Source organism: Sphaerisporangium dianthi (assembly GCF_042654065.1).
Lineage (GTDB): Bacteria > Actinomycetota > Actinomycetes > Streptosporangiales > Streptosporangiaceae > Sphaerisporangium > Sphaerisporangium dianthi.
Genome location: NZ_JBHSFP010000014.1, coordinates 1 through 57,671, shown reverse-complemented (window position 1 = coordinate 57,671; position 57,671 = coordinate 1). Strand labels below are relative to the sequence as shown.

37 protein-coding genes (1 of these 37 running past the window's edge) are annotated in these 57,671 nt (G+C 74.2%); 32 read left to right on the top strand and 5 right to left on the bottom strand.

Annotated elements, in window-relative coordinates; genetic code table 11:
• Positions 1-611, bottom strand: the 5' portion of a protein-coding gene (locus ACFO60_RS20770) for a nucleotide disphospho-sugar-binding domain-containing protein (protein ID WP_380842420.1). Its footprint begins 529 nt before the window's first position; the window shows 611 of its 1,140 coding nt (coding positions 1-611); its start codon is at positions 609-611; its stop codon lies off the left edge, out of view.
• Between the two features lie 165 nt (positions 612-776).
• Here ACFO60_RS20770 and ACFO60_RS20765 point away from each other — a divergent pair, with 165 nt between their 5' ends.
• The 5 genes from ACFO60_RS20765 to ACFO60_RS20745 are packed head-to-tail and all read left to right on the top strand — an operon-like array spanning position 777 to position 7,399.
• Entirely contained in the window at positions 777-1,967 is a 1,191-nt protein-coding gene (locus ACFO60_RS20765; RefSeq protein ID WP_380842418.1) for a nucleotide disphospho-sugar-binding domain-containing protein, read from the top strand.
• 18 nt (positions 1,968-1,985) lie between these two features.
• Positions 1,986-2,819 carry a class I SAM-dependent methyltransferase gene (locus ACFO60_RS20760; RefSeq protein WP_380842416.1) on the top strand — a complete coding sequence of 278 codons (834 nt, stop codon included), beginning with the start codon at positions 1,986-1,988 and terminating at the stop codon, positions 2,817-2,819.
• On the top strand, positions 2,816-5,554 hold the full coding sequence (locus ACFO60_RS20755; RefSeq protein WP_380842414.1) for a PEP/pyruvate-binding domain-containing protein: 2,739 nt from the start codon (positions 2,816-2,818) through the stop codon (positions 5,552-5,554). The genes ACFO60_RS20760 and ACFO60_RS20755 overlap by 4 nt, the downstream gene beginning before the upstream one ends.
• Positions 5,551-6,591, top strand: a complete 1,041-nt coding sequence (locus ACFO60_RS20750) for an ABC transporter ATP-binding protein (protein WP_380842411.1) — start codon at positions 5,551-5,553, stop codon at positions 6,589-6,591. The genes ACFO60_RS20755 and ACFO60_RS20750 overlap by 4 nt, the downstream gene beginning before the upstream one ends.
• Positions 6,560-7,399: an ABC transporter permease gene (locus ACFO60_RS20745; RefSeq protein ID WP_380842409.1), complete on the top strand. Its 840-nt coding sequence runs from the start codon at positions 6,560-6,562 to the stop codon at positions 7,397-7,399. The genes ACFO60_RS20750 and ACFO60_RS20745 overlap by 32 nt, the downstream gene beginning before the upstream one ends.
• Positions 7,400-7,665: 266 nt before the next feature.
• On the opposite strand, the gene ACFO60_RS20740 is transcribed toward ACFO60_RS20745, so the two are convergent.
• On the bottom strand, positions 7,666-8,808 hold the full coding sequence (locus ACFO60_RS20740) for a nucleotide disphospho-sugar-binding domain-containing protein (RefSeq protein WP_380842407.1): 1,143 nt from the start codon (positions 8,806-8,808) through the stop codon (positions 7,666-7,668).
• A 173-nt stretch (positions 8,809-8,981) separates the two neighbouring features.
• Here ACFO60_RS20740 and ACFO60_RS20735 point away from each other — a divergent pair, with 173 nt between their 5' ends.
• From ACFO60_RS20735 to ACFO60_RS20715, 5 genes are all read left to right on the top strand, one after another.
• Positions 8,982-9,857 (top strand): LLM class flavin-dependent oxidoreductase, encoded by an 876-nt coding sequence (locus ACFO60_RS20735; protein ID WP_380842405.1) that lies wholly within the window; start codon positions 8,982-8,984, stop codon positions 9,855-9,857.
• A 14-nt stretch (positions 9,858-9,871) separates the two neighbouring features.
• Positions 9,872-10,540: an SDR family NAD(P)-dependent oxidoreductase gene (locus ACFO60_RS20730; protein ID WP_380842403.1), complete on the top strand. Its 669-nt coding sequence runs from the start codon at positions 9,872-9,874 to the stop codon at positions 10,538-10,540.
• A gap of 21 nt (positions 10,541-10,561) precedes the next feature.
• A complete protein-coding gene (locus ACFO60_RS20725; RefSeq protein ID WP_380842401.1) occupies positions 10,562-11,527 on the top strand; it encodes an alkaline phosphatase family protein in 966 nt (321 codons plus the stop codon).
• 47 nt (positions 11,528-11,574) lie between these two features.
• Positions 11,575-12,831 carry a glycosyltransferase gene (locus ACFO60_RS20720; RefSeq protein ID WP_380842398.1) on the top strand — a complete coding sequence of 419 codons (1,257 nt, stop codon included), beginning with the start codon at positions 11,575-11,577 and terminating at the stop codon, positions 12,829-12,831.
• Between the two features lie 103 nt (positions 12,832-12,934).
• The gene (locus ACFO60_RS20715) at positions 12,935-15,574 is read left to right on the top strand and encodes a nucleotide disphospho-sugar-binding domain-containing protein (protein ID WP_380842396.1); all 2,640 of its coding nucleotides are present in this window, start codon (positions 12,935-12,937) and stop codon (positions 15,572-15,574) included.
• Between the two features lie 184 nt (positions 15,575-15,758).
• Here the strand turns inward: ACFO60_RS20715 and ACFO60_RS20710 are convergent, their stop codons facing one another.
• Positions 15,759-16,358, bottom strand: coding sequence for a TetR/AcrR family transcriptional regulator (locus ACFO60_RS20710; protein WP_380842394.1), 600 nt, complete (start codon positions 16,356-16,358; stop codon positions 15,759-15,761).
• A 97-nt stretch (positions 16,359-16,455) separates the two neighbouring features.
• On the opposite strand from ACFO60_RS20710, the gene ACFO60_RS20705 reads away from it, so the two are divergent.
• The 17 genes from ACFO60_RS20705 to ACFO60_RS20625 all read left to right on the top strand — a co-directional run bounded on the left by ACFO60_RS20705 (position 16,456) and on the right by ACFO60_RS20625 (position 39,618).
• On the top strand, positions 16,456-17,619 hold the full coding sequence (locus ACFO60_RS20705) for an epoxide hydrolase family protein (protein ID WP_380842392.1): 1,164 nt from the start codon (positions 16,456-16,458) through the stop codon (positions 17,617-17,619).
• Positions 17,620-17,757: 138 nt separating this feature from the next.
• Entirely contained in the window at positions 17,758-18,939 is a 1,182-nt protein-coding gene (locus ACFO60_RS20700; protein ID WP_380842390.1) for a nucleotide disphospho-sugar-binding domain-containing protein, read from the top strand.
• On the top strand, positions 18,936-20,126 hold the full coding sequence (locus ACFO60_RS20695) for a nucleotide disphospho-sugar-binding domain-containing protein (RefSeq protein WP_380842388.1): 1,191 nt from the start codon (positions 18,936-18,938) through the stop codon (positions 20,124-20,126). The genes ACFO60_RS20700 and ACFO60_RS20695 overlap by 4 nt, the downstream gene beginning before the upstream one ends.
• Positions 20,123-23,245: an AMP-binding protein gene (locus ACFO60_RS20690; RefSeq protein ID WP_380842385.1), complete on the top strand. Its 3,123-nt coding sequence runs from the start codon at positions 20,123-20,125 to the stop codon at positions 23,243-23,245. Before ACFO60_RS20695 ends, ACFO60_RS20690 begins: the two co-directional genes overlap by 4 nt.
• Positions 23,246-23,299: 54 nt before the next feature.
• A complete protein-coding gene (locus ACFO60_RS20685; RefSeq protein ID WP_380842383.1) occupies positions 23,300-24,493 on the top strand; it encodes a cytochrome P450 in 1,194 nt (397 codons plus the stop codon).
• Positions 24,480-25,481, top strand: coding sequence for a Gfo/Idh/MocA family protein (locus ACFO60_RS20680; RefSeq protein ID WP_380842380.1), 1,002 nt, complete (start codon positions 24,480-24,482; stop codon positions 25,479-25,481). Before ACFO60_RS20685 ends, ACFO60_RS20680 begins: the two co-directional genes overlap by 14 nt.
• A 13-nt stretch (positions 25,482-25,494) precedes the next feature.
• The gene (locus ACFO60_RS20675; protein ID WP_380842378.1) at positions 25,495-27,147 is read left to right on the top strand and encodes an FAD-dependent oxidoreductase; all 1,653 of its coding nucleotides are present in this window, start codon (positions 25,495-25,497) and stop codon (positions 27,145-27,147) included.
• Positions 27,148-27,169: 22 nt separating this feature from the next.
• Positions 27,170-28,237: a glucose-1-phosphate thymidylyltransferase gene (locus tag ACFO60_RS20670; RefSeq protein ID WP_380842376.1), complete on the top strand. Its 1,068-nt coding sequence runs from the start codon at positions 27,170-27,172 to the stop codon at positions 28,235-28,237.
• Positions 28,234-29,217 (top strand): dTDP-glucose 4,6-dehydratase, encoded by a 984-nt coding sequence (gene rfbB, locus ACFO60_RS20665; RefSeq protein WP_380842373.1) that lies wholly within the window; start codon positions 28,234-28,236, stop codon positions 29,215-29,217. The genes ACFO60_RS20670 and rfbB overlap by 4 nt, the downstream gene beginning before the upstream one ends.
• Entirely contained in the window at positions 29,207-29,944 is a 738-nt protein-coding gene (locus ACFO60_RS20660; protein WP_380842371.1) for a class I SAM-dependent methyltransferase, read from the top strand. The genes rfbB and ACFO60_RS20660 overlap by 11 nt, the downstream gene beginning before the upstream one ends.
• A gap of 50 nt (positions 29,945-29,994) precedes the next feature.
• Positions 29,995-31,242, top strand: coding sequence for a macrolide family glycosyltransferase (locus ACFO60_RS20655; RefSeq protein ID WP_380842369.1), 1,248 nt, complete (start codon positions 29,995-29,997; stop codon positions 31,240-31,242).
• Complete coding sequence (locus ACFO60_RS20650) at positions 31,232-32,842, top strand: FAD-dependent monooxygenase (protein ID WP_380842367.1); 1,611 nt, start codon at positions 31,232-31,234, stop codon at positions 32,840-32,842. Before ACFO60_RS20655 ends, ACFO60_RS20650 begins: the two co-directional genes overlap by 11 nt.
• A gap of 15 nt (positions 32,843-32,857) precedes the next feature.
• Entirely contained in the window at positions 32,858-34,096 is a 1,239-nt protein-coding gene (locus tag ACFO60_RS20645) for an FAD-dependent oxidoreductase (RefSeq protein ID WP_380842366.1), read from the top strand.
• Positions 34,097-34,188: 92 nt separating this feature from the next.
• The gene (locus ACFO60_RS20640; protein WP_380842364.1) at positions 34,189-35,538 is read left to right on the top strand and encodes an NDP-hexose 2,3-dehydratase family protein; all 1,350 of its coding nucleotides are present in this window, start codon (positions 34,189-34,191) and stop codon (positions 35,536-35,538) included.
• 9 nt (positions 35,539-35,547) lie between these two features.
• On the top strand, positions 35,548-36,297 hold the full coding sequence (locus ACFO60_RS20635; protein ID WP_380842362.1) for an NAD-dependent epimerase/dehydratase family protein: 750 nt from the start codon (positions 35,548-35,550) through the stop codon (positions 36,295-36,297).
• A 29-nt stretch (positions 36,298-36,326) separates the two neighbouring features.
• Positions 36,327-37,865 carry a tryptophan halogenase family protein gene (locus tag ACFO60_RS20630; protein WP_380842360.1) on the top strand — a complete coding sequence of 513 codons (1,539 nt, stop codon included), beginning with the start codon at positions 36,327-36,329 and terminating at the stop codon, positions 37,863-37,865.
• Positions 37,866-37,878: 13 nt separating this feature from the next.
• Complete coding sequence (locus ACFO60_RS20625) at positions 37,879-39,618, top strand: cation:proton antiporter domain-containing protein (protein WP_380842358.1); 1,740 nt, start codon at positions 37,879-37,881, stop codon at positions 39,616-39,618.
• Here ACFO60_RS20625 and ACFO60_RS20620 read toward each other — a convergent pair.
• Together ACFO60_RS20620 and ACFO60_RS20615 are read right to left on the bottom strand one after the other, a co-directional pair.
• Positions 39,612-40,838: a hypothetical protein gene (locus ACFO60_RS20620; protein WP_380842356.1), complete on the bottom strand. Its 1,227-nt coding sequence runs from the start codon at positions 40,836-40,838 to the stop codon at positions 39,612-39,614. The genes ACFO60_RS20625 and ACFO60_RS20620 overlap by 7 nt on opposite strands.
• Entirely contained in the window at positions 40,835-41,803 is a 969-nt protein-coding gene (locus tag ACFO60_RS20615; RefSeq protein ID WP_380842354.1) for an ACP S-malonyltransferase, read from the bottom strand. Before ACFO60_RS20615 ends, ACFO60_RS20620 begins: the two co-directional genes overlap by 4 nt.
• A gap of 160 nt (positions 41,804-41,963) precedes the next feature.
• Here ACFO60_RS20615 and ACFO60_RS20610 point away from each other — a divergent pair, with 160 nt between their 5' ends.
• The 5 genes from ACFO60_RS20610 to ACFO60_RS20590 form a co-directional block, all read left to right on the top strand.
• On the top strand, positions 41,964-43,103 hold the full coding sequence (locus ACFO60_RS20610) for an acyltransferase domain-containing protein (RefSeq protein ID WP_380842352.1): 1,140 nt from the start codon (positions 41,964-41,966) through the stop codon (positions 43,101-43,103).
• Positions 43,104-43,248: 145 nt separating this feature from the next.
• Positions 43,249-44,358 (top strand): cytochrome P450, encoded by a 1,110-nt coding sequence (locus ACFO60_RS20605; RefSeq protein WP_380842689.1) that lies wholly within the window; start codon positions 43,249-43,251, stop codon positions 44,356-44,358.
• Between the two features lie 15 nt (positions 44,359-44,373).
• Positions 44,374-51,840 (top strand): SDR family NAD(P)-dependent oxidoreductase, encoded by a 7,467-nt coding sequence (locus tag ACFO60_RS20600; protein ID WP_417765084.1) that lies wholly within the window; start codon positions 44,374-44,376, stop codon positions 51,838-51,840.
• A gap of 72 nt (positions 51,841-51,912) precedes the next feature.
• On the top strand, positions 51,913-56,316 hold the full coding sequence (locus tag ACFO60_RS20595; RefSeq protein WP_380842350.1) for a type I polyketide synthase: 4,404 nt from the start codon (positions 51,913-51,915) through the stop codon (positions 56,314-56,316).
• A 29-nt stretch (positions 56,317-56,345) separates the two neighbouring features.
• Positions 56,346-57,671, top strand: a 1,326-nt coding sequence (locus ACFO60_RS20590) for a beta-ketoacyl [acyl carrier protein] synthase domain-containing protein (protein WP_380842349.1), incomplete at its 3' end; no start/stop codon positions are given.

Below are 57,671 nucleotides of genomic sequence, written 5' to 3'. Positions count from 1 at the left end.
GCGGGCGCGTGGCTGCGCCCGTTGTGCGGGATGTACCGCATCGGCCACTGCTCCGGCAGGTCCGGCACCTGCAGGCTCGGCGGGCACGGGCACAGCGTGGCCGTCCCCGCCGCGTCGACCGAGGCCAGGCCGAGCCGCTCCCACAGCGGCGCCAGCAGCGGCCACTCGGCGTCCCGCCGCGGCGGGGTGTGGTCGATTCCATAAGGCAGCCGCACCGAGGGGATGCCGAGCAGCTCAGCCGCGGCGGGACCCGCGTACTCGCGCGGCTCGAACACCACCAGATCCGCCGGCCACTCCCGGGCGACCGCGACGACGTCGTCCACGATCGCCTCGGCCGCCAGCCGGAACATCGTCATCGTGCGCGCCGTCCGCTCGCCCGCGCCGCCCGCCGGGTCACCCTTGACCCCGAGGTCCAGGCCCCGCCACGCGGCGCCGGGGTCGGCGTCGGCGCCGGCGGCCACCGGCTGCAGCCCCGCCTCGGCGACGCGCGGGGCGAACGACGGCTGCGCGGCGACCCGCACCTCGTGCCCGGCAAGGCGCAGCGCCCAGGCCAGCGGGACCATCGGGTAGTAGTGCGAGGCCGCGGCGTACGTGGTGAACAGGACCCGCATGACGCGCTCCCTTGTCGTGGTCGGGACGGGCCGCCAGCGTGTGCCGCCCGCCTCGGGGGCCGATCCTGGATCGGTTGAGAGCGCCCGGCTCAACGAAACTCGAGCGGATCGCGAACGGCCACTGCGACTGTGACGGCACATCTCGTCCGAGGGAGTGGTCGGCCTATGCGCGTGTTGTTCACCACGTGGGCGTGGAGCCCGCATTACTTCCCGATGGTCCCGCTGGCCTGGGCCTTGCGCAACGCGGGGCACGAGGTGCGGGTCGCGGGGCAGCCGGGGATCGTCGACTCGATCGTCAATTCGGGGCTGCCCGCCGTCAGCGTCGGCGAGGACATCGACTTCGTCGAGACCGTGCGCCGGCAGATGGGCATCGACGGCACCGCGGAGATGACCCCCGACCGCTGGCGCGAGCTGCGCAAGGGCAAGGGCAAGAAGGCGCTCGGCATCTTCGTCGACCTCGCCGAGGCCATGGTGGGCGACCTGATCGACTTCGGCCGCGCCTGGCGGCCCGACCTGGTCGTGCACACCCCGTCCGGCTTCGCCGGGCCGCTGCTGGCCGCCGCGCTCGGCGTGCCCAACGTCCGCCACCTCAAGGCCCCCGACATCGCCTACCCGGCCCGCGAGCTCGAGGTCGAGCTGCTGGAGCCGCTGCGCGCCAAGCTCAGCATCACCAGGCCCGTCGACCCGCTCGGCGCGCTGACCGTGGACCCGTGCCCGCCGAGCATGCAGGTGCCCTGCGAATACCCGCGCCTGCCTGTCCGCTACGTTCCCTACAACGGTCCCGGGGTCATGCCGGGCTGGCTGCTGGAACCGCCCGCCCGCCGCAGGGTCGCCGTCACCTGGGGCACCACCCTCGGCAAGCTGAACCCCCACATGGTCCTCGCCGGCTCGATGCTGCGCGCCATCGCCGAACTGGACGTCGAGGTCGTGGCCACGGTCGCCCCCGGGCACGCGGAGCTGGTCGGGGAGGTGCCGGCCGGCGTCAGGCTGGTGGAGTCGCTGCCCCTGCACATGCTGCTGCCGACCTGCGACGCCATCGTCCACCAGGGCGGCACCGGCACCACGATGACCAGCCTGGTCTGCGGCGTGCCCCAGCTCATCGTGCCGCAGTTCCCCGACCACGCCTTCAACGCCTCGTGCCTGGCGGGCGCCGGCGGCGGCGTCGTGCTGATGCCCGAGGACGCCGGCCCGGACGCGGTGCGCGCCCACGTGCGGCGGCTGCTCGACGACGAGCCCCTGCGCGCGTCGGTCCGCGCCCTGCGCGACGAGGCGATCGGCCTGCCGGCCCCCACGGAGATCGTCGGCGATCTGGAGGACCTCGCCGCGCGCTCGCCGCACGCACTGTCCCTCTCCTGACCGCGAAAGGCGGACCGCATGATCGGCAGAAAGAACCTTCCCGAGGACTACCGCAAGTGGAACGAGCGCTGGGGCGCCCCCTTCGGGCACGCGGCCGGGCGGCGCCTTATGACCGGCGGGCACCCCACGCAGGACGTGCGGGCAGCCCAGGCCAACCCCGGAGGGCCCGACTTCGGCCCCTTCGCCTTCCAGCCGGCGAGCCACACCCGCATCTACGAGTACCCGTGGGCCTACCTGACGGCCGAGCTGGACACGCCCAAGCGCCTGCTCGACATCGGCGGCGGCGCCAGCGGCTTCCAGTTCGTCGCCGCCATGGAGGGCCACGACGTGGTCAACGTCGACCCCACGGCGAGGAGCGACTACAACGACTGGAGCGACCCCGGCTACATCCTGCTGACCCCGAACCGGCACAAGGTGCTGAACGACACCTTCGGCACGTCGGTACAGCTGGTCGCCGAGCGGATCCAGGACGCCGGCCTCGAACCGGGCGGCTTCGACCGCATCTTCTGCCTGTCGGTGCTGGAGCACCTCGACGCGGCCGAGACCCTGGAGATCATCGACCACTGCGTCAAACTGCTCAAGCCCGGCGGGATGCTGCTGCTGACCGTCGACCTGTTCCTCGACATCAAGCCGTTCGGGGTCCTGGACAGGAACGTGTGGGGCATCAACCAGAACGTGCACTCCCTGGTCGAGCGCTCGGGCCTGGAGCTGGTCGCCGGCGACCCGCGCGAGCTGCTCGGCTTCCCCGAGTTCGACTTCGACCGGGTCGTGGAGCTGCTGCCCGAGCTGCTGATCTCCAAGGTGTATCCGGTGATGACGCAGACGGCGGCGTTGCGGAAGCCGGCCGGGTGACCGCCGAGAGGCTGACGCTGCCCCTGGCAGGGCCTGCGGGAGCCGGACCCGCCGAGATGGGCACCCAGGCGGAGAGGCTGACGCTGCCCTTGGCCGGGCTTGCGGGAGCCGGATCCGCCGAGGTGGGCACCAAGGCGGCGACGCTCGGCGCGCTCACGGCCGCCGGCTTCCCCGTGCCCGGCGGGTTCGTGCTCACCACCCGCGCGCTGACGCTCGCCATGGGGCCCGTGCTCTCCGGCGCGCCGGCCCGCGTCCCGGGCCGGCCGTGCCCCCCGCAGGCCGTGCCCCGCGAGGTCGCCGACGCCCTGCGCGTGGCGCTCGACGCGCTCGGCGGCGGCCCGGTCGCGGTACGGTCGTCCGCCCCCGACGAGGATCTCCCCGATCGCTCCTACGCGGGCGTGTACGAGACCGTGCTCGGCGTTCGAGGGCACGAAGCGCTGCTGGAGGCGGTGCTGACCTGCTGGTCCTCGGCGTTCGGGGACAGGGCCGCCGCCTACCGCGACGGCGGTGGGCCCTCGATGGCGGTGCTGGTGCAGACGATGGTGCCCGCCGAGGCGGCCGGGGTCGCCTTCACCGCCGACCCGGTGACCGGTGACCGGAGGCGGACGCTGGTGAGCGTGGTCGCGGGCCTCGGTGACCGCCTGGTCTCCGGGCGTGCCACGCCCGACGAGTGGTCGGTCCGCGACGGCCGCGCCACGCGGATGTCGGGGCGGGAGGACGCGCTCGGCGAACAGCAGGTCGCGGCCGTGGCCGCGCTGGCCGACCGGGTCGAGGCGTGGATGGGCGCGCCGGCGGACGTGGAGTGGGCCTGGCACGGCGGCGCGGTGGCGCTGCTCCAGGCGCGGCCGATCACCGCCCTCCCGCCGCCCCCGGACCCCGCCGCGCCACCGGACGGCCTGCCCGCGCCCGGCGACACGGGCAGGCTCGGTGACACGGGCAGACCGGGTGATTCGGGCAGGTCCAGTGACACCGGTAGGCCCGGTGATTCGGGTAGGCCGGGTGATTCGAGCGGGTCGGGTGACGCGGGCAGGTCGGGTGATGTGGGTAGGCCGGGCGATGTTGGTAGGCCCGGGGGGTTGGAGGGAGCGCCGCCTGGGTTCTGGACCCGGGGCGAGTACTCTCTCAAGCCGCTGTCCCGCATGAACGTCGGCACGCTGATCAAGGCCGTCAACGACCACAGCGCCGAGCTGTTCAGGTTCGCGACGGCCGACCGCGTCCGGGTGCGCAGCGTCGAAGGCTGGTCCTACGTCAGCATCGCCCTCGTCCGGGAGCCGCAGGCCCTCCGCGAATGCCTCGCCGCGGTCGCCGGCGCCCTGCGCGACGACGAGCCGTGGCGGCTGGTCGAGTCCTGGCGCGACGCCTGGGAGCCGCGGCTCGTCGCGGACATCGAGCGCGCCAGGCGGGCCGGCCTGGCGGCGCTGAGCGACGCCGGGCTGCTCACCCGCCTCGCCGAGTTGCACGAACTGGCCGCCGAGGCGCAGCGGCTGCACTTCCTGGTGGGCGGCGCCTCCAGCATGGTGTGGGGCGCGCTCGGCGCGCTCTGCGAGGAGCGGCTCGGCTGGGACGTCGCGCGCGTGCTGACGCTGGTGTCCGGGGTGCCGGGCAAGACCAGCGAGCCGGCGCGCGAACTGCACGCCCTTGCGCGCGCGGCCCGGGAGAACCCGGCGGTGCGCGAGCCGCTGGCCCGGGGCGACGGCGCCGCGGCCGTCCTGGCCGCCGACCCGGGCTTCGCGGCGCGTGTCCGCGCCTTCATGGAGGTGTACGGGCTGCGCTGCCTCGGCGCCGACCTCGCGGAGCCCACCATGGCCGAGCGGCCGGACGCCCTGCTGCGCCTGGTCGCCGCCCAACTGGACGCCCCCGACCCCGCCGCGGGCACCGAGAAGGCGGCCCGCGCGCGCGACAGTGCGGCCGCCGAGGCCCGCGCCCAGCTCGTCCCGGGTGGGGGAGGGCGGGACGACGGGCCGGGGCGGGAGGCGGGGGCGGGAGACGTGGCCGTGTTCGATCGGCTGCTGGAACGGGCCCTCGCCGCCTACCCGCTCAGGGACGACACGGCCTTCCACGCCCACACCGCCTGGGGCCTGTTCAGGTACGGACTGACGGAGGCGGGCCGCCGGCTCGCCCGGCGCGGTCAGATCTCCGACGAGACAGAGGTTTTCATGCTGGACCTGGACGAGGTGCGCGCCGCGGTCGCCGACGGCCGTCCGCGCGGCGAACAGGTCGCCGCCGAGGCGGCGCGGGTGGCGTGGGCGGCCGCGCACATGGGACCGCCGTCCTACGGCGACCCGCCGCCGCCCCCACCGGTGGCCGACGCGATGGACGCCATGAGCGCGGACGACCTGGCCGCCCTCGCCCCCATGCGCTGGGTCGACGCCGCCTATCGAGTCGGCTCCGAGCGCCGCGAGCAGAGCTCCGGCGACGTGCTGCGCGGCGTCGCGGCCTCGGCGGGGCGCTACACCGGGCCGGTGCGCGTCCTGGTCAGCGAGGCCGACTTCGCCAAGCTCCGGCCGGGGGACGTCCTGGTCTGCCCGGAGACCACGCCGCAGTGGTCGATGCTGTTCGGCAGCGTCGGGGCCCTGGTCACCGACAGCGGCGGTTTGCTGTCCCACCCGGCGATCATCGCCAGGGAGCACGGCGTTCCCGCCGTCGTCGCGACCGGCGACGCCACGCGGCTGCTGCGGGACGGCCAGATCGTCACGGTGGACGGGCGCGCCGGCCTGGTGGAGGTGTTGTCATGAGCGGGCAGGCCGTCGAGGTGCGCCGTGCCGGCCACGAGTCCGGCGGGGGAGGCCCGGCGGGCGGGACCGCCGCCATCGAGGCGCGGGGACTGCGCAAGACCTACACCCCGCCCTCCGGCGAGGTGCACGCCGTCCAGGGCGTCGACCTGGAGGTCGGACGCGGGGAGTTCTTCGGGCTGCTCGGCCCGAACGGCGCCGGCAAGTCGACGACGATCGGCATGCTCACCACGCTGGTCACCCCGACGGGCGGCAGCGCGCGGGTGTCGGGGTTCGACGTCGCCCGCGACCCGCTGGAGGTCAAGCGCAGGATCGGCGTCATGGGCCAGTTCAACACCCTGGACCGTGAGCTGAGCGTGATCGACAACCTGGAGTTCCGCGGCCGGTACGTCGGGATGAGCCGGGCGGCGGCCCGCGCCCGCGCCGAGCACCTGCTGGAGCAGTTCGACCTGGCCGACCGGCGCGACGCCGAGGCCGCCCAGCTCTCCGGCGGCCAGATGCGCCGGATGATGATCGCCCGCACCCTCATCAACCGCCCCGAGGTGCTCTTCCTGGACGAGCCGACCGCGGGCATCGACCCGCAGACCAGGATCAACCTATGGGGCGTGCTGCGCGAGATGCACGCGAGCGGTCAGACGGTGCTGCTGACCACCCACCACCTGGACGAGGCCGAGGCGCTGTGCGAGCGGGTGGCCATCATCGACAAGGGCGTGGTGCTGGCGTGCGACAGCGTCGAGGCGCTGAAGAAGGCCCACGGCGACACCGTCATCACGGCCACCTACGACGTGGAGCCGCCCGGCGTGCCGGAGGCACTGCGCCGCCGCGAGGGCGTGCGCGCGGTGACGGCCACGGGCGGTCAGGTCCGCGTCGTCACCACCCGGCCAGAGGGCCTGCTGCGTGAGCTGATCGACGCGGGCGCCGCGGACGGGGCCGACCTGCTGGACATCACCACCCTGCGCCCGAGCCTGGAGAGCGTGTTCCTGGCGCTGACCGGAAGGGAGTACCGCAATGACCACGCTGGACATCGCTCCGCCCGCTGAGACGGCCCGGCGCCCGGGGGTGTCGCACACCTTCTGGGCCATGCTGGCCAGGGACGCCAGGGTCGTCCTGCGCAAGCAGCTGTTCACCTTCCTGTCCCGCGTGCTGGTGCAGCCGCTGCTGTTCATGTTCGTCTTCTCCTACGTCCTGCCGGCCGCGCACCTCTCGCCTGCGGCGGGCAGCGTGTCCTACAGCACGATCATGATCCCCGGCATCCTCGCCACCACGATGATCTACTCGGGCATCATGGGCGTCTCGGTGCCGCTCATCTCGCAGATGTCCTTCCCGCGCGAGATCGAGGACCGGCTGCTCGCGCCCATCCCGCTCTGGGCGCTGGCGCTGCAGAAGATCACCTCTGGTGCGGTGCAGGCGCTGCTCGCCGCGATCTGCGTCTTCCCCGTGCTCTACTTCACCCACGCTCCGGGCGAGTCCCCTGTGCTGCAGGTGACGAGCTGGCCGCTGTTCGCGGCGGTCGTGGTGTCCGGCGCGCTGTTGTCGTCGTGCCTGGGGCTGCTGCTGGGCACGATCATCGACCCGACGCAGTTCAACCTGCTCTTCACGGTGATCATGATGCCGGCGCTGATGCTCGGCTGCGTCTACTATCCCTGGGCGGCCCTGGGCAACGTCCCGTGGCTCCAGGTGATCGTCCTGTTCAACCCGATCGTCTACCTGAGCGAGGCGCTGCGCGCCGTGCTCACGCCGGTGATGCCGCACATGCCCCAGTGGGCGTTCATGCTCGCCCTGGTCGGCGGGACGCTCGCGACCGGGCTGGCCTCGATCCGGTTCTTCCGCAACGCCGTCAGCAAGTAAGCGACCCGGGACCGCTCCACCGGGGAGCGGCCCCCGGACGGCTTGACAAGCGCGCGGACGGCGGGAGGAGCGCTCGGCAGAGGGCCGGTACGCCAGGCGTACCGGCCCTTCGTCATGGGCGGGTCCGGGTACTGGTCCTTTGCCACGGGCGGGTCCATGTACTGGTCCTCTGCCACGGGCGGGTCCGGGTACTGGTCCTCTGCCATAGGTGGGCCCACGTACCGGTCCTCTGTCACGGGTGGGCCCACCGGGGGTGGCGGCGTGGGTCAGCGCACCAGTTCGGCGAGCCGGCCGGCCACCTCGGCGGGCAGCGGCTGCGCGGCGATCTCCGCGCGCACCCGGTGCGCGGCGTCGGTGAAGGAAGGGGTCTCGAGCACCTCGGCGACCTGCGCGGCGATGCCTGCGGCGTCCGCCGAGACGTCCAGCACCGCGCCGGCGCCCGTCTTCGCGAGCTGGCCGACGTTGACCTTGTGGTCGGGCAGCGTGGGCGCGATCAGATGCGGCACGCCGAAGGCCGCGGCGGTGAGCGTGGTGCCCATGCCGCCCTGGGAGATCACCAGGTCGCAGCCCGGCAGCACGGCGCCCAAGGGCAGGGTCTCCGCCACGCGCACGTTGCCCGGCACCGGGCCGAGGGCGCGGCGGTCGGCCTCCGACAGCGCCGCGACCACGTCCACGCCCAGCCCGGCCACCGCGTCGATGATCTTCCCGGCCACGAAGTCGTAGTACTCGAAGCGGTACATGCTCGTGCCCCAGGTGACGCAGACCCGCGGGCGCCTGCCCTCGTCCAGCCAGGAGGGCAGCTCCGCCGTGCCGTTGTAGGGCACGTAGCGCATGAGCTGGCGGCGGAAGTCGCCCTCGACCTGCATGCTCGGCGGGCACGCGTCCACGGTCACCAGCCCGGCCAGGTCCACCATCCCGAGGCCGAGGCGCTCGGTCAGCTCCGCGAGGGCGGGGGACTCCGTCCACCGCAGCGGCGACAGGCAGTCCAGCCCCAGCAGGTGCCGCACCGCGGGCACGCCCTCCAGCGCCGCGACCAGCGGCGCCGCGTACGTCGTCTCCTCGAAGATCAGCAGGTCCGGGCGGAAGGCCCGCACCGCCTCGGTGAGCGGCCCGGCCATCGCCTCGGCGATCTGCGCGAAGTCCCGGATGGTGCGCGACTCGCTCTTGTTCCCCACCATGACCTTGCGGGGGAGGGCGCCGGGTTTGAGGAAGCGCTCGACCGCCGCGCTCACCTCGTCGTCGGTGCCCAGCGGCATCGCGGGCAGCCCCGAGCGCAGCACGTGCCGCGTCAGCCTGGGCTGGGTCGCGACCATCACGTCGTGTCCGGCCAGCCGGAACGCCCAGGCGAGCGGAACCAGCGGCTGGTAGTGGGAGGGACCCCAGGCCCACATGGTGATCATCACACGCATGTCCCCACCATCGCAGGGACGGCTCGAGGCTCGCTGGAGGGCTCCGGCGGGCCGACCGGCCGCGACGCGCCCCGCCGCGGCGGACCCCCGAGCGGCTCTCGACCAGGACTCCAAGCGCCGCTGCCAGGTTCTCGGTAGTCGTCCCACCCGAAAGCCTCACAGAGGTGCGTCGCATGGACATAGGTGTCGGCCTGCCGGTCATGGTCCCCGGCACGCATCCCGCCCGGGCCGTCGAATGGGCCAGGGCGGCCGAGGAGCACGGCTTCGCCGGCGTCGCCGTCCTGGACCGGGTCGTGTCCGGCAACCAGGAGCCGCTGGTGACGCTGGCCGCCGCCGCGGCCGTGACCAGCAGGGTGCGCCTGGCGACGACCGTGCTGATCGGCCCGCTGCGCGGGGACGGCACGCTGCTGGCCAAGCAGGCGGCGACGATGCACGCGCTGACCGGCGGGCGGCTGGTGCTCGGCGTGGCCGCCGGCGGACGCGAGGACGACTACCTGGCCACGGGAGTGCCGTTCGCCGGCCGGGGCCGCCGCCTGGACGAGATGCTGACGCGGATGCGGGAGATCTGGCGGGGGGACACCCCGGTCGGCCCCGCGCCGCCCGGCGGCGGGCCGCCCATCATCGTCGGCGGACACTCGCCGGCGGCCGTGCGCCGCGCCGCGCTGCACGGCGACGGCTGGATCGCGGGAGCGGGCTCCGCCGAGCCGTACGAGCAGCGGGTGCGGCGCTTCGCCGACGCCTGGCGCGCGGCCGGCCGGACGAGCCGGCCGCGGCTGATGGCCCTCGTGTACTACGCGCTCGGGCCGGGCGCCGGCGACCGCGCACGCGCCTACGCCGACGCCTGCTACGGCGGGCTCGGCCCCTACGCCGCCCGGGTGGCCGCGGGCGTCGCGACGACCGCGGAGCAGGTCAGGGCGGTCATCAGGGAGCACGCGGAAGCGGGCTGCGACGAACTGCTGTTCTTCCCCTGCTCGGCGGACGGCGACCAGCTGGAGCGGCTGGCCGGCCTGGTCGGCCTCACCGCGCCGGCGGCCGGGGCACCGCGGTGACCCCGAGGACCGCGGTGACCCCGAGGACCGCGCTGGTCACCGGCGCCGCCCGCGGCCTCGGCCGCGCCGTCGCCGCGCTGCTGGCGGAACAGGGCCACCGGGTGGTCGTCGGCGCCCGCGACGAGCGGGCGGCCGGCACGACGGCCCGTGCCATCGGGCACGACGCGCAGGCGGTGCGGCTCGACGTGACCGACGACGCGTCGGTCGCCGAGGCCCTCGACCGGGTCGGCGGCGTGGACATCCTGGTCAACAACGCGGGGGTGCTGCTGGACGGCTCGACGGCCGAGCACGAGGCGGCGGCGCGCACGCTGGCGGTCAACACGCTCGGCTCGTGGCGGGTGTCGCTGGCCTTCCTCCCCGGCATGGTGGAGCGCGGCTGGGGCCGGGTCGTGATGGTCTCCAGCGGCACGGCGTCCTTCACCGGGGGCCTGCACGCGGGCACCCCCGCCTACACCGTCTCCAAGGTGGCGCTCAACGCGCTGACGGTCGTGCTCGCCGAGCGGCTCCGGGGCACCGGCGTGCTGGTCAACGCCGTCAACCCCGGCATGGTCAGGACCCGCATGATGCCCCGGGCGACGACCTCGCCCGAGGAGGCGGCACCCGGCGTGGTCTCGGCCGCGACCCTTCCCGACGACGGCCCGACCGGCGCGTTCCTCCGGTCCGGGCGCGGCATCCCCTGGTAATCGAACGATCGATGAGGTCCCATGCGTAGAACCCTCCTGGTGCTGGCGCTGCTGCTCGGCCTGACACCCCTGCTCACGCCGACGGCCGCCGGCGCCTCGACCTGGCCGTCCTACCCCTGCGGCTGGCGTTCGGCCGCCCCGCAGACCTACGACCACGTGATCTGGATCTGGATGGAGAACACCTCCTACGGCCAGATCATCGGCAACCACGACGCGCCCGCCTTCAACCTGCTCTCGCGCCAGTGCGGCACGGCGACCGCCTACTACGGCCTGACCCACCCGTCCTTCCGCAACTACATCGCGGCGACCGGCGGCGTCGACTGGCACGACGCGCCGGCCTCGTGCGACCCGGGCGTGCCCGAATACTGTTACGCGCCGTTCCCGTCGATCCTCGACCAGGTCAAGGCGCAGGGGAAGCAGTGGCGGGTCTACTCGGACGCGATGCCGGAGAACTGCCGGGCGACCGACGCCCTGCCCTACGTGGTGCACCACAACCCCGCGCCGTACTACCCGCAGCTCGCCGAGGACTGCGCCCGCTGGAACGTCCCGGCCGGCACGCCAACCGCCGGAGCGCTCCGCGACGACCTCGCCCACAGCACCCTGCCCGCGTTCTCGTTCCTGGTCGCCGGCAAGGACCACGACATCTCCGGCACGAAGATCGCGGCGGGCGACGCCTGGCTCGGCGGATGGCTGCTGCGCATCCTGCTCAGCCGCACCTACCTCCAGGGGAAGACCGCGGTGATCGTCTCCTTCGACGAGGGGTACGGCGAAGGAACCGACGAGGACTGCGCGGTGACCCTCAGCGAGACCTGCCACGTGCCCACCCTCGTCGTCTCCCCGTCCACCCGCCCGGGCGCCACGTCCAGCGACCTGTTCAACCACTACTCTCTGCTGCGCACCACCGAGGACCTGCTCGGCATCCCCGAGCACCTCGAACTGGCCGGCGACCCGGCCACGCGCAGCATGCGATCGGCCTTCACCTTCTGATGCGCGTGCTGTGCACGGCCTGGGGGTGGGCGACGCACGTTCACCCCATGCTCCCCCTCGCGGCGGCGCTGGCGGCGGCGGGCCACGAGGTGCTGTTCGCGGTCCCGCCCGAGGTGAAGGACATCCCGGAGGCCGCCGGTCTCGCCACCGTCGCGCTCGGCGGCCACCTCGACCCGCTCCCCGCCTTCCGCACCGTCGCCGCCTCCAGCCCGAGCGGCCGTTCCCCCGCGCCGGCGGCGCGCGGCGGGACGCCGCGCGTGCTGAGCCTGTTCGTCCGGCTGGCCGAGGACATGGCAGGCGACCTGGTCGCGGTCGCGCGGGAGTACCGGCCCGACCTGGTCCTGCACGACCCGACGGCCCTCGCGGGCCCGGTGGCCGCGGCGGCCGTGGGCGCCCGCGCCGTTCGCCACCTGTACGGCCTGGACCTGCTCGCCCGGGCGTCCCCCATGGTGAGCCGGGCACTGGAGCCGCTCTACCGGCGGTTCGGCCTCCCGGCGACCGGCCCCATGACCGGTTCTGCGACCGGCCCTATGACCGGTTCTGCGACCGGCCCTATGACCGGTTCTGCGACCGGCCCTATGACCGGTTCTGCGACCGGGCCTATGACCGGCTCCGTGACCGGTCACGTGACCGGCTTCGGGATCGTCGCCGTGGACCCCTGGCCGGGCCCGGCGCGGCCGGGTCACCTGCCCATCCGCCACACCGCCTACGGCGCCGGCCTCACCCCGCAGCACGCGGGCCGAGGCGCCCCCTCCCGAGCCCAGGCCGCCGCGGGCCGCCGCCGGGTCTGCGTCAGCTGGGGGCACACCATGGCCAGGCTGGACGGCGGCCTGCACCTCGCGGGCCAGGTGGCCAGGACCGTCGCCGCCGACCCGTCGGTGGAGGTGGTGCTGGCCACGGCGCCCGAACACCGGCGCCTGCTCGGCGCCCTGCCGCCGGGCGTCCGCGTCATCGAGGACGGTCCCCTCGGCGGCGTCATCGCCGGCTGCGACGCCCTGATCTCCCAGGGCGGCGCGGGCGTGTCGCTCACCGCGCTCGCTCTCGGCGTGCCGCAGCTGATGATCGGCGGGCTCCCCGACCATCTCGCCCACGCCCGCGCGGTCGCGGAGCTCGGCGCCGGGCGCGCGCTCACCGCCGGCGAGGCCGGCGACGACACGCTGCGCCGTGAACTGCGGCTGCTCCTGCACACCCCCGCCTACCGGGAGACCGCCGCCCGCCTCGGCCAGGAGATGCGGGCCCGCCCATCCCCGGACGAGGTGGCCGCCCACCTGGCCGGGCACCGCACACCGCACGAAAGGGCCTAGCCCCGATGCCCGCGAACGCCCCCCGGCCGCTCGCCGCCCGAGCGGCGCCGCGCCGCTCGCCGCGTCCCGGGCCGCCCGCCATTCGACGGAGGGACCGATAGCCATGCGTGTTCTGTTCATCTCGTGGGCCTGGCCGAGCCATTTCTACCCGATGGTCCCGCTGGCGTGGGCGATGCGCAGCGCCGGGCACGAGGTGCTGGTGGCGACGCAGCCGGCCATGACCGAGGCGGCCGTCCGCACGGGGTTGCCGGTGGCGCTGGTCGGACGCAGCGACGACACCCTGTCGGAGATCCGCCGCATCGGCGGCCCGCAGAAGGAGGACAACCGCTTCCGCAGCTGGACGGACCTGCGGCGCTTCCGGTCGCTGAACGCCCAGCTGTACGTGCGGCTGGCCGAGGACATGATCCCCGCCACCCGCGCGCTGGCAGCGGAGTGGCGGCCCGACATGGTGGTGTTCGAGCCCACGACCTACGCGGGGCCCGTCGTGGCCGCCGAGCTGGGCGTGCCCGCCGTCCGGCATCTGTGGGGCGTCGACTTCCCCTACCTGCTGCGCGAGTTCGACGACGAGGCCCTCGCCCCGCTGCGCGCCCGGTTCGACCTGGACCCGGTGGAGACGCTCGGCGTGGCGACCGTGGACGTCTGCCCGGAACGCATGCAGGTGCCCCCGAGCCCGCACGTGCCGATGGCCGTGCGCCGCCTTCGCGCCCGGTACACGCCCTACAACGGTCCTGCCGTCATGCCGCGCTGGCTGCTGACCCCGCCGGAGCGCCCGCGGATCTGCGTCACGGGCGGGACGTCGTGGGTTCACGTCCCGCACCCTTCGCAGACCGGCAGGATCATCAGGGCCGCCGCCACGCTCGACGTCGAGGTGGTCGCCGCCGTCACCGCCGAGGCCGCCGCCCAGATGGGCCCGATGCCGGACAACGTGCGGTTCGCCCGGTCGCTGCCGCTGCATCTGCTGCTCCCCACCTGCGTCGCCTACTCCTCCCAGGGCGGCATGGGCAGCATCATGACCGCGGTGACCTGCGGCCTGCCCCAGCTCGCCGCGCCGCTGGTGGCCGACCAGAGGCTCAACGCCGAACGGCTCGTTTCGACCGGCGCGGCGCGCATGGTGCTGCCGCACGAGGCCGACGCCGAGACGATCAGATCGCACCTGTCCGCGCTCCTGTCCGACCCCGCCCACCGCGAGGCGGCGGCCACGCTGCGCGCGGAGTCGCAGGCGCAGGCGCCGCTGTCGGAGGTCGTGGAGGAGCTCGCGTCCCTTCCCCGGCCAGGACGGGCGCGCCGAGGCGCCGCGGTCGCGGGAGGGCGGGAACGGGCGCCGAGGTCCGCCGGACCGAACGGGAAGGCGCTCGCACCTGCGGTAGCGGCCGGAGAGGCACCCGATCCCGCGGTGGCGACCGGGAAGGTGCCCGAACCCGCGGTGATGGCCGGGGAGGCGTTCGAAATCGCGGCGGCGGCCCGGGAGGCGCCCGCACCTGCGGTGAATGCGGGGGAGGCGTTCGAAGCTGCGGTGGGGGCCGGACCGGGGTCTCCGCCGGCGCGCCGGGGGTCCCGGGCGGGGACTTCACGGCCGGCCAGAGGGCTGCGCGTGCTGTTCACCCCGGCGTACGGCGGTCCCGTACCGGCCAGGGCGCTCGTCGCGGCGGCGTGGGCGTTCCGGGTCGCCGGGCACGAGGTGCGCTTCGCGGCCACGCCCGCCATCGAGCGGGCGGTGGCCGCCGCCGGGCTCGCCGCGGTGCCCGTCGGCGAGGGCGTCGACATGGACGCGGCGCTGCGGGCGCAACTGCCGTCCGCGCAGGACTGCGCCGCCCTGGTCACCACCCAGTTCCACAAGGGGTACGGGCCCGCGATGTACGTCGCCGAGGAACTGGCCGAGGGGGAGGAGGGGGCGACGCCGTGGGCGCTGGCCTACCGCGACGCCCTGTTGGCCTCGGTGGCGGCGGCGCTGCGGGTCGCGGACACGGCGATCGCCGGCACCGTGGAGTTCGCCCGGCGCTGGCGGCCCGACCTGGTGGTCTTCGGGCCGCGCGGCTACGCGGGCCCGCTGGTCGCCCGGCTCTGCGGCGTGCCCGCCGTGCGGCACCTGCCGGGCATGGACTTCGGCTGGCTGACCGAGGCGGTGGAGGCGGCGGCGCTGGAACCGCTGTGGGCCCGCTACGGCCTCACCGGCCCGGACATGTCGGGCACCGTGACGATCGACCCGTGCCCGTCCGCGCTGCGGGCCCATGACGGCAGCCCTCGCCTTCCCGTGCGCTTCGTGCCGCACAGCGGGGCGCCCGGCCCGCTGCCCGCGCCGCGCGGCCGGGTGTGCGTGGCGATGGGCGCGGAGAGCTGGTGGCTGCCCGAGCAGCGCGCGGTCGCCGGGCTCGTCACGGCCGCGCTGGACGACGCCGCGCCGGCGTCGGTCTCCCTGGCCGAGGCGCTGCGCGGCTCCGACGTGCTGGTCACCGCCGGGGACGACGCGAGCCTGCTGACGGCCGTCATGGCCGGCGTCCCCGCCGTGGTCCTGCCGCAGCTTCCCGAGCACGCCTGGCGGGCACAGCAGTACGTGGCCACCGGCGCCGGGCTCGCCATCCCCCCGGCCGAGCTCACGCCGGACGCCGTACGGGACGCCGTCGCCCGGCTGCGGTCGGACACCGGCCACCGCCCCCCGCTCCGGCACATGCGGGCGGAACTGGAGGAACGGCCCACCTACCAGGACCTGGTGGCGGAGCTCCCCGGCCTGCTCGGCGTCGGATGAGCCGCGCTCCCGGGACGCGGCCCGCTCGGATCCGGGTGAGCCGTGTTCCGGACGTGGCCCGCTCGGGGTCGGGTGAGCCGCGCTCCCGGACGCCGGGGCCTGGCCCGGCCGACCGTCCCGGGGGTGCGGTGTCGACGTCGGCTCCGGAGCAGGACGATCCGCGGCCCCGCTCGAGTGCTGCGGGTCAGGGCTGGTCGCCCACGAGAGCGACCGCGCGCGTCTCGGGAACTCCCAGCATCAGCAGGCTCGTGATCGTCGCCGCTCGGGCGCCGAGGGTCCCGTTCGACAGGTCGCTGTCCGCGATGGCGAACACGACGCCGTAGGCGACCTGGCTCAGAATGCCCGCCGGCAGGTGCTGTGCGAACACGTCGCTGTCCTGGCCCCGTCTCACGAGGTCGGCGAGGAGCTCATCGACCGGCCCGAGCAGGCCGTGGATCGCCTCCCCGTACTCGCCACGGCGCAGGGCCAGCAGCACTCGGTACCGGTGCGCCACCGGCCAGACGCGGGCGATGAATTCGACCCACGTCGCGTCCGCTTCCGCGTCGGAGGCGTTGGCTTCGGTGAGCACGGCCGTCATCTCGGTGACGGCCCGTTCCGTGAGTGTCCGAACCAGGTCGAGGCGCGAGGGGAAATGGCCATAGACCGTGCGGCGGACGACGCCGGCGGCGGAGGCGATGTCGCCCATTCCGGCGTCGGGGTTCTCTCCCAGCACATCGAGGGCGACGTCGAGGATGCGATCGCGTGTCTCGTTCGTCGAGCGCACGCGGGAGGACTCGGTGGGCACGGCACCATTGTTGCACACCGGTGTGCAGTGAAGTAGGTTGCACACCAGTGTGCAACGGAGAGTTGCGCCGTGCTTCGAAGCTCAGGAGAAGAAGGCGATGACCGCACCGACGCAGCCGACCTCGACCCTCGTCCGCCCGTTCACCGTCTCGATCCCGGATTCGGAGGTCGATGACCTGAAGCAGCGACTGGCCAGAACTCGATGGCCGGATCCGGAAACGGTGGGCGACTGGTCGCAAGGGGTTCGCGTGGAGAACGCCAGATCTCTGGCCGACTACTGGGAGCGCGGCTACGACTGGCGGCGCTTCGAGTCCGCGCTCAATCGCCTCCCCCAGTTCCTGACCGAGATCGATGGGCTGGACATCCACTTCATCCACGTCAGGTCCAAGAATCCCGACGCGATGCCGCTGATGCTCACGCACGGATGGCCGGGCTCGATCGTCGAGTTCCTGAAGCTGATCGGCCCGCTGACCGATCCGGTTTCGTTCGGAGGAGACGCCGCCGATTCGTTCGACGTCGTCGTCCCGTCGCTCCCCGGGTTCGGGTTCTCCCAGAAGCCCACGGAGACCGGGTGGACCGTGTCGCGCATCGCAAGCGCGTGGGTGGAGCTGATGAAGCGTCTCGGCTACACGAGATGGGCCGCGCAAGGCGGCGATTGGGGTGCCGTCGTCACCACCGTCCTCGGGGCCATGCGACCTGAGGGGCTTCTCGGAATTCATCTGAACACCCAGTACGCCTTTCCCGCACAGATACCCGGCACCTTGTCACCCGAACAGCGCTACGCCGTGGAGACCCTCGCCCTCTACACCGGCGATCTCGGTGGGTCGAACCACCTTCAGGGCACGAAGCCGGAGACCGTCGGATTCGCCCTGGCGGACTCTCCCGCCGGTCAGGCGGCCTGGATCTACGAGAAGTTCCAGTCCAAGACCGACAACCACGGGCTCGCCGAGGACGCCCTCAGCATGGACGACATGCTCGACGCGATATCCCTCTACTGGTTCACCAACAGCGCGGCGTCGTCCGGCCGCATCTACTGGGAGAACAAATCGGGCACTCTCGCCGGCCCGAAACTGGCGCTTCCGGTCGCGGTGACCGTCTTCCCGAAGGACATCCCACGCCTGCCACGAAGCTGGATCGAAGACACCTACAGCAATCTGATCCACTACGGCGAGGCCGACAAGGGCGGGCACTTCGCGGCCTTCGAACAGCCCGAGATCCTGGTCGGCGAAATCCGCACCGGCCTGCGCACCCTTCGTTCCTGACGCCGGCGCGCGAGCTCGGGAGCGCACGCGTATCCGAGCTGGGGACACCGAGGCCGTCCTGGCGTGAGCGGGACTCGACCCCAGCTTGAGGAGGGTCGCCGATGCTGGCGGCAGATCGCGACGTCTTGGAGGTGCTTGGTGCGGATCCTGTTCGCCTCGTGGGCGTGGCCGTCGCACTTCTACCCGATGGTGCCGCTCGCCTGGGCGTTCCAGTCGGGCGGGCATGAGGTGAGGGTGGCCGGCCAGCCCGGCCTGGTGCCGCACATCGTCAGGACCGGGTTGCCGGCCGTCGCCGTCGGGCACGACGTGGACGGGTCGGACATCATGCGGCGGTTCATGACCCGTCCCGCGGCCCAGGGACGGCCGCTCGACATGAGCCGCGACGGCGACGACCGCGACGAGACCGGCGCGCCACGCAAGCGCCGCCCGCTCGCCCTCTACGAGCGCATGGCCGACGCCATGCTGCCCGATCTGCTCGACCTCGTCAGGGCGTACCGGCCCGACCTGATCGTCCACGAGCCGACCACGTACGCGGCCCCGCTCGCCGCCGCCGCGCTCGGCGTCCCGAACGCGCGTCACCTGTGGGGCGTGGACTTCCAGTACCAGGCGCGGCGGTTCGAGCAGGAGGTCTTCGCCCCGCACCTCGAACGGCTGGGCGTCGGCTCCTTCGCCCCGCAGGGCGTCGTGACGGTCGATCCCTGCCCCGGGGCGCTCCAGATCCCGACCGAGCACACGCCCCTGCCGGTCGGCTACCTGCCCTTCAACGGCAGCGGCGTGATGCCCCGGTGGCTGCTCGACCCGCCCGCGCGGCGCCGCGTCTGCGTCACCTGGGGGACGACGATGGGCGCCTTCACCGCCGGGCAGAGCGGGATCGCCGAGGTGCTGGACGCGCTCGGCGACGCCGACCTCGAGGTCGTGGCCGCGGTGTCGGCGCGCGACCGCGAGGTCCTCGGCCCCGTCCCCGGCAACGTCAGGCTCGCCACGATGCTGCCGCTGCACATGCTGCTCCCCACCTGCGACCTCATGGTCACCCAGGGAGGCTCAGGGACGGTGATGACCGCCGCGGCCGCGGGGGTGCCCATGGTCGTCGTGCCTCAGCTGCCCGACCAGACCCTGAACGCCCAGCGGGTCGCCGCGGCGGGCAGCGGCGTCCACCTGCCGCCCGAGGCGCGCGAGCCGGCCGACGTCCGCGTCGCGGTGGAGAAGGCGCTGGGGGAGCCGGCCCTCTACCGGGCGGCGCGCGGGATCAGCGAGGAGAACCGGCGGCGGCCGCTCCCCGCGGAGGTCGCCGGAGCGCTGTGCCGGAGGGTCACGGCATGAAGGTGCAGTTCATGACCTGGGGATGGAAGACGCACCTGTTCCCGCTGGTGCCGCTCGCCTGGGCGTTCCGGCTCGCCGGGCACGACGTGCGCGTGGTGAGCCAGCCCACGCTGGTGCCGACGATCACCGAGGCCGGGCTGCCCGCCGTGCCGGCCGGGCCGCCGCTGGACATGTCGCTGCTGCACCGCGGCTACCGCTATCTGGTGTCGCGTGAGGGCGACCGGCCCCTGGAGTGGGAGGACCTGCGCAAACACGGCATCTGGACCCTCGCCCCGTACCTGCGGATCGCCGAGGCGATGCTGACCGACTGCCTGGACTTCACGCGGGCCTGGCGTCCCGACCTGATCGTCTACGAGGCCACCACGTACGCCGGCCCGATCGTGTCGGCCATGCTGGGCGTCCCGGCCGTCCGGCACGCCTGGGGCGTCGACTACAGCTACAACTTCCACGAGTTCGAGGACGAGGCGCTGGCCCCCCACCGGGCGGCGCTGAAACTGGACGCCATCGACACGCTGGGCGCCGCCACCGTCGACCCCTGCCCGGCCAGCATGCAGATCGGGCCGACCGAGCACGTCGACGCCGAGGTGCGGCGGCTGTGGATGCGCTACGTCCCCTACAACGGGCCCGGCGTGGTGCCCGGCTGGCTCGCCTCACCGCCCGCGCGGCGCCGCATCTGCGTCACCTGGGGGTATGTGGTCGGCAGCTTCTACCGCGACTCCTTCCGCATCGGCGACGTCCTGCGGGCGCTCGACGGGATCGACGCCGAGATCGTGGCCGCCGTGCCGCCGGGCGCGCGCGAGGAGGTCGGCGAGGTCCCCGACGGCGTCCGCGTCGTCGAGGGGGTGCCGCTGCAGCTCATCCTGCCCACCTGCGACCTGTTCGTCAGCCAGGGCGGTCTCGGCGGCATGATGACGGCCATGAGCTGCGGCGTTCCGCAGCTCGTCCTGCCGCCGGTCCCCGACCAGGTGCTCAACGCCCGCCGGCTTGACCGCACCGGCGCCGGCCGCTTCGCCTTCCTCGCCGAGACCGGACCGGACGAGCTCCACGCCCTGGTCGCCCACCTGCTGGACACCCCGTCCTACGCCGCCGCGGCCCGGCGCCTGCGCGACGAGTCGGCCGCGCAGCCGGGTCCCGCCGCGATGGTCCAGACCTTGACGGAACTCGCCCTGGAGGGGAGCGCCCGATGACCGGGCTGCACGGGCCGAAGGCCCCCTACACCGACGGGGACCGGGTGGAGACGCTGGTCGCCCGGGCCGCCGCCGCCCGCCCCGGCGCTCCCGCTCTGCACTGGCGCGGCGCGGCGATCACCTACGCGGCGCTGCTCGAACGCGCCGAGCGGGCCGCCGCCGGCCTCGCGGCGCGCGGCGTGCGGCCGGGGGACGTGGTCGCGGTCAGGATGCCCCGCGGCCCCGACCTGGTGTCCGTGCTGCTCGGCGTGCTGATCTGCGGCGCCGCCTACGCGGCCGTGCCCGAGGACTGGCCGCTGCCGCGATACCGGCAGCTCGCCGCGCGCGCGGGCGTGCGCGTGTGCGTGAGCGGCGCCGCCGAGCCCGCGGACGCGGTCGATCCCGGCGCTCTCGCCGCCGGGACGCGCCGGCTGCGCGCCGGCGAGCGGGGCGGCTCCGGCGCCGAGGCCTGCTGCGTGTTCCTCACCTCCGGGAGCGGGGGCGAGCCCAAGGCCGTGCTGGCGCCGCACCGGGGAGTGGTCAGGACCGCGTACGACCCGACGCACATCCCCGGCGGCCCGCACGTCACCCTGCTGGCGGCGCCCGTCGCCTGGGACGTGTTCGCCCTGGAACTGTGGGTGCCGCTCATCCGGGGCGGGAGCTGCGTCGTCTACGAGGGGACGCATCTGTCCTCCGGGGAGATCAGGGCGGCCATCGCGCGGGGGGTCACCTCGATGTGCGTGCCTTCCGCCGTGCTCAACACCCTCGCCGAGGACGACCCGGACTGCCTCGCGGGGCTGCGGCTGCTGCTGACCGGCGGCGAGCGCGCCTCCGCGCGCCACCTCGGCATCCTGCTGCGCCGGCATCCGGGGCTGCGCGTCGTCAACGCCTACGGGCCGGTCGAGAACACCATCACCACGGCCCGCTGGGAGCTTTCGGGCCCCGAGCCGCCCGCCGACATCCCGATCGGCACGCCCGCCGCCGGCACCTCGGTGTACCTGCTCGACGACGGGCGCCGCCCCGTGCGGCGGGGCGAGGTGGGCGAGATCGCCGTCGCCGGCGACGGCGTGGCCCTCGGATACGGCGGCGACGCCGAGCAGACGGCGAGGTCCTTCCCCACCCTGACGCTCGACGGCGAGCGCCGCAGGGTGTACCTGACCGGGGACCTGGCCCGCTGCGACGACCAGGGCCGGCTGCTGTTCGTCGGGCGGGTGGACCGGCAGGTCAAGATCCGGGGCGTGCGCGTCGAGCCCGAAGAGGTGGAGCGCGCGGCGGAGCGGGTCCCCGGCGTCGCCAGGGCCACCGCCCTGGCGCATCCCGCCGCCGACGGCGCCACGCGCCTCGTGCTCTTCTACGTGCGCGAACAGCCCGCCTCCGCGGCGTCCGCGCACGAGGTCACGCCCGGCGCGGTGCGGGAGGCCCTGGCCGCCGTCCTGCCGTCGGGGTTCGTGCCGGACGTCGCGGTACCGATGGACGCGCTTCCCTTGTCGGGCAACGGCAAGGTCGACCAGCGCGCGCTCCTCGCGCTGCTCACCCCCGCGGGATCGGCCGCCGTGGAGCCGGCGCCGCCGCTGCCCGGGACGACCGAGGGGACGATCCGCGCGGTCGCGGGCGAGCTGCTGGACCGGCCGGTCGCCCCGGACGACGACCTGTTCGAGATCGGGGCGACCTCGCTGACGGCCATCCGGCTCGCCAACCGGCTGCTGGTCCTGTGCGGCAGGGAGGTCGGCGGGGCGGACGTCCTGCGGCACCGCACGCCGCGGGCTCTGGCCGCGCTGCTGGACGACCGGCCGCCGGCGGGCGCCGCGTCCGTGACGGAGCCGGGCGGGCGGCGGGCCGGCGTGGACGGTGTGGAGGGCGTGGACGCGGTGGACGGCGGCGCGGGAGCGGAGTACGGCCCGCCGCACGTGCCGTTCCCGCAGTCGGGGTTCTGGCACGCGGCGCAGGTCGCCCCCGAGCTGCACGAGACGATGGTGTCGATCCTCTACCGGCTGCGCGGCCCGCTCGACCCCGCCACGCTCGCCGCCGCCCTGGACGCCGTGACGGCCCGGCACGAGGCGCTGCGGGTGCGGTTCGACGCGGGGCCGGACGGGCCGGTGGCCACACTGCTCACCCCCGGGGAGGCGGCCGGGCTGCTTCAGGCGGACCCGGCCGCGCGCCCCGCCGGTGACGCGCTCGCCGCCGCGCGGGAATGGGCCCTCGCCCCCTTCCGTCTCGCGGGCGCCCTCCCCATCAGGGCGAAGATCTTCCCCTCGGCCGACGGGACGTGGCTGCTCGCGGTGACCGTGCACCACATCGCCTTCGACGACTGGTCGGCGCAGGTGTTCTGCCGCGACCTCGCCGTCGCGTACCGCGCGCTGGCCGGGGGCGCGACCCCGTTCCAGGGGCCGCCCCCGCTCTACTACCGGACGCTGGCCCGGCAGCGCGCGGCCGAGAGGCCGAGACGGGCGGCGGCCGTGCGCTACTGGCGTGAGCTCGCCGAGGGCGTCGACGACATGCGCTTCCCGCGTACGGCCTGGCTGTCGATGCACGGCCCGGCCGGGGAGGTCCCGATCGCGCTGCCGGAGGAGCTGGCCGCCGCCGCGGCCCGCACCGGTGCGACGGTGGGCGGGACGGCCGGCGCGGTGTTCGCGGCGGCGCAGATCGAGACGCTGCGCGCCTACACCGGCACGCAGGACATCGCGGTCACGACCCCCGTCTCGGGCCGGTCGCTGCCCGAGGCGGACGACGTCGTCGGGTGCTTCGCCTCGCTGGTGCCGCTGCGGCTCCCCCCTTCGCAGGCGGGGCCGGCGGCGCTCGTCGAGGCCGCCGCCGGGCAGCTGCGCGCGGCGCTGACCCTGCCGGCCGTGTCGGTGGACGACATCATGCCGCGGGTGCCGTCCGGGCACAGAAGGCATCCGCTGCTCCAGTCCTACCTGCAGGTCGAGGAGCGCGCCCCCGCCCGCGCGCTCGACTTCGGCGACGTGCGGGCGGAGCCGATCGAGATCCCGATGCGCAGCGTCATGGCGGAGGCGGCGATCCATGTGCGCCCCGGGACGGGCGGCCTGCTGCGCCACCGCCGCGACGCCGTGCCGAACGCGGACGCGGCCTGGCTCGCCGGCCGCTGGCTCGCCGAGGTCCACCGGATGACCGGTGCCTGAGACCACGCCTTCCGGGTTCGCCGGCGTGGCCGCCGCAGAAGATCAGGAGTGGACATGAAGGACAGGGCTTTCCCGTTCGCCGCCGGAGATCCGGCGCTGCCCGTGGCGGAGTACGCCGAGTTGCGGGAGAAGGAGCCCGTGGCGAGGGTCACGCTGCCGACGGGGCACCGCGGATGGCTCGTCACGCGGCACGAGGACGTCCGGGCCGTCTGTGGCGACCCGCGGTTCAGCAAGGAACTGGCGACCGCGCCGGACGCGCCGCGCCTGCTGCCGATCGCGCGCGGGTCCAAGTCGATCGTCAACCTCGACCCGCCGGCGCACACGCGGCTGCGGCGGCTGGTGTCGGCGGGCTTCAGCCGGCGCCGCACCGAGGCGCTGCGGCCTCGCGTGACGGAGATCGCCGACGAGCTCGTGTCCGCGATGGTGGCGGGCGGCGCCCCGGCCGACGCCGTGGCGGCGCTCGCGCTGCCCCTGCCGATCACGGTGATCTGCGAGATGCTCGGCGTGCCGGTCGCCGACCAGGAGCGGTTCCGCGCCTGGAGCGACCGGCTGCTGACCGTTCCCGGCCCGGGCGAGGACGCCGCGCCGATCGCCGAGGCCGGGATGAACCTCGCGGTCTACCTGGCCGGTCTGATCGCCGACAAGCGGGAGCACCCCGGCGACGACCTGCTGACCACGCTGGTCTCCGCCTACGAAGAAGGGGACCGGCTCAGCGAGGAGGAGCTGATCACCTTCGGCATGACCCTCCTGGTCGCCGGCTACCACACCACCACGAGCGCGATCGCCCACTCCCTGCTGGGGCTCCTCTCGCTTCCCGAGCGGTACGCGGAGCTCGTGGCGAGGCCCGAGCTGACGGAACGGGCCGTGGAGGAGCTGCTGCGCCACTCGCAGATCGCCACCGGGTTCGGCGCGCTGAGGATCGCCACCGAGGACGTCGAGCTCGCCGGGGTGCGCATCCCCGCCGGCGACCCGGTGATCCCGCTGTTCACCTCGGCGAACAGGGACGAGAAGGTCTTCCCCGACGCCGCCACCCTCGACCTTTCGCGCGAGGACAACCCGCACCTGGCCTTCGGCGCCGGGGCGCACTACTGCCTGGGCGCCCAGCTGGCCAGGGTCGAGCTTCAGGTGCTGCTGGAGCGGCTCGTACGGTCGGCGCCGGGGCTGCGGCTCGACGACCCGGACGGCGAGATCGAGTGGCTGACCGCGACCGCCTTCCCCCGGCCCCTCCGCCTCCATGTCGCCTGGTGAGCCGCTGGCCGTCGGCGTGCTCGGCGCGGCCGACATCGCCTGGCGGCGCACCGCGCCCGCGATCGAGCGCTGTGACGGGCTGAGGCTCGCGGCGGTGGCGAGCCGCACGGGCGAGAAGGCGTCCGCCTTCGCCGCCAGGTTCGGCTGCGAGGCGGTGACCGGCTACGAGCGGCTGCTGGAACGCGACGACATCCAGGCCGTGTACGTGCCGCTGCCGAACGCGCTGCACGAACGCTGGGCGGCGGAGGCGCTGAGCGCGGGCAAGCACGTGCTGGTGGAGAAGTCGCTCACCGCCCGTGCCGGCCCCGCCGCCGCGCTCGCCGAGGCCGCGAGGGCCCGGGGCCTCGCGCTCATGGAGAACTTCGCCTTCCTGCACCACGCCCAGCACGGCCAGGTGCGCGAGCTGGTCGCGGCGGGCGCCATCGGCACCCCCCGGGGGTTCGCCGCCTCTTTCGGCATCCCGCGCGGCGACCGCTCCCTCATCCGGTACCGGCCCGAGCTGGACGGCGGGGCGCTGCTGGAGGTCGGCACCTACACCGTGCGCGCCGCCCAGCTGTACCTCGGCGCGGACGCCGAGGTGGCGGGCGCCGTCCTGGTGCGCGACCCGGAGACGGGCGTCGACGTCGCCGGCTCGGCGCTGCTGGCCGACGGGCGGGGGCTCACCGCCCAGTGCGACTTCGGCATGGACCACTCCTACCGCTGCACCTACGCGGTGTGGGGGAGCGAGGGCCGCGTCTCGCTGGACTGGGCGTTCACCCCGCCTCCCGGCGAGCGGCCCGTGCTGCGCATCGAGCGGGGCAGGACGCGGGAGGAGCGGCCGCTTCCCGCCGACGACCAGTTCCTGCGCATGGTGACCGCGTTCGCCGACGCCTGCGCCGACCCGGCCGGGCACGGGGAGCACGGCGCCGACGTGGTCCGCCAGGCACGCCTGCTGGAGGAGATCAGGGGGCGGGCCCGCGTCGTGCCCGCCCCCGCCCTCTCGACCTGAACGGAGATCCGCCATGACCGATCCCGAGGTGCTCGTCGCGGGAGGCGGCCCAGCGGGCCTCGCCTGCGCGGTCTTCCTCGCGCAGAAGGGGGTGGCCGTCACCCTCGTCGAACGCCACGAGGGCACGCTGATCCACCCCCGCGCCCGCACGATCAACCCCAGGACCGCCGAGCTGCTGCGGCAGGCCGGCGTCGAGGAGGAGGTGCTGGCCGCCCGCACCTACGTCGGAGAGATGCCGTCGGTGGTGATGCTCAAGGTCGAGACGCTCGCCGGGAAGGAGCTGCACCGCGCCGAGCAGCGCCCGCCCGCCGGCGCGGAAGGCGCGCAGCGGGTCGGCCCGAGCAACTGGGGCATGATCGATCAGGACCGGCTGGAGAACCTGCTGCGCGCCCGCGCCGTCGAGCTCGGCGCCGACGTGCGGTTCGGCACCGCCCTCGCCGGGTTCACCCAGGACTCCGGCGGGGTGACCGCCACCCTGGAGGACCGGGCGAGCGGGCGTACCTACGAGGTGCGGGCGCGCTACCTGGTCGGGGCCGACGGGCACCACAGCACGGTGCGCGCCCTGCTCGGCGTCGGAGTCGAAGGGCCCGGCCCGATCTCGCAGGTCGCCAGCATGGTGTTCGACGCCGACCTGACCCTGCCGCTGCGCGGCAGGCACGACCCGGCGCGCGACCGGTTCATCGCCTCCTGCCACTTCACCGTCCCCGCCGAGGGCACGGTGATGTTCCCGCACGGCGCTGATCACCGCTGGGTGTTCAACACCCCGCACGACGGCGAGCCGGGCGAGGACGCCTGCGTGGAGCTGGTGCGCGCCGCGGTCGGCGTCCCGGACCTGGACGTGCGGCTCGTCCCGCAGCTCGCCAACGGCGTCAAGGTGCTGACCTACGAGATCGCGGCGCAGGTCGCGCGCCGCTTCCGCGACGGCCGCGTGTTCCTGGCGGGCGACGCCGCGCACGTGATGCCGCCCGCCGGGGCGTTCGGCGCGGGCACCGGTATCCAGGACGCGCACAACCTGGCCTGGAAGCTGCACGCCGTGCTCTCGGGACGGGCGGGCCCCGGCCTGCTGGACAGCTACGAGGAGGAGCGTCGCCCGGTGGCCGAGTTCACCCTCGGCCAGGCGCTGCACCAGCTGCGCCTGCGCTCGGGCGTCGAGGTGGCGGCGCCCGAGGCGGAACCGGTGGAGTACGACGCCGTGGTGTTCGGCTACCGCTACCGCTCGCGGGTGATCTGCGGCGCCGACCCCGGCGGCCCGCCCGCCGTCCCGCCGAGGGAGCTGACCGGCGCGCCGGGCACGCGGGCGCCGCACCTCCCGGTGCGGCGCGGCGGGCGCGACATCTCCACCCTGGACCTCTACGGCGAGGACCACGTCCTGCTCGCCGGGCCCGGCGCGCGCGAATGGGCGCGGGCGGCCCGCGCACTCGACGTCCGCCTGGTCCGCGTCGGGGACGGCGACGCCGTGCGGGGCGACGTGGTGGCGGACGCGGAGCGGTGGGCGTCGGCGCACGGCGTCAGCCCCTCGGGCGCGCTGCTGGTCCGCCCCGACGGCTTCGTCGCCTGGCGGGCCCGCGAGGACGGCGGCCCGGCCGGCGCGGCCGGGGAGACGCTCGCCGGAGTGCTCGCGCGCGTCACCTGCCGGGCTCCAGCGATCCTCAATCGACAGTCGTGATCGACGGGATACCAATTCACCTATGAAGGCTCTGATCCTGGCAGGCGGGGTCGGGACGCGACTGCGTCCGCTCAGCCACGCGATGCCTAAACAGCTCGTGCCGATCGCCAACAAGCCTGTCGTCTACCACGGTCTTGAGAACATCCGGCGGGCCGGAATCACCGAGGTCGGCATGGTCGTCGGCGACCGCGGCGACCAGATCCGCGCGGAGGTGGGCGACGGCTCGCGGCTCGGGCTGCGCATCACCTACATCCCGCAGAGCGAGCCGCTGGGCCTGGCCCACTGCGTGCTCATCTCCCGGGACTTCCTCGGCGACGACGACTTCGTCATGTACCTCGGGGACAACGTCCTGCTCGGCGAGATCTCCGACTTCCTGGAGGACTTCCGCGAGCACCGCCCGGCCGCCCAGGTGGTCGTGACCAAGGTGGCCGACCCGACGGCGTGCGGCATCGCCGAGGTGGACGCCGACGGCCGCGTCCTCGGCCTCGAGGAGAAACCACGGCACCCCAAGAGCGACCTGGCGCTGATGGGCGTCTACCTGTTCAGCCCCGCCGTCCACGAGGCCGTCCAGAGCATCGGCAGGAGCCGGCGCGACGAATGGGAGATCACCGACGCCATCCAGTGGCTCGTCGAACGGGGCGAACGGGTGCGCGCCCAGCAGTTCTCCGGCTTCTGGCGCGACACCGGCCAGATCGAGGACCTGCTGGAGTGCAACCGGGTGCTGCTCGACGGCCTGACCGGCGACCGCAAGGGCGACGTCGACGCGCTGAGCCGCCTGTCGGGGCAGGTCGTCGTGGAGCACGGCGCGAAGGTCCGCAGGTCCCGCATCGAAGGCCCGGTCATCATCGCGGAGGGCACCGTCATCGAGGACAGCGTCATCGGCCCGCACACGGCCTTCGGCCCGGACTGCGCCGTGTACGACGCGGGGGTCAGGAACTCCATCGTGCTGGCCGGCACCACGGTCAGGGGCGTCCACGGCATCCACGACTCGGTCATCGGCAGGTCCTCGACCATCGTGCCGTCCCCCGGCGAACCACGGCGGCACCGCCTGATCGTCGGCGACCACACCTACGCGGAACTGGCGACGTGAACATCCTGGTGACCGGCGGCGCCGGCTTCATCGGCGGCCACTACGCCCGCGGCCTGCTCGACGGGCGTCACCCGGGGTTCGAGGACGTCCGGGTCACCGTCCTTGACAAGCTGACGTACGCGGGCACCCTGGCGAACCTCCCCATGGACCACCCGCGCCTGACGTTCGTGCGCGGCGACGTCTGCGACGAGGAGCTGCTGCTCGGCCTGCTCCCCGGCCACGACGCGGTGGTGCACTTCGCGGCCGAGTCGCACGTCGACCGCTCGCTGGTCGCCCCCTCGGGGTTCGTGCGCACCAACGTCGCCGGCACCCAGACCCTCCTGCACTGCTGCCTGGCCGCGGGCGTCGCCAAGGTCGTGCACGTCTCCACCGACGAGGTGTACGGCACGATCGAGCGGGGATCCTGGCGCGAGGACCACCTGCTGGAGCCCAACAGCCCCTACGCGGCGTCGAAGGCCGCCGCCGACATGATGGCCAGAGCGGCATTCCGTACCCACGGACTGGACGTGTCCATCACGCGCTGCTCCAACAACTACGGCTCGCACCAGTTCGCCGAGAAGGTCATCCCGCTGTTCGTGACGAGCCTGCTGGACGGCCGGGACGTCCCGCTCTACGGGGACGGCCGCAACGTGCGCGAGTGGCTGCACGTGGAAGACCACTGCCGGGCGGTCCAGCTCGTGCTGGAACGCGGCCGGGCCGGCGAGATCTACAACGTCGGCGGCGGCGTCGAGCTCACCAACATGGAGCTCACGGCGAAACTGCTCGACCTCTGCGGAGCCGACTGGAGCCGGGTGCGGGCCGTGCCCGACCGCAAGGGACACGACCTGAGGTACTCGGTCGACTCCACGAAGATCCGCGAGGAGCTGGGATTCACGCCCCGGATCGCCTTCGACACCGGCCTCGCCGAGGTCGTCCGGTGGTACGGGGACAACCGCGAATGGTGGGACACACGAGAGGAGCGGATGGCAGATGCTCGCTGAGCTGATGGCCGAGACGGGCCGGGCCGTGCTGAAGGGCGTTCCGCCGGACGGCAGGAGCTACTGGGCGGCGCGGTTCTGGGACCGGGACTCCGCCGAACGGCACAGCATCCTGGCCGATGACTTCCTGCGGCAGAAGGAGACGATCGCCGGCTACATGAGCGGCTACGGGGCGGAGTCGGAGCGGGCGCTGGAGTTCGCGTGCGGCACGGGCGAGTTCACCCGCCTGGTCGCGGAGCGCACCGGCGTACGGAAGATCACCGCGCTGGACATCTCCGCCCAGGGCCTGGAGCTCGCCAGGCAACGCGTCGAGCACGAGGACCTGGAGCTGGTGCTCGGCGACTTCTGGCAGGACAACGGGCTGAAGCCGGCCGACCTGGTGCTGTGCATCGACGCCATCCACCACCTCGGCGACGTGCGGCAGGTGCTGCGCCGGCTGAAGAGCTTCGTCGAGCCCGGCGGCACCTTCATCGGGAACGTGTGGATCGCCGACCACTTCCACGAGTTCCAGCGCAAGAGGTACGGCGCGCTGGAGCACTTCGGCAGGACCGCGCTGTTCCTCAGCACCGCGCTGATGATCCGCGCGTCCGGCGGCCGCCTGCGCACAGGCTCCTACCGCACGCAGCTCCTGCGCAGCGCCGAGGTCGAGAAGATCCTCGCCGAGGAGTTCTCCGAGGTGCTGGAAGTCAAGGTCGAGCGCTACTTCATGGGTTTCGTCTGCCGCCCCTGACCGTTTCATGGGCTTCGTCCGCCGCCCCCTGACCGTCACGAAAGAGTCCCATGGCAACCGCGGCCTTCCTGGCCTTCCCCGGCTACGGGCACATCATCCCGACGCTCCCCGTCGTCGCCGAGCTGACCGGGCGCGGGGACACGGTGCACTACTTCGCGCTGGACTACTTCCGGCCGGCGGTCGAGGCGGCCGGCGCCGTCTTCCACAGCTACGGCGACCTGCCGCTGGAAGGGCTGGACGGGGACGGCGACCCGCTGGCGCAGATCAACGCGTTCCTGCGCCTGGGCCGCTGGGTGCTGGAGCACCGGCTGGAGGACGTCCGCGCGCTCGGGCCCGACTACATCCTCTACGACATCCTGAGCGCGTGGGGCGGTCACATGGCGACCATCCTGGGCCTGCCGGCCGTCTGCTCGGTGCCGAGCATGCTGGTCAACCGGCGGATGGCCTACGCGCTGCCGCTGCGCGTGGCCGGCGTGTTCGCCGCCCGCCTCACCCACCCGCGGCAGCTCGTGCGCAACCGGACGCTGGCCAGGAGCATCCGGCGCGCCTACGGCGTCGACCAGCCGCACGACTTCCGCGTCTTCGCCGACCCGGGCCCGCTCAACATCGTCTACAGCTCCCGGATGTTCCAGCCCTACGCCGCCTCGCTGCCCGAGGACCGCTTCGTGTTCGTCGGGCCGACCGCCACGGCGCGGCCCGGCTTCCACTTCTCCTTCGACTGGCTGGACGGCAGGCCGCTCGTCTACGTCTCGCTCGGGACGGTCTTCAACGACCGTCCCGACTTCTTCCGCGCCTGCGTGGAGGCGTTCGGCGACCAGGACGTCCAGCTGGTCATCGCCGCGGGACGCCCGGCGGAGTCCCTCGGCCTCGGCGAGATCCCGCCGAACGTCAGGGTCGAGGCGTTCGTGCCGCAGATCGAGCTGCTGCGGCACGCCTCGCTGTTCGTCACCCACGGCGGCACCAACAGCGTGTACGAGTCCCTGCTCTGCGGCGTCCCCATGGTCGTGGTCCCGCAGAGCGCCGACCAGCCCTGGGTGGCGAGGCGGGTGGCCCGGCTCGGAGCGGGCCGGGTGCTCGCCGACCGGCGCTTCGGCGCGCGCACGCTGCGCCGCGCCGCGGCGGCCGTCATGTCGCGGCCGTCGTACGCCGAGGCGGCGGCCAGGGTGGGCGCGTCCCTGCGCGAGGCGGGCGGCGCGGCACGTGCCGCCGACGAGATCCAGCGCCGGATGAGGCGTCATGCGCACGAGCGCCCGCTGACCGTCGCGGCGCCGCGGAGAGAGGACAAGGATGTGCACTGAGAGCGTTCCCGTACTGATCGCGGGAGCCGGGCCGGTCGGCCTGGCGACCGCGGTCTTCCTGAGCAGGCACGGCGTCCGGCCGCTGCTCGTGGAGAGGCGGCCCGGCACCTCCGTGCTGCCCCGCGCCCCGGGCATCCAGGCCAGGACGATGGAGATCTTCCGCGCGGCCGGGCTGGAACCCGCCATCCGCGCGCTGGAGATGGACGACTCCCTCGCCTACTTCGAGGGCGGCATCCTGCGCACCCGCACCCTCGCCGAGATCGCCGGCGCGCAGGTGATCGAGGCGCCGACGCTGTACGGCGACGCCATCAGCCCCGTCACCGCGATGGGCTGCGGCCAGGACCGGTACGAGACGGTGCTGCTGGCCGCGGCGCGGGAACGCGGCGCAGAGGCGCGTTTCGGCACCCGGCTGGTGGCGTTCGAGCAGGACGAGGACGGCGTCCTCGCCACCCTCCGGACCGAGGACGGCGAGCGGCAGGTCCGCGCCCGCTACCTGGTGGGCGCCGACGGCTCGCGCAGCGACGTGCGCGCCGCCCTGGGCCTGCGGACCGAAGGCAGGGGAGCGGTCTTCAACGCCCTGAGCATCTACTTCCGCGCCCCCGAGCTGGACGCGCTCATGGGCGGGCGCAGGTTCATCCTCTGCTACACCACCGCCTCCGCCACGCCCGTGGCGCTCTCCCGGCTGCACGGCTGCGACCCGTGGGTGGCGGCGGCCATCTACGACCCCGAGGCCGGAGAGTCGGCCGCCGACTTCACCCGTGAACGCTGCGTGGCGCTGATCCAGGAGGTGTCCGGCCGCCCCGGCCTCGAGGTCGAGGTGGTCGACACCATCCCGTGGGAGGGCGCGCAGCGCATCGCCGAGCGGTTCGGCGCGGGGCGGGTGTTCCTGGCCGGCGACGCCGCCCACGTGCACCCTCCCGCGGGCGGGTTCGGCGCCAACACCGGCATCCACGACGCCCACAACCTGGCCTGGAAGCTCGCGGCCGTCCTGAACGGGTGGGCGGGCCCCGGCCTGCTGGACACCTACGACGCCGAGCGGCGGCCGCTCGGCGCCGCCATGGCCGAGCAGGCCATGGTCCGCTTCCGCGCCCGCCACGGCCAGGCCGCGCCCGGCGACCGGCTGGTGGACGACATCATCGTCACCCTGGGGTACCGGTACGCCTCCACCGCGGTGCCCGGCGGCACGGGGACCGACCCGCTGCCGCCGCGCCTCACGCTGGACGGCGAGCCGGGCACCCGGGCGCCGCACGTGTGGCTGCGGCGCGGCGAGCGGCCCTCCTCCACGCTCGACCTGTTCTTCGACGGGTTCGTCCTGCTCACCGCCCCCGGCGGCGAGGCGTGGGCGGACGCGGCGGCGGGGCACGCCGCGCGGGTGCCCGAGGTGCCGTTGCGCGCCGTGCCCGTGACGGCGGACGTCGCCGCCGCTTACGGCGTCGGGCAGGGCGGCGCCGCGCTGGTCAGGCCGGACGCGTTCGTCGCGTGGCGGTCGGCGGGCCCGGCGGAGGATCCACAGGCGGTTCTCTCGGAGATCATGGCGAGGACCCTTTCCCGGGTCAGCTACGATCAGCCGGGTCTCGCGTCCCAGCCCGTCCATCTCTGACAGGAGTGCGCGCCGATGCCGGAGAGCCCGCCACACGTTTTGATCGTCGGAGGCGGGCTCGGCGGCCTGTGCGCGGCCCACGGCCTGCGGGCCGCCGGCATCGGCGTCACCGTCTTCGAGCGCGATCCGTCCCTGGACCACCGGCCGCAGGGGTACCGGATCCACCTCGACTCGCGAGGGGCGGGCGCGCTGCGCGAGTGCCTGCCCGACCCGCTGTACGAGCTGTTCACCGCCACCTCCGGGCAGCCGAGCAAGCGGGTCACCATCGTGGACGAGCGGCTGCGCGAGCTGCACGCCGTCGAGTTCGACGGAGTGTCGGCGGACGGTGACCCGGCGAGGTTCAGCGCCTCGGTCGACCGCATGACGCTGCGCCAGATCCTGATGGCGGGCCTGGACGACGTGGTGCGCTTCGGCGCCGAGTTCACCCGCTACGAGCGGGACGGCGACCGGGTGCGGGCCCGGTTCGCCGACGGCACGAGCGCCGTCGGCGACCTGCTCGTGGGCGCCGACGGCATCGGCTCGCGGGTGCGCCGCGAGCTCCTGCCGCACGCGCGCGTCGAGGACCTCGGCACCCGGTGCGTCTACGGCAGGACCTTGCTGGACGACCGGGTCGCCGCGCTGCTGCCGCCCCGGCTCGCCGAGGGCTTCATGTCCGTGCGGTCGGGGCGGGACGGCATGGCGCTCGGGCTCGTGCGGCTCAAGGAGGACCCGGAAAAGGCGGCCGCGCGGCTCTGGCCCGGCCTTCACCCGCGCTGGACGGGCGACTACGTGATGTGGGCCCTCGCCGTGCCCGCCGCCCGGCTGCCGGGCACCGACGCCGAACTGTCGTCCGCGGGCGGCGCCCACCTGCACCGGCTCGTGACCGAGCGCGTCGCCGGCTGGCACCCCGACCTCGTCCGGCTGGTCGAGGCCGCCGAGGTGGACCAGACCTTCTACGTCCCGATCAGGACCTCCGTCCCCGTCGACCCGTGGGAGCCGTCCGCCGTCACCGTGCTGGGCGACGCCATCCACGCGATGAGCCCCGCCCAGGGCTCGGGGGCGAACTGCGCGCTGCTGGACGCGGCGCTGCTGTGCCGCACGCTGTCGGCCGCCGTCGCGACGGGCGGGTCCCTGGTGGAGGCCGTCGGCGCGTACGAGCGGCGGATGACCGAATACGGCTTCGCCGCGGTGCGCGCCTCGCGGAAGGCGGCGTCCTCCTCCGGCGGCGGGCCGCTGGGCCGGATATTCCAGTGGCTCTGGCGGCTGTCGCACTAGTGGTATTCAAGTGGAATCCCATGTGACCTTTCCACCATGGGGTCATGTTTGACACGCCGGTCACGGCCGATGCCACCGGAATTCACAAATCCATGACGATCGCATTCTCGGGGACGCCGTTCCTGGAATGGTTCGAAGAACGGGGCGCGGCCCACGACTTCCGCGTCTCGCGCATTCCCCTCTCGAAGCTGCGGCGCTGGGGATTCGAGGCGGGCACGGGGAACATCGTCCACGACAGCGGGCGCTTCTTCCGCATCGAGGGGCTGCGCGTCCGCTCCGACTACGGCGCCTTCCCCACCTGGGACCAGCCGATCATCAACCAGCCCGAGATCGGGCTGCTCGGCATCATCGTCCGCAGGGTCGGCGGGGCGCTGCACTGCCTGATGCAGGCGAAGATGGAGCCGGGCAACGTCAACACGCTGCAGCTCTCGCCGACCGTGCAGGCCACGCGCAGCAACTACACCCGGGTGCACCGGGGCACCGGCATCCGCTACCTGGAGTACTTCGCCCAGCCCCGCCGCGGCCGCGTCCTGGTGGACGTCCTGCAGTCCGAGCACGGGGCCTGGTTCCTGCGCAAGCGCAACCGCAACATGGTCATCGAGGTGGACGAGGACGTCCCCGTCGGCGACGACTTCTGCTGGCTGTCCCTGGACGACACCCGCGCGCTGCTGGCCGCCGACAACCTCGTCAACATGGACGCCCGCTCCGTGCTGTCGTGCCTGGTGGGGGAGACGTCCCCGCCCGGGCCCGCCGCGGACGGCTTCCAGGCCGCGCTGGCGCGCTCCTACCAGCGCGGCACGGCGCTGCACGAGCCCGGCGAGATCCTCAGCTGGTTCACCGAGACCAAGGCGCTGCACGACGTCACCACCAGGACCGTGCCGCTGCGCGAGGTCGCCGGATGGCGCAGCTCCGCGACCGAGATCTCCCACCAGGACGGCAGGTACTTCAGCGTCGTCGGCGTCGAGGTCGAGGCCACCAGCAGGGAGGTGAGCCACTGGACCCAGCCGCTGATCGCCCCGCACGGCCACGGCGTGGTCGCGTTCCTGCTCAAGCGGATCCGCGGTGTGCTGCACCTGCTGGTCCACGCCCGCGTGGAGGCCGGGTACCTGGACGTGGTCGAGCTCGGCCCGACCGTGCAGTGCGTGCCCGGCAACTACCCCGACCCGGCGACCCGCCCGCTGTTCCTGGACTACGTGGAGGGCGCCGGCGAGGCGCAGGTGCGCTACTCGGCGGTCCTGTCGGAGGAGGGCGGCCGGTTCTACCAGGCGCAGAGCCGCTACTCCCTGATCGAGGCCGGCGAGGACTTCCCGATGGAGGTCCCCCCCGGCTACCGGTGGATGACCGCGGACCAGCTCGGCGGCCTGCTCACGCACAACAACTACCTCAACGTGCAGGCGCGCACTCTCCTTGTGGCGCTCGCCGCGCTCACGTCCCGGCGATAGGAGAAACCGATGGAGATCGTCGGACACGGGTTCCTCGCCCGCAACCTGCGCCCGGTCGCCGGCAGGCATCCGGACGTCGTCGCCGTCGCCAGCGGCGTCTCCTCCACGGCCGCCGTCTCCGACGCCGAGTTCCTGCGCGAGGCCACGCAGCTGTACGAGATCGTCCAGAGGTGCCGCAGCGCGCGGCGCAAGGTGGTGTTCTTCTCCACCGCCGCGGCCGCGATGTACGGTGCGCCCGTCGGGCACGGGCGCGAGGACGGCCCCGTCTACCCGTACTCGCCCTACGGGCGGCACAAGCTCGCCCTGGAGGCCGTGCTCGCCGCCTCCGGCGCCGACTACCTGGTGCTGCGCCTGTCCCACGTCGTCGGCGCCGACCAGCCCCCGCACCAGTTGCTGCCCGCGCTGGTCAGGCAGGTCATGTCCGGCACCGTGCGCCTCTACCGGGGCGCCCGCAGGGATCTGGTCGACGTCGTGGACGTCGTCGCCGTCCTGGACGGACTGCTGTCCGCCGGCGTGTCCAACGAGGTGGTCAACGTGGCCTCCGGCCAGGCCACCCCCGTGGAGCTCATCGTCGAGCACATAGAACGACGGCTCGGGCGCGTGGCCGCCAAGGAGCTCGTGGAGATCAGCGGGAGCCACTCGGCCGCGCCGATCTCGGTCGAGAAGATCCACCGCCTGGCCCCGGGCACCATGGGCGACCGCGACTACCGGACGGTCCTGGACAAGTACATCCCCGCCACGGTCGGCGCGACCACATGAGCGGCGCATCCACTACGAAGGGGTCGAACATGGTGCGAAGAGTTGTCATCGTCGGCGGCGGCACCGCGGGATGGATGACCGCCACCTACCTCCAGGCCACCCTCCGGGACAAGGTCTCCATCACGCTGGTCGAGTCGGACCGCGTGCCCACCGTCGGCGTGGGCGAGGCCACCTTCAGCACGATCCGCGGCTTCTTCCAGACGGTGGGCCTCGCGGAGCAGGACTGGATGCCCGCCTGCAACGCCACCTACAAGCTCGCCATCCGCTTCGAGAACTGGCGCGAGCCCGGCCACCACTTCTACCACCCGTTCGAGCGGCTGCGCGTCGCCGACGGCTTCACCCTCGCCGAATGGTGGCAGCGGTACGGCGGCGGCGAGCGCTTCGACCAGGAGTGCTTCCTGATCTCCGCCCTCTGCGACGCCAAGCGCTCGCCGCGCTTCCTGGACGGCAGGCTCTTCGAGGACGCCGTCCCCGACGGAGAGGAGGGCCCCGCGACGCTGAGCGAGCAGGTCACCCAGTTCCCCTACGCCTACCACTTCGACGCCGCCCTGCTGGCCGGCCACCTCATGCGGCTCGGCACCGGGCGCGGCGTCACCCGCGTGGTGGACGACGTGCTCGCGACCCGCCTCGACGAGCGCGGCTGGATCAGCCACGTCGTCACCCGCGAGCACGGGGACCTCCACGGCGACCTGTTCATCGACTGCACCGGCTTCAGGGGCATGCTGATCAACCAGGCGCTCGGCGAGCCGTTCGTCTCCTACGCCCGGGAGCTGCCCAACGACCGCGCGGTCGCGCTGCGCGTGCCCAGCGACGTCGAACGCGAGGGCATCAGGCCGTACACGACCGCCACCGCGATGGACGCCGGCTGGATCTGGACCATCCCCCTGTACGGCAGGCTCGGGATGGGATACGTCTACGCGAGCGACCACGCCTCGCCCGAGGAGGCCGAGCGCACGCTGCGCGACTTCGCCGGCCCGGCGGCCCGCGACCTTGAGGCCAACCACATCCGCATGCGCATCGGCAGAAACCGGAACTCCTGGGTCGGCAACTGCGTCGCCATCGGCCTGTCCAGCGGCTTCGTCGAGCCGCTGGAGTCCACCGGGATCTTCTTCATCCAGCACGGCATCGAGCAGCTCGTCAAGCACTTCCCGGCCGGCGGCCACGACGACGGTCTGCGGCGCGACTACAACCGGCTGATCGCGCGCTGCATGGACGGGGTGCGGGAGTTCCTGTTCTTCCACTACTACGGCGCCGCGCGGGCCGACACCCCGTACTGGAAGGCCGCCAAGACCCGCGACCTGCCCGACGGCTTCGCCGAGCGGCTGGCGTCCTTCGAGCGCCGGCTCCCCGACACCGAGAACATCTGGCCGCACTACCACGGCTTCGAGCCCTACTCGTGGACGTCCATGCTGCTCGGCCTCGGCGGCCTCACTCCGGCCCCCCGGCCCGTCCTGGACCTGCTGGAACCCGCGGGCGCGCGGCGGGAGTTCGCCGAACTGCGGCGGCGGGCCGAGTGGCTGGCCGCCGAGCTGCCCAGCCAGTACGAGTACTTCACGGCCAGGCACTGAAGGCGGGTGAGCCATGTCAGCCGACCAGATCGTCGAGCACCTGTGCGTCGCGCTCGTGGCCATCTGGGTCGCGGCGGCGGTCCTCGCCAGGGCCGCCGCCCGCCTGGGCCAGCCGCCGGTGCTCGGCGAGATCGCCGCGGGGATCCTGCTCGGCCCGGTGGCACTCGGCCGGTTCGCGCCGGGCCTGCGCGCCTGGCTGCTGCCCGCCGACGTCATGCCGTACCTGTCCGTGCTGGCCTCGGTCGGTCTCGCGCTCTACCTCGGCGCGCTCGCCTACGGCCTGGACCCGAGCCCGCTGGTGGGCAGGGCCGGACTCATCGCCAAGGTGGCGGCGGGCTCGTTCGGGCTCCCCCTGATCCTGGGGTTCGGGGCCGGCGCCGCGCTGCTGGCCTGGAGCCCGGTCACCGAGACGGCGAGCGCGCACCCGGCCGCGTTCGTCCTGTTCGTCGGGGTCGCCCTGGCCACCACCGCGATCCCGGTGCTGGCCCGCGTCGTGGCCGACCTGCGCATCACCGAGAGCGTCCCCGCCATGATCGGGATCGCCGGGGCGACGGTGACCGACCTGCCCGCCTGGGTGCTGCTCGGCGTCGCCTCCGCCTTCGCCCAGCCCGGCCCGTCCTCCTGGGTGTCCGCCGTGGTCGCCGGCGCCGCTCTGCTGGTCGCCCTGGTGGCCGCGCGCAGGGTGCTGCGCGGGCGCTTCGGGCGCTTCCTGCGCGACTTCGACACCGGGCCGGCCGCCGCGCTCGTGCTGGTGGGCGCGGCCGGCAGCCTCGCGCTCGGCCTGCACGTGGTGTTCGGCGCGCTGTGCGCGGGGGCGATCCTGCCGAAACGCGACGACGGGAGCTGCGACCCGCGCATCCTCGCGCCGATGCGCACCGTCGGCAACGCGCTGATCCCGATCTTCTTCGTCGTCTCCGGAGCCTCGGTCGACCTGTCGGCGCTGCCGCCCGGCGCCCTGCTCTGGCTGGCGCCGATCCTGCTGGCGGCCGTCGCGGGGAAGATCGGCGGCGGCTATCTGGGGTCGCGCCTGGCCGGGCTGCGCGGCGACGACGCGCTCATCGTCGGGGTCCTGCTCAACACGCGCGGCCTGACCGAGATCGTGGTGCTCACCGTCGGCCTGCAGGCGGGCCTGCTCGGCAAGGGGATGTACTCGCTGTTCGTCCTCATGGCACTGGTCACCACCGCCATGACCGGGCCGCTGCTCGGCCGGCTCACGCACCGGACGGCACGCGTGGTGCCCGCGCCGGTGGCGCCGCGGCCGGCCGGACTGGACGTCCAGGCGCTGAAGGACATGATGAGCATGTTCCCGACCGGCGTGGCCGTCGTCACGACGCTGGACGGCAAGGGCGTCCCGCACGGCCTCACGTGCTCGTCGCTGTGCAGCCTGTCGCTGGACCCGCCGCTGCTGCTCGTCTGCGTGCACAACCGCAGCGGCACCCTGGCGGCGATCCGCGCCGGCGGCGCCTTCGCGGTGAACCTGCTGCACCACGAGGGCTCACAGGCGGCCGAGGCCTTCTCCCGGGGAGGCCGGTTCGCCGAGATCGAATGGCGTCCGGCCGAGCTGTGGTCGTCGCCCGCCCTGGTGGACCACGCGCACGCCGTCGCCGAGTGCCTCGTGCACCGGCTCATCAGGATGGGCGACCACACCATCGTCGTCGGCAGGGTCGCCCAGATCACGGTGCCGCGGCCCGGCGCCGTCCCGCTGGTCTACGGGCGGCGCCGGTACGCGGGCTGGGCGGCGGCCGATCAGTAGATGCCCTCGGGCGCCTGCCTGCTGACCTGGAGCGGGCGGACGTTGGCCACCCCGTCGACCGGCCAGCGCCCGCCCGTGTCGTAGCGCAGCGCCTGGTCGCGCTCCAGGACGTTCGGCAGGAACAGGTCCTCGTGCAGCACGGTCAGCATCACCTGGCCGAGGCCGCCGTACGCGGGCGTGCGCCGCCAGTCCTGCTTGTCCACCACCGACATGGTGACGTGCGGGTAGTTCGGCACGTACGGCAGCACCGCGCCGTCGCGCTCGGCGGGCAGGCTCGCCGCGTTGCCGAAGGTGTTGCCGTAGCTCAGCCCGACGATCCCCTCGCCCGTGCCGCCGGCGAGCGCGGCGCGGAAGGACCGCCACATGGCCGCGGTGATCTGCGTGCCGCTCAGCCGGACGCCGCCCAGCGCCGCGACCAGCTCGGGCTCGCGCCTGACGAGCGCCTGGAACAGCGCGGGAGTGGTGCTGAGGTGATCGACGCGCTGGGTGCGCAGGACGGTGGCGATCTGGTCCACCACGTGGCCGGTGTAACGCTCGGCCTCCTCGAGCCTGCCCTCGCGCAGCAGCCGTTTGATCCAGCGCGGGTCCAGGTCGATGCCGTGGACGCGCGAGCCGTACAGCTCCGACAGCTCCCACCAGCCGTTGCCGATGAGGTGCGGCCCCGTGGGGGTCGCCTGGATCCAGGACCGGCCCGGCAGGAAGCCCTCGGTGACGAACGACCAGCGCCGCCACACCCCCCGGTGCGTGATCATCCGTGGCGTGTAGAAGACCCGGCACGGGTCGCCGGTGGTGCCGCCCGACTCCCACACCCGGCCGACCAGCGGACGCGGCACGGCCATGGGCACGAGGTCCTCGGGGTCGAGGTCGCGCAGCAGCGGCAGCGGGAACGGGCCGAACGCCCGAAGTTCCTCGTAACGGGTGATGTCGCGGGGGTCGAAGGGCAGGCCGGCGGCCCGCTTCAGCCAGAACGGCGTCCCGGTGCCGGGGTCGAAGTGCCGGCGCACCACGTGCCGCGTCCAGGCGTCCAGGTCGGTCTGCAGCCAGCGGGCGGTCATCTCGTCCATCCGGGCCTGTCCGGCCGCGAACCGGCGGCCGCCCGGAGCGTCCGGGCCTTCCGGAACGCCTGGGCCGCCCAGGTCGTCCGGGGCGCTCAGGTCGTCCAGGTAGTCCGGGGCGTCCGGCGTCGGCGGCGCGGTCGGGAGCGGGGACGGGTCGATCATCGTGCGCCTCCTGCGGAGAGCTGGACGCCGAAGTCGTGGATGGCCGTCAGCGCCTCCGGCAGGTGTTCGGGGGACTCCACGTGGACGACCTGGACGTTCGGCGACTCGAGGAACAGGTCGACCTGGGCGGGGCCGAGGAGCAGCGCGAGCTCGACCTCGTGGGCCTCGAGGCCGGCGAAGACCTGCGGCAGGCTCACCCGCGCGACCGGATTGAGCCGGAACTCCTCGCGCACCTGCTCGGCCGTGGTGAGGGGCCGGGGGGTCATGCACGAGCACAGCGGGATCGCCGGGTCGCGGAACGGCGTCGCCGTCAGGGCCGGGTCGAGGAAGTCGACGAGATACTGCGACAGCGGCGAGTGGTAGGCCGCCACCACGTCCTTGGGGATCCTGACGGTCCCCTTCGGCAGCCGGGCGGCCAGCTCGTCCAGGGCGGCGCGGTAGCCCGCCAGCAGGAGCATGCGGTCACGGCCGCCGCCGACCACGCCGAGCTCGGCGGCGACGTACAGCCGGCCGCCGTTCACCAGGTCCTCGCCGCGCAGGAGGTCCGCGAGGTCCGCCTCGGCGGGCACCACCAGCGCGGCCACGCCCTGCGCGGGACCGGGGGGCGGCGGCGCGTGCCGCAGCCGGGCCAGCAGCTCGAACAACCCCTGCCTGCTGAGGGATCCCGCGATGCAGGCGCTGATCCGGCCGCCGAGGCTGAGGCCGCCGACCACGTCCGGGCGCACGCCGTGCTCGGCCAGCACGTCGCACAGGCCGAGGACCACGGCTGCCTGCCGGATCGCGCCGACCTGGCGGAACTCCTGCTGCGCGGGCAGCTCCCAGGCGAGCAGCCTGCCGACGGAGAGGCCCGTCCACTCGTGCACCCGCGCATAGAGGTCGCGCACGGCCGGAAAGCGCTCGTAGAGGTCGGCGCCGGTGCCCGGCTGGTCGTTCAAACCTCCGTCCACGATATACGCAAGTGCCATGAATACTCCTCATCGTAAATTCCCCGCGATTCTTTCCGCCGATCCTCGAATAAGGCTCGAGCCCGGCTCGGGCGACGTCGCGAGCGCATTCTCTCGCCATCGGATATGTGCTGTAATTCCGCATTGTCGACGTTTTCGAGGAAACGGGGCGGAGTCTTTGGTGGCGGTGGTGTTCGTCTTTCCTGGACAGGGGACGCAGTGGGCCGGAATGGCCGACGACCTCATGCGCGAGTCGGCCGTGTTCGCCGCCAGCATGCGCGACTGCGACCGCGCCCTCGCGCCGCACACCCGGTGGTCCCTGCTCGAAGTCCTCCAGGGCACGGCCTGGCTGGACCGGGTGGACATGGTGCAGCCGGCCCTGTTCGCGACCATGGTCTCGCTCGCCGCGCTCTGGCGCGCCCACGACGTCGAACCGGCGGCCACGGTCGGGCACAGCCAGGGCGAGATCGCGGCCGCGTACGTGTCGGGCGCGCTCACCCTCGGCGACGCGGCCAGGATCGTCGCGCTGCGCAGCGCCGAACTGCGGTCCCTCGCCGGAGGCGGCGGCATGCTCTGGGTCTCCTGCTCCTGCTCCGGACTGCGCCCGTGGCTGACCGGCGGGGTGTCGGTCGCCGCGGTGAACGGCCCCGCCTCCGTCGTCGTCTCGGGGGGCGCCGCCGAGCTGGAGGCTCTGCGGGCCGGGCTGAACGCGGCCGGGATCAGGGCGCGCAGGCTGCCGGTGGACTACGCCTCGCACTCCGCCGAGGTGGAGCCCATCAGAGGCCGCCTGCTGGAACTGCTCGCGCCGACCGCGCCACGGCCGGCGCGGGTGCCCATGTACTCGACGGTCACGGGCGAGTGGATCGACACGACCGGGCTCGACGCCGGCTACTGGTACCGCAACCTGCGCCAGGCCGTCGAGCTGGAGCAGACCGTCACCCTGCTCGCCGAACGCGGGCACGGCGTCTTCGTCGAGGTCGGCCCGCATCCGGTCCTCGGGCCGGCGCTGAAGGAGACCCTGCGCGAGGCCGGCGCCGCCTCCCTGGTCGTCGGGTCGCTGCGCCGCGGCCAGGGCGGCATCGGCACGTTCCTCGCGGCGCTGGGAGAGCTCCGGGCCGGCGCGCCCGCGAGCGCCCCGGGGGCGCGCGGCCGGCACGCCGCCGGCCGCGGTCATCGAGAAAGGGCAGACCATGAGCCACGCCCGTCCGGCCACCCGGCTCCAGGACAACCCGCTGTACGGGTTGCTGGATCCGCGGGCCCGCCCGGACCCGTACCCGATCTTGTCCCGCCTCCGGGAGGCCGGCCCTCTGCGGACGGATGACGGGACGCTGATCATCGGCGACCACGCCACCTGCCTGGCCGCCCTGCGCGACCCCGCCCTCGGGAACGACACCCTCCGGTCCCCGGCTCTCGCGGGCCTGTTCGACGCCGGCGCGGACGGGGCCGTCCTGGAGTCGATCTTCTTCATGGATCCGCCGGACCACGGCCGTCAGCGGCGGCTCGTCTCCAAGGCCTTCACCCCCCGGATCACCGCCAGATACGAGCCGTGGATCCGCGGCATCGTCGACGACCTGCTCGACGGCCTGCAGGATGGCCCGCACGACGGCCATGGCCTGCAGGATGGCCCGCACGACGGCCATGGCCTGCAGGATGGTCCGCACGACGGCCATGGCCTGCAGGATGGTCCGCACGACGGGCGGGCCGCGGCCGGCCCCGGCGAGTACGGCTCCTTCGACGCGGTGCGCGACTTCGCCGCGAAGCTCTCCATGCGCACGATAGGCGAGCTCATGGACATCCCCGCGGGCGACCTGGACATGCTGAAGGAATGGTCGGACGAGCTCGCGCTGGCCACCGAGGTGCCGACGCTGGTGGCCGCGTTCCGGAGCCTGGACGTCTTCTCACCGGAGGAGCTCGCCGGCTTCGGCAGGGCGTCCGTCGCCATCCACGCCTACTTCGCCGACCTGATCCACAAGCGGCGCACGCACCCCGGCGAGGACCTGATCTCCAGCCTGATCCAGGCAGAGGACCAAGGACGCACCCTCGCCAGGCACGAGGTGACCAACGTGCTCGCCACCCTCTTCGCCGCCGCGCACGAGTCGGTGACCAACCTGGTCGCGAACGGGCTGCTCGCGCTGTCGCGCAACCCCGGCCAGCTCGCGGCGCTCCGCGAGGACCCCTCCATCGCCCCGCTGCTGGTCGACGAGGTGCTGCGGTACGACGCCCCGGTGCAGCTCACCGCCCGGGTCGCGCTCGGCCCGACGCGGCTCGGCCCGGCCGCCGTCGAACCCGGCGCCATCGTGATCCTGCTGCTGGCCGCCGCCGGCCGCGACGAGGCCGCCTACCCGCGGGCCGGCGACTTCCTCGCCGGCCGCCGCGCCAAGGGCATCGGCCTCGCCTTCGGAGCGGGCGCTCACTACTGCATCGGCTCCAGCCTGGCCAGGCTGGAGGCCGCCATCGCCTTCACGGCCATCGCCGAACGGCTCACCGCCTTCGAGGTCGAGGAGGAATCGCTGGCCTATCGCAGGCACGTCGTCGTACGCGGCCCGCGCCAGATGACCGTCCGCCACCGCCGCTGACCGCCTGGAGACGCCGTGCCGACCGACGAGGACAAGCTCCGGCAGTACCTGAAGAAGGTCACCGCCGACCTGCGCCGCACCCGCGAACTCCTGCGCGAGGCCGAACGGCGCGACGACGACCCGATCGCCGTGGTGGGCATGGGATGCCGGCTGCCCGGAGACACCGACTCGCCCGCCGAGCTGTGGGACCTGGTCGCGCAGGGCCGCGACGCCGTCACCGGCTTCCCCGCCGACCGGCACTGGGACCTGGACCGCCTGTACGACCCGCACGCCGAGCCCGGGACGGCGGGCGTCTCCTACGTGCGGGAAGGCGGATTCCTGTCCGGCGCCGGGCGGTTCGACGCCGCGTTCTTCGGGATCTCGCCGAGGGAGGCGCTCGTGATGGACCCCCAGCAGCGGCTGCTGCTGGAGGTGGCGTGGGAGACGCTGGAGTCCGCCGGGATCGACCCCGGCACGCTGCGCGGCGGCCGCACCGCCGTCTTCACCGGAACGGCGGGCAACGACTACGAACTGCTGTGGAAGCGGTCAGGCGAGTTCTTCCCGCACGGCGTCACCGGCAACAGCACCAGCGTGCTGTCCGGCCGCATCTCCTACCACTTCGGGTTCGAGGCGCCCGCGATCACGATCGACACCGCCTGCTCGTCCTCGCTGGTCGCGCTCCATCTGGCCGCCCACTCGCTGCGGCGAGGGGAGTGCGACCTCGCCCTGGCGGGAGGGGTCACCGTCATGGCCACCCCGGCCGCGTTCGTCGAGTTCTGCGGGCAGGGCGTGACCTCGCGCACCGCCCGCTCGAAGTCCTTCGCCGCCGCCGCCGACGGGGCGATCTGGGCCGAGGGCGCCGGGCTGCTGCTGCTCCAGCGCCTTACGGACGCCCGGCGCGACGGCCGCCGCGTGCTCGCGCTGCTGCGGGGGTCGGCGGTCAACCAGGACGGCACGAGCAACGGGCTCAGCGCGCCGCACGGCGCCGCGCAGCGGCAGGTGATCCGCGCGGCGCTCGCCGACGCCGGGCTGTCCGCCGGGGAGGTGGACGCGGTCGAAGCGCACGGCACCGGCACCACGCTGGGCGACCCGATCGAGGCGGCGGCGCTGATCGCGACCTACGGGCAGGATCGGGCGGACGGGAAGCCGGTGTGGATCGGCTCGCTCAAATCGAACATCGGCCACACGCAGGGCGCCGCCGGCGTCGCCGGCGCGATCAAGATGATCATGGCGATGCGGCACGGCGTGCTGCCGAAGACACTGCACGTGGACGCGCCCACGCCCGAGGTCGACTGGAACGCAGGCGCCGCCCGCCTCCTCACCGAGCCCGTGGACTGGCCCCCGACCGGCCGCCCCCGCCGCGCGGCCGTCTCCTCCTTCGGCATCAGCGGCACCAACGCCCACCTGATCCTCGAAGAACCCCCTCCACCCCCACCCCCCTCAACCCCACCTTCCTCAGCTTCACCTACCGCCCCGCCCACCGCTCCTGCCATCCCCCCGCCGCCCAACCCCGGCGCCAACCCCGGCGATGTCCCACTCCTCACCCCCGGCCCTCGCAGCCACATAGGCGGCGACCCGATCCCCGCACCCGGCGGTGACCCGGTCCCCATCTCCGTCCCGGGCGCAGTCTCTGGCGGCGACTTTGTCGGCGGCCCACTCCCTGTTCCCACCACCGGCCCGGCCTCGGTCCCTGACGTCAGCCCGGTCCCCGGCCCCGGTAGCGGCATTGGCGGCGACCCGGGCCCCAGCCCCGTCCGTGGCGGCGGGTCGGGCTGCGTTGCCGGGGGTGGGTCGGTGCCCGTGCCGTGGGTGGTTTCGGGGAGGTCCGAGCAGGCGTTGCGGGCTCAGGCGCGGCGGTTGCACGACTTCGCCGGACGCGATGTCGCGTCCGGCCCGGCCGACGTCGCCCTCTCGCTCGCCACCACCCGGGCCGCGTTCCGCCACCGCGCCGTCGTCCTCGGAGCGGACCGCGACCAGCTCCTCCGCGGCCTGAGCAGGCTCGCCGCCGGCGAACCTGACGCCAGAGTGGTCGAGGACGTCGCCGCTCCCGGTCCGCTGGGCGTCCTGTTCCCCGGCCAGGGGTCCCAGCGCCCAGGCATGGGCGGCCGGCTCGCCGCCGCGTTCCCCGCCTTCGCCGCGGCGTTCGACGACGCGTGCGGGCACCTGGACCCCCACCTCGACCGCCCTCTGCGCGAGGTCCTCCACGCCGCGCCCGGCTCGGCGGCGGCCGAACTGCTGGACAGGACCGACTACACGCAGGCCGCGCTCTTCGCCGTCGGGGTCGCCCTGTACCGCCTGATGGAGTCGTGGGGCGTGCGCGCCGATGTGCTGCTCGGGCACTCGGTCGGCGAGATCGTCGCCGCGCACGTCGCCGGCGTGTGGTCGCTGCCGGACGCCTGCCGCCTCGTCGCGGCGCGCGGCCGCCTGATGCGGGATCTGCCGGCGGCCGGCGCGATGCTCTCGGTACGGGCGACGGAGGACGAGATCGGCGCGCTGCTCGCGGGCCGTGCGGGCCGGGTCGGCGTCGCGGCGGTCAACGCGGCCGACTCCGTCGTCGTGTCGGGAGACGCCGCGGAGGTGGAGGAACTCGAGCGGCTGCTCGCCGGCCAGGGACGCAGGACCAGGCGGCTGCGGGTGAGCCACGCGTTCCACTCCCCGCACATGGACCCGATGCTCGCGGACCTGGCCGCCGTCGTGGCCACCCTCACCGCCCGCGAACCGGTCATACCGGTGGTGTCGAACCTGACCGGCGAGGTCGCCACCGCCGCCGAGCTGAGTTCGCCCCACTACTGGGCCGACCACGTGCGGCGGGCCGTGCGCTTCCACGACGGGCTCCGCACCGTGCGGGCCCGGGGCGTCACCGCGCTGCTGGAGCTCGGGCCGGGCGCCGTGCTGTCCGCCCTCGCGCAGAAGGACGCGGACGCCGGCGAAGCCGTCGTCCCGGCACTGCGCGGGAACCGCGACGAGGCCGAGAGCGTCATGTGGGCCCTTGGCCGGCTGCACGCCCACGGCACCGGCGTGGACTGGCCCGCCGTCTTCGCCCCGGCCGGGGCCCGCCGGGTCGAGCTGCCGACCTACGCCTTCCAGCGGGACCACTATTGGCTGGCCCCCGGCGACCGGGCCGGCGACGTCACCGCTGCAGGGTTGGACTCTCCGGGCCATCCGCTGGCCGGCGCCGTCCTGGACCTGGCCGACGGCGGCGGCCTGGTCATGTCCGGAAGGCTGTCCCTGCGGGAGCAGCCGTGGCTGGCCGGGCACAGGGCGCACGACACGGTGATCCTTCCCGGCGCGGCGTTCGTCGAGCTCGCCCTGCGCGCCGGGGACGAGGCCGGGTGCGACCTGATCGAGGAACTGACCCTGCAGGCGCCGCTGCCCCTGCCCTCGACCGGCGGCGTGCGCGTCCAGGTCGTGGTCGGCGCCCCGGACGAGTCGGGACGCCGTTCGCTGCTGATCTCCTCCCGGCCCGACGACGACGGCCGGCCCGGCGTTCCCGCCCCAGCCCGCTGGCGCGCGCACGCCGGCGGATTCCTCACCACACGACGCCCCGCCCCGCCCCCGCCCGAGCGGATGCCGCCCAAGTTGACGTTTCCCGAGTCGATGCTTCCTGAGTCGACGCTTCCTGAGTCGATGCCGGCCGAGTCGATGCCACTGGAGCCGACGCTGCTGGAGTCGGCGCCGCTGGAGTCGATGCGGGCCGAGTGGATGCGGGCCGAGCCGATGCCGGCTGAGTGGCCGCCGCGGGGCACGACGGAGGTCCCGTTCGAGGGGGGCTATGACGAGCCGGTCGCCGGGCTGGCCTACCGCTACGAGGGAGCCTTCCGCGGCTTGCGATCGGCATGGCGGCGCGAGCTTCCCGGTGGCGGCGCCGAGGTCTTCGCCGAGGTGGCGCTGCCCGCTGACGCGGCCGGCGACGCGGGACGGTACGGACTGCACCCCGCGCTGCTCGACGCCGCGCTGCACGCCGTCGGCCTCGGCCCCTTCCTCGCAGCCGTCGACGACGGCCGCGGCAGCATGCCGTTCTCCTGGTCCGGCGTGGAGCTGTTCGCGTCCGGCGCGTCGATGCTGCGCGTGCGGATCACGGGCGCGGACGGGCACGTGTCGCTGACCATGGCCGACGGCGACGGCGCCCCGGTGGCGTCGGTGCGGTCGCTCGCCTGGCGGCCGGTGCCCGCCGAGCCCGTGTACCTCCAGCCCGGCCCCGCCGCCGAGGAGTCGCTGTTCGGGCTGGACTGGGTGCCCCTCCCGGTCACACCCGTGCCGTCCGGCTGCCGGTGGGCCGTCCTCAGCGCGGCCTTCGCGGACTCGGACGACTCCCCATCGGACGCTCCGGCAGGCGATGACGTCTCCAACGACGGCAATGGCGCGTACGCGGACCTCGACGCGCTCGGAGCCGCGATCGACGGCGGCATGGCGGTGCCGGACGCGGTGCTGCTCCCGCTCCCGTCCCCATCACCGGCGGACGATGACCTGCCCGGGCGGGTGCGAGCACGGCTGCTTCGGATGACGGAGCTGCTCCAGGCATGGCTGGCCGACGAGCGGTTCGCCACGGCACGCCTGGTCGTGCTGTCGCGCGGGGCCGTCGCCGTCTCCGGCGAGGAACGGCCGGACCTGCTCGCGGCTCCCATCTGGGGCCTGGTGCGCTCCGCCTTGGCCGAGAACCCCGGCCGCCTCCTCCTCCTCGACACCGACGCCCTCCCCCTCAACGCCAAGAACCTCCCGCACGACCCGGACGCCCTGCCGTCCGGTGCCGAGGGGCTTCCGCTCGGCGCCGGCGATGTCCCGTCCGACGCCGAAGGCCTCCCGCCCGATGTCGGCGATGTCCCGCCCGGCACCGAGGACCTCCCCTCCGGCACCGAGGACCTCCCCTCCGGCATCGACGATCTCCCGTCTGACGCCGACGATGTCCCGTTGGGCGCCGACGACGTTCCGCCGTTCGGCGCCGACGCTGGGCCGGCGTTGCGGGCGGCTGCGGAGGCTGCGGTGCGGGCGGGCGAGCCGCAGGTGGCGATGCGGTCCGGCGAGGCGTTCGTGCCCCGGTTGCGGTCGGTGGCCGCCGACCGCCTGCTGGCCGCGCCCGCCGGCGCGCCGGCCTGGCGCCTGGACAGCACCCGGCCGGGCACGCTCGAAGGCCTGGCCCTGCTGCCCTGCCCCGAGGCCCTCGAACCGCTCGCGCCCGAGCAGGTCAGGGTGGCCGTACGGGCGGCGGGCGTGAACTTCCGCGACGTGCTGATCGCGCTGGACATGTATCCGGGGAGAGCGGTTCCCGGCGCCGAAGCCGCCGGCGTGGTGGTGGAGTGCGGGACCGCGGTGCACGGCCTGAAACCCGGCGTCCGCGTGATGGGCGTCTTCGCCGGGGCCATGGGCACGGTCGCCGTCATCGACCACCGGCTGGTGACGCCCATCCTCGAGGGCTGGTCGTTCGAGCGCGCGGCGTCCGTCCCCATGACCTTCCTGACCGCGTACTACGCGCTGAAGGACCTGGCCCGCGTGCGGCCGGGGGAGTCGGTGCTGATCCACTCCGGGGCGGGCGGCGTGGGCATCGCGGCCGTCCAGATCGCCCGGCACCTCGGCGCGGAAGTGTTCGCCACGGCGAGCCCCGGCAAGTGGGCGACCCTGCGCGCGTACGGCGTCGACGAGGCCCACAGCGCCTCCTCCCGGACGGTCGACTTCGAGCCGCGCTTCCTCGCGGCCACCGGCGGGAGGGGTGTGGACGTGGTGCTGAACTCGCTCACCGGACCCTTCCTGGACGCCTCGCTGCGCCTGCTGGCCCCGGGCGGCCGGTTCATCGAGATCGGGAAGACCGACCCGCGCGACGTCGCCGCCGCCCACCCGGAGATCACCTACCGGGCGTTCGACCTCGTCGCCTCCGCCGGGCCGCGGCGGGTCCAGGAGATGCTGCGCGAGCTGGTCGCGCTGTTCGCCCGGGGCGCGCTCGTCCCGGCGCCGCGCCGCGGCTGGGACCTCCGCCGGGCCGAGGAGGCCCTGCGCCACGTCAGTCACGCCCGGCACGTCGGCAAGGTCGTGCTGACCGTCCCCCGCCGCCCCGACCCCGGCGGGACGGTGCTGATCACCGGCGGATCCGGACGGCTCGGCGGGCTGCTCGCCCGGCACCTGGTCCGGGAGCACGGCGTGCGGCATCTCGTGCTCGCCGGGCGCGGAGCCCGCACCGGGCACGGCGCCGCCGAGCTGGAGGCGGAACTGGTCGCCATGGGCGCGCACGTGGTGCGGGCCGCGTGCGACGTGGCCGACCGCGAACGGCTCGCCGAGCTGCTGGCGGGCATCCCGGACGAGCATCCGCTGACCATGGTGGTCCACGCCGCGGGGGTGCTCGACGACGGGGTCATCGGGTCGCTGACGGCCGAACGCCTCGAAAAGGTGCTGCGGCCGAAGGCGGACGGCGCCTGGCACCTGCACGAGCTGACGAAGGATCTCGACCTCGCCGCGTTCGTGTGCTTCTCGTCCGCGGCCGGCGTCTTCGGCACCGCCGGGCAGGGCGCCTACGCGGCGGCGAACTCGTTCGTGGACGCCCTGATGGCATGGCGCCGGAGTGAAGGGCTCCCCGGCACCTCGCTGGCCTGGGGCCTGTGGGACCCCGGCCCCGCCACCGGCGGCGCGCCGCCGACCGGCCCGGGAGGCGCGTCCGCGGACGGCGTCCCAAGTGGCGGGACGGCCGCGGGAGCGGCGGCCGGTGGCGAGACGCCCGCGGGAGTGGTGGCCGGTGGCGGCATGGCCGCGGGAGTGGCGGCCGGTGGCGAGACGGCGGCGGGAGCGGTGGCCGGTGGCGGGATGGCCGCGGGGCTGGCGGCCGCGGACCGCGCGCGGATCGCCCGCACGGGCGTGCGCGCGCTGTCCGCCGAGGAAGGGCTGGCGCTGTGGGACGCGGCGATGGGCTCCGATCGGGTGCTCCTCGCGCCGATCGGCCTCGACCTTCGCATCCTGGCCGGCCTGGGAGAGGCCCTCCCGCCCCTGCTGCGCGCCATGGCCGTGCGTCCGGCGCGCCGAGCCGTGGCCGGACGCACTGCGGGCGCGCCCGCCGAGACACCGGAGGCGCTGACGCGGCGGCTCGCGGCCCTGCCGCCCGGCCGGCGCCGGGGCCGCCTCATGACGCTGGTGCGCGGGCAGGTCGCCGCCGTTCTGGGCCACGCCTCGGCCGAGGACGTCCCCACCGGCGCCGTGCTGCGCGACATGGGTTTCGACTCGCTGACCTCCGTGGAACTGCGCAACCGGATCAATGCCGCGACCGGCCTGAGGCTCCCCGCGACCCTCGTCTTCGACCATCCGACGACGGCGGCGCTGGCCGAGCACCTCAGCGTCCTGATGGCCCCCCACACGACCGGCGCCCCCGGCGCCCCCGGTGCCGCGCCGGACGACCCGCCGGCGACCCGCCGGCTGGTGGCCGAGGACGACCCGCCGGCGGCCCGCCAGGCGGTGGCCGACGACATCCGGTCGGCGTCCGTGGCGGACCTGCTCGCGTTCGTGGACCGCGAATTCGGCTCCGGCTAGACCGAGGGCCCCGAACGCCCTGCCGAATCGCCCGGAGGTCCCCGTCGAATCGATTGTTGGGAGCGGTGTCCGATGTCCGATGACCCGAGGCTGGTCGAATACCTCAAGCGCGTGACGGCCGAGCTGTACGAGACGCGGGCGCGCCTGCGCGACGCCGAGGCGAACGCGCGGAGCGACGGCGAGGCGAACGCGCGGAGCGACGGCGATCCGGTGGTCGTGGTCGGCGTGGGATGCCGCTTCCCTGGAGGCGTGGCCTCTGCTGACGACCTGTGGGACCTGGTGGCCCGCGGAGGTGACGCGGTATCGGACTTCCCCGCGGACCGGGGATGGGACTTGGAGGGCCTGTTCGACCTGGCCGGCGACGACAGGGCGCCGTTCGCGATGGCCGGCGGCTTCGTGCGGGAGGCGGCCGGCTTCGACGCGGCGTTCTTCGGCATCTCGCCCCGCGAGGCGCTGGTGATGGACCCGCAGCAGCGGCTGTTCCTTGAAGTGGTGTGGCACGGCCTCGAGTCGGCGGGCATCGATCCGGCAGGGCTGGCGGGCGGTGCGGCCGGGGTGTTCGCCGGGGTGATGGGCGGCGACTACGCCTCCGGCCTCGCCGGCGTTCCGCACGACCTGGTCGGCCTGGTGGGGGTCGGGAACGCGGCCGGCGCCGTGTCCGGCCGGGCCGCGTACGCGCTGGGCGTCCACGGCCCGGCGATATCGGTCGACACGGCCTGCTCGTCGTCCCTCGTGGCCGTGCACCTGGCGGTCGCCGCGCTGCGCCGGGGGGAGTGCGATCTGGCGGTGGCCGGCGGGGTGACCGTCATGTCGTCCCCGGCGCGCTTCGCGGAGTTCTGGCGGCAGGGCGGGCTGGCGCCCGACGGGCGGTGCAAGGCGTTCGCGGCCGAGGCGGACGGAACGGCGTGGGCGGAGGGGGCGGGAGTCGTCGTGCTGGAACGGCTGTCGGCGGCCCGGGCCGCCGGCCACCGGGTGTGGGCGGTGGTGGCCGGCAGCGCCGTGAACCAGGACGGCGCCTCCAACGGGTTCACCGCGCCGAGCGGCCGGGCGCAGGAAGCGGTGATCAGAGCGGCGCTCGCGGACGCGGGGGTGCGGTCGGACGAGGTCGACGTGGTCGAGGCGCACGGGACCGGGACCAGGCTCGGCGACCCGATCGAGGCGGCGGCGCTCGCGGCCGCCTACGGACGCGGCCGGGACGGGGGACGGCCGCTGTGGCTCGGCTCGGTCAAGTCGAACCTCGGGCACACCCAGGCGGCGGCGGGAGTGGCCGGGATGATCAAGATGATGATGGCCATGCGCCACGGGACGCTCCCCGCCAGCCTGCACATCGGCGCGCCCACTCCCCATGCCGACTGGGACGCCGGGATACGGCCGCTCACCGAGCCCGTCCCCTGGCCCGCCACCGGACGGCCCCGCCGCGCCGGAGTCTCGGCCTTCGGCGTCAGCGGCACCAACGCCCACCTCATCCTCCAGGAGGGCGAGGAACGCGCGCCCGCGGCAGGAGGACCGCACCCCGGAAACGCCGCCGCGCCGTCCGGGCCGACCAGAGCCTCCGTGACGGCGTCCGGGCGGTGGTCGCCCTGGGTGTTGTCGGGGGCGAGCGGTCCGGCTCTGGCGGCGCAGGCGCGGGCGCTGCGTGAACACCTGGCCCGCCTCCCGGAAGGATGGGACGCCGCGGACGTGGCGTACTCGCTGGCCACCACCCGTACCCACCACCCCCACCGCGCCGCGATCGTCGGGCGCGACCGGGATGACCTGTTCGCCGGACTCGCCGCGCTGGCCGCAGGGGACGCCGCGTCGCACCTGGTCACGGGGCATGTCCGCGACGCCGCCGCGACCGCCGCGTTCCTGTTCCCCGGACAGGGCGCGCAATGGCGCGGCATGGGCGTGGAACTGCTGGACTCCTCACCGGCCTTCCGCGACCAGATGGCCGAGTGCGAGAAGGCCCTCGCCCCGTACGCGGACTGGTCGCCGGTCGCCGTCCTGCGGGGCGACGCCGGGGCGCCCTCCATGGACCGCGTGGACATCCTGCAACCGGTGTCACTGGCGGTGACGATCTCGCTGGCCGCGCTCTGGCTGGCGTACGGGGTGAGGCCCGCGGCCGTCGCCGGGCACTCCCAAGGAGAGATCGCCGCCGCGTGGCTCGCCGGGGCGCTCTCGCTGTCCGACGCGATGATGGTGGCTGCCTTGCGCGGACGTGCCCTCGCGCGGCTGTCCGGCCTCGGCGGCATGGCCTCGGTGGGACTGCCCGAGGAGCAGGCCAGGGAACTGGCGCTGCCGTGGCGCGACCGGCTCACGATCGGCGCGGTGAACGGCCCGCGGACCACGGTGCTCTCGGGCGACCAGGACGCGCTGGCCGGGTTCCTGGCCGAGTGCGCGTCGCGGGGCGTCCGGGCACAGCGGATACCGGTCGATTACGCCTCGCACTCCCCGCAGGTGGAACGGATCCGCGACGAGGTGCTCCGCCTCCTCGCCCCGGTCGCCCCCACGCCCCCCGAGCTGCCGTTCGTGTCCGGCGTCACGGGGCAGTGGGCCGACCCGGCGGTGGACCGGCTGGACGCCCGCCACTGGTACCGCAGTCTGCGGGAGCCCGTCCGTTTCGACCGGTCCGTCGCGACGCTGCTCGCCGACGGGCACAGAGTGCTCATCGAGGTCGGGCCGCATCCGGTGCTCGCTCCGGGCGTCCGGGAGACCATCGACGAAAGCGGCGTCCGCGCCTGCGTGCTCGGCACGCTGCGGCGGGACGACGGCGGGCTCGACCGGTTCCTGTGCTCGCTGGCAGAGGCACACGTCGGCGGCGTGCCGCTCGACTGGCACGCGGTGTTCGAGGAGAGCGGCGCGCACCGGATGGATCTGCCCGGGTACGCCTTCCAGCGCGAACGCTACTGGCTGCGCCCCGTGCTCCCCGCCGTCCTGCCCCCGGAAGCCCCCGCCCCCACGCCGCCGCCCGTCCGGCCGAGCCCGCCTCCACCACGCGCGACGGAGCCCGGCACAGAGCCTGGTGAGGCGAGCCTTGAGGCGCGCGGTGAGGAGCCTGGTGAGGCGAGCGGTGGGGAGTGCGGTGAGACGCGTGGTGGGGTGCGTGGTGAGGAGTTGGCTCGGCTGGTCGGAGGGCACCTCGCCGCAGTGCTGAGGTACCCCTCTCTCGACGGGTTCCCCTCTGACGCCACCTTCCGTGATCTCGGGCTGGAGTCGACGGCCGCCGTGGAACTGCGCAACCGGATCGCGATAGCCACCGGAGTCGAGCTGCGGCTCACCGATGTCCTGAACTATCCGACGGTGCGCGACCTCGCCGAACGCCTCGAAGCGCTCGTCTCGGAAGCCACCTCGCACCGGGCGCCACCGGCGGGGCCGGACACGACGGCGGGACCCGCCGAGCCGCAAACGGGCACCGTCCCCACGGATGCGTCTGCGGATGCCGGTGCGGACGCGCGCGGGGGTGCGGGTGCGGACGCGGACACGCACGCGGGCGCTGGTGGGGGTGCGGACGCGGACACGCACGCGGGCGCTGGTGGGGGTGCGGACGCGGACGCGGATAGAAGTGCGGTCGCGGGTGCGGATAGAAGCGCGGGTGCGGATGGGAGCGCGGGGGTGGGGGCGGCAGGAGTCTCGGTCCCCGCGGCGGGCGGCGGTGGGACGGAAGGCCGTGACAGCCTCGTCTCCCTGTATTTGCGCGGGGTCGAGAGCGGCAGGGCGAACGACGCCATGCGACTGGTCCGCGCCGCCGCACGGCTGCGCGACACTTTCGGCCCCAACGCCGCCCCCGGCGCCGCAACGCTGGTCAGGACGGCGACCGGGAGCACGCGGCCGGCGCTGGTGTGCGCGGTTCCGCCCGTGGCGCCCATCACGGACGTGGCCTACTCCTTCCTCGCCTCCGCGCTCCCCGAACCGAGGGACGTCTGGACGCTGTGGCCGCCAGGGTTCTCAGAAGGACGCCCGCTGCCCGCCGACCTTCCCGCCCTCTTCAACGCACTGCGGAGCGCGATCGAGGCACGGTTCGGCCCGGCGCCCGTCGTGCTGGCCGGCTACTCGTCCGGCGGCTGGATCGCACGCGGCCTGGCCGAGCACCTGGAGGCGGCGGGCCGGCCCGCCGCGGCCGTCGTGCTCTTCGACATTCACCTGCCGGTGGCCGAGATGGACGACGTGCGCGCGGCCTTCATGCGCGAGCAGGCGCGGCGGCGCGACCTGTTCGCACGGGACGCCCGGTCGGCGCCACCGGGCGCGCAACTCAGCGCGATGGGCGGCTACGTCGGGCTGTTCGACGGCTGGGCGCCGACGCCGATCGGCACGCCCACCTTGCACCTCAGGGCGTCGCGGACGCTCCCAGGAGTCCCGGCGACCGCGCCGGAGGACCAGTTTCCCGGTCGGCTCCTCCACACCTCCGCCTCGTTGCCCGGCGACCACTTCACCCTGCTGTCCCAGCACGCGGCCGAGTCCGCCAGGGCGATGCACGACTGGCTCGCCGAGGTCCTGTGAGAGGCCCAGGCCGAAGGAAGGGAGCGGGCGTGCACACCGAGGACGCGGTCGCGGTGGTCGGGCTGTCCTGCCGGTTCGCGCGCGCGGCGGACCCGGCCGCGTTCTGGCGCCTGCTCCGGCAGGGGGAGAGCGCCGTCACGCGGGTGCCCGAAGACCGCTGGGACGCGAATACGAACGCGGACACGAACGCGAATATGAACGCGGACACGGACGCGGACACGGACACGGACACGGACACGGACACGGACGCGCGGGCCGCCGGTGCGCCCGGCGTCCAATGGGGTTCCTTCCTGCCGGGCATCGACCGGTTCGACGCCGGCTTCTTCCGCGTCTCGCCGCGCGAGGCCGCCGCGATGGACCCGCAGCAACGGCTGGTGCTGGAACTCGGCTGGGAAGCGCTGGAAGACGCCGGCCTGGTGCCCGCGCGCCTGCGGGGCGGCCGCACGGGAGTGTTCGTCGGTGTCATGCGGGACGACTACGCGAGGCTGGCCCAGAGCCTCGGAGTGGATCCCGCGGCCCGGCACACCTTCACCGGTCTGCAGCGCAGCCTCATCGCCGATCGCCTGTCCTACTTCCTCGGCACGCGCGGCCCCAGCATGACCGTCGACACCGGCCAGTCGTCGTCCCTGGTCGCCGTCCACCTGGCCTGCCGCAGCCTGCTCGCCGGCGAGTCGGAGCTCGCGCTCGCCGGCGGGGTCAACCTGAACATCGTGGCGGCCGGCGCGATGGAGGCGGCCGGGTTCGGCGGCCTGTCGCCCGACGGCCGCTGCCGCACCTTCGACGCGGGGGCGAACGGCTTCGTGCGGGGCGAGGGTGGCGGCCTGGTCGCGCTCAAACCCCTGGCCGCGGCCCTCGCCGACGGGGACCCGGTCTACTGCGTGATCGCCGGCAGCGCGGTCGGCAACGACGGCGGCGGCGGCGGGCTCACCGTGCCGAGCCGGCTCGCCCAGGAGCAGGTGCTGAGGTTGGCGTACCAGGACGCCGGCGTCGATCCGGCGCGGGTCGGGTACGTCGAGCTTCACGGCACCGGCACCAGGATCGGCGACCCGATCGAGGCCGCCGCCCTCGGCGCCGTGCTCGGCGCCGCCCGTCCGCCCGGCAGGCCCTTGCCGGTGGGATCGGTCAAGACCAACCTCGGACACCTGGAAGCGGCGGCCGGCATCTGCGGCCTGATCAAGACCGCGCTGGCGATCCGGCACCGCGAGCTGCCCGCCTGCCTGAACTACACGACCCCGAACCCGGACATCCCGATGGAGGAGCTGCGGCTGCGCGTCTGCTCCGAGCACACATCGTGGGGCGAGCCCGGCGTTCCCTTGGTCGCCGGAGTCAGCTCCTTCAGCATGGGCGGCACCAAC

What these genes read in the sequence shown, in the direction of transcription:
- ACFO60_RS20765 (WP_380842418.1), top strand. Translation starts at nt 777, where the DNA reads ATGCGCGTGTTGTTCACCACGTGGGCGTGGAGCCCGCATTACTTCCCG.
- ACFO60_RS20760 (WP_380842416.1), top strand. Translation starts at nt 1,986, where the DNA reads ATGATCGGCAGAAAGAACCTTCCCGAGGACTACCGCAAGTGGAACGAG.
- ACFO60_RS20750 (WP_380842411.1), top strand. Translation starts at nt 5,551, where the DNA reads ATGAGCGGGCAGGCCGTCGAGGTGCGCCGTGCCGGCCACGAGTCCGGC.
- ACFO60_RS20745 (WP_380842409.1), top strand. Translation starts at nt 6,560, where the DNA reads ATGACCACGCTGGACATCGCTCCGCCCGCTGAGACGGCCCGGCGCCCG.
- ACFO60_RS20740 (WP_380842407.1), bottom strand. Translation starts at nt 8,808, where the DNA reads ATGCGTGTGATGATCACCATGTGGGCCTGGGGTCCCTCCCACTACCAG.
- ACFO60_RS20735 (WP_380842405.1), top strand. Translation starts at nt 8,982, where the DNA reads ATGGACATAGGTGTCGGCCTGCCGGTCATGGTCCCCGGCACGCATCCC.
- ACFO60_RS20725 (WP_380842401.1), top strand. Translation starts at nt 10,562, where the DNA reads ATGCGTAGAACCCTCCTGGTGCTGGCGCTGCTGCTCGGCCTGACACCC.
- ACFO60_RS20720 (WP_380842398.1), top strand. Translation starts at nt 11,575, where the DNA reads ATGCTCCCCCTCGCGGCGGCGCTGGCGGCGGCGGGCCACGAGGTGCTG.
- ACFO60_RS20715 (WP_380842396.1), top strand. Translation starts at nt 12,935, where the DNA reads ATGCGTGTTCTGTTCATCTCGTGGGCCTGGCCGAGCCATTTCTACCCG.
- ACFO60_RS20705 (WP_380842392.1), top strand. Translation starts at nt 16,456, where the DNA reads ATGACCGCACCGACGCAGCCGACCTCGACCCTCGTCCGCCCGTTCACC.
- ACFO60_RS20695 (WP_380842388.1), top strand. Translation starts at nt 18,936, where the DNA reads ATGAAGGTGCAGTTCATGACCTGGGGATGGAAGACGCACCTGTTCCCG.
- ACFO60_RS20690 (WP_380842385.1), top strand. Translation starts at nt 20,123, where the DNA reads ATGACCGGGCTGCACGGGCCGAAGGCCCCCTACACCGACGGGGACCGG.
- ACFO60_RS20685 (WP_380842383.1), top strand. Translation starts at nt 23,300, where the DNA reads ATGAAGGACAGGGCTTTCCCGTTCGCCGCCGGAGATCCGGCGCTGCCC.
- ACFO60_RS20680 (WP_380842380.1), top strand. Translation starts at nt 24,480, where the DNA reads ATGTCGCCTGGTGAGCCGCTGGCCGTCGGCGTGCTCGGCGCGGCCGAC.
- ACFO60_RS20675 (WP_380842378.1), top strand. Translation starts at nt 25,495, where the DNA reads ATGACCGATCCCGAGGTGCTCGTCGCGGGAGGCGGCCCAGCGGGCCTC.
- ACFO60_RS20670 (WP_380842376.1), top strand. Translation starts at nt 27,170, where the DNA reads ATGAAGGCTCTGATCCTGGCAGGCGGGGTCGGGACGCGACTGCGTCCG.
- ACFO60_RS20660 (WP_380842371.1), top strand. Translation starts at nt 29,207, where the DNA reads ATGCTCGCTGAGCTGATGGCCGAGACGGGCCGGGCCGTGCTGAAGGGC.
- ACFO60_RS20655 (WP_380842369.1), top strand. Translation starts at nt 29,995, where the DNA reads ATGGCAACCGCGGCCTTCCTGGCCTTCCCCGGCTACGGGCACATCATC.
- ACFO60_RS20650 (WP_380842367.1), top strand. Translation starts at nt 31,232, where the DNA reads ATGTGCACTGAGAGCGTTCCCGTACTGATCGCGGGAGCCGGGCCGGTC.
- ACFO60_RS20645 (WP_380842366.1), top strand. Translation starts at nt 32,858, where the DNA reads ATGCCGGAGAGCCCGCCACACGTTTTGATCGTCGGAGGCGGGCTCGGC.
- ACFO60_RS20640 (WP_380842364.1), top strand. Translation starts at nt 34,189, where the DNA reads ATGACGATCGCATTCTCGGGGACGCCGTTCCTGGAATGGTTCGAAGAA.
- ACFO60_RS20635 (WP_380842362.1), top strand. Translation starts at nt 35,548, where the DNA reads ATGGAGATCGTCGGACACGGGTTCCTCGCCCGCAACCTGCGCCCGGTC.
- ACFO60_RS20630 (WP_380842360.1), top strand. Translation starts at nt 36,327, where the DNA reads ATGGTGCGAAGAGTTGTCATCGTCGGCGGCGGCACCGCGGGATGGATG.
- ACFO60_RS20625 (WP_380842358.1), top strand. Translation starts at nt 37,879, where the DNA reads ATGTCAGCCGACCAGATCGTCGAGCACCTGTGCGTCGCGCTCGTGGCC.
- ACFO60_RS20620 (WP_380842356.1), bottom strand. Translation starts at nt 40,838, where the DNA reads ATGATCGACCCGTCCCCGCTCCCGACCGCGCCGCCGACGCCGGACGCC.
- ACFO60_RS20615 (WP_380842354.1), bottom strand. Translation starts at nt 41,803, where the DNA reads ATGGCACTTGCGTATATCGTGGACGGAGGTTTGAACGACCAGCCGGGC.
- ACFO60_RS20605 (WP_380842689.1), top strand. Translation starts at nt 43,249, where the DNA reads ATGGATCCGCCGGACCACGGCCGTCAGCGGCGGCTCGTCTCCAAGGCC.
- ACFO60_RS20595 (WP_380842350.1), top strand. Translation starts at nt 51,913, where the DNA reads ATGTCCGATGACCCGAGGCTGGTCGAATACCTCAAGCGCGTGACGGCC.